52 protein-coding genes (1 of these 52 running past the window's edge) are annotated in these 56,890 nt (G+C 63.8%); 31 read left to right on the forward strand and 21 right to left on the reverse strand.

Annotated features, from left to right (window positions below; genetic code table 11):
- The 3 genes from V1290_RS23575 to V1290_RS23585 all read right to left on the reverse strand — a co-directional run.
- Positions 1-386: the 5' portion of a 2Fe-2S iron-sulfur cluster-binding protein gene (locus V1290_RS23575; RefSeq protein ID WP_334366589.1), read on the reverse strand. It extends 658 nt beyond the left edge of the window; 386 of the gene's 1,044 nt are visible here — the first part of the coding sequence; its start codon is at positions 384-386; its stop codon lies beyond the left edge, outside the window.
- Positions 387-428: 42 nt separating this feature from the next.
- Positions 429-2,306: an ethylbenzene dehydrogenase-related protein gene (locus V1290_RS23580; protein WP_334366590.1), complete on the reverse strand. Its 1,878-nt coding sequence runs from the start codon at positions 2,304-2,306 to the stop codon at positions 429-431.
- A gap of 263 nt (positions 2,307-2,569) precedes the next feature.
- Entirely contained in the window at positions 2,570-4,072 is a 1,503-nt protein-coding gene (locus tag V1290_RS23585) for a hypothetical protein (RefSeq protein WP_334366591.1), read from the reverse strand.
- Between the two features lie 563 nt (positions 4,073-4,635).
- On the opposite strand from V1290_RS23585, the gene V1290_RS23590 reads away from it, so the two are divergent.
- The 4 genes from V1290_RS23590 to V1290_RS23605 all read left to right on the forward strand — a co-directional run bounded on the left by V1290_RS23590 (position 4,636) and on the right by V1290_RS23605 (position 11,536).
- Positions 4,636-6,345, forward strand: a complete 1,710-nt coding sequence (locus V1290_RS23590) for a type I secretion system permease/ATPase (RefSeq protein WP_334369152.1) — start codon at positions 4,636-4,638, stop codon at positions 6,343-6,345.
- Entirely contained in the window at positions 6,342-8,312 is a 1,971-nt protein-coding gene (locus V1290_RS23595; protein ID WP_334366592.1) for an HlyD family type I secretion periplasmic adaptor subunit, read from the forward strand. The genes V1290_RS23590 and V1290_RS23595 overlap by 4 nt, the downstream gene beginning before the upstream one ends.
- 104 nt (positions 8,313-8,416) lie before the next feature.
- Positions 8,417-10,297 (forward strand): molecular chaperone HtpG, encoded by a 1,881-nt coding sequence (htpG, locus tag V1290_RS23600; protein ID WP_334366593.1) that lies wholly within the window; start codon positions 8,417-8,419, stop codon positions 10,295-10,297.
- Positions 10,298-10,381: 84 nt separating this feature from the next.
- The gene (locus V1290_RS23605; protein WP_334366594.1) at positions 10,382-11,536 is read left to right on the forward strand and encodes a DUF3095 domain-containing protein; all 1,155 of its coding nucleotides are present in this window, start codon (positions 10,382-10,384) and stop codon (positions 11,534-11,536) included.
- A gap of 112 nt (positions 11,537-11,648) precedes the next feature.
- Here the strand turns inward: V1290_RS23605 and V1290_RS23610 are convergent, their stop codons facing one another.
- The 3 genes from V1290_RS23610 to V1290_RS23620 all read right to left on the reverse strand — a co-directional run bounded on the left by V1290_RS23610 (position 11,649) and on the right by V1290_RS23620 (position 14,179).
- The gene (locus V1290_RS23610) at positions 11,649-12,089 is read right to left on the reverse strand and encodes a DUF2147 domain-containing protein (RefSeq protein WP_334366595.1); all 441 of its coding nucleotides are present in this window, start codon (positions 12,087-12,089) and stop codon (positions 11,649-11,651) included.
- Positions 12,090-12,171: 82 nt separating this feature from the next.
- Positions 12,172-13,554 carry an MATE family efflux transporter gene (locus tag V1290_RS23615; protein ID WP_334366596.1) on the reverse strand — a complete coding sequence of 461 codons (1,383 nt, stop codon included), beginning with the start codon at positions 13,552-13,554 and terminating at the stop codon, positions 12,172-12,174.
- 85 nt (positions 13,555-13,639) lie between these two features.
- Positions 13,640-14,179, reverse strand: a complete 540-nt coding sequence (locus V1290_RS23620; protein WP_334366597.1) for a GNAT family N-acetyltransferase — start codon at positions 14,177-14,179, stop codon at positions 13,640-13,642.
- Positions 14,180-14,341: 162 nt separating this feature from the next.
- Here V1290_RS23620 and V1290_RS23625 point away from each other — a divergent pair, with 162 nt between their 5' ends.
- The 10 genes from V1290_RS23625 to V1290_RS23670 all read left to right on the forward strand — a co-directional run bounded on the left by V1290_RS23625 (position 14,342) and on the right by V1290_RS23670 (position 22,233).
- Complete coding sequence (locus V1290_RS23625) at positions 14,342-14,944, forward strand: superoxide dismutase (protein WP_334366598.1); 603 nt, start codon at positions 14,342-14,344, stop codon at positions 14,942-14,944.
- A gap of 217 nt (positions 14,945-15,161) precedes the next feature.
- The gene (crcB, locus tag V1290_RS23630) at positions 15,162-15,548 is read left to right on the forward strand and encodes a fluoride efflux transporter CrcB (protein ID WP_334366599.1); all 387 of its coding nucleotides are present in this window, start codon (positions 15,162-15,164) and stop codon (positions 15,546-15,548) included.
- Between the two features lie 139 nt (positions 15,549-15,687).
- Positions 15,688-16,281: a permease gene (locus V1290_RS23635; RefSeq protein ID WP_334366600.1), complete on the forward strand. Its 594-nt coding sequence runs from the start codon at positions 15,688-15,690 to the stop codon at positions 16,279-16,281.
- 59 nt (positions 16,282-16,340) lie between these two features.
- Positions 16,341-16,781 carry a hypothetical protein gene (locus V1290_RS23640; RefSeq protein ID WP_334369153.1) on the forward strand — a complete coding sequence of 147 codons (441 nt, stop codon included), beginning with the start codon at positions 16,341-16,343 and terminating at the stop codon, positions 16,779-16,781.
- Between the two features lie 651 nt (positions 16,782-17,432).
- Positions 17,433-17,612, forward strand: a complete 180-nt coding sequence (locus V1290_RS23645) for a hypothetical protein (protein WP_249734433.1) — start codon at positions 17,433-17,435, stop codon at positions 17,610-17,612.
- 2 nt (positions 17,613-17,614) lie between these two features.
- The gene (locus tag V1290_RS23650; protein ID WP_028350500.1) at positions 17,615-18,370 is read left to right on the forward strand and encodes a metal ABC transporter ATP-binding protein; all 756 of its coding nucleotides are present in this window, start codon (positions 17,615-17,617) and stop codon (positions 18,368-18,370) included.
- Positions 18,370-19,239, forward strand: a complete 870-nt coding sequence (locus V1290_RS23655; RefSeq protein WP_334369154.1) for a metal ABC transporter permease — start codon at positions 18,370-18,372, stop codon at positions 19,237-19,239. Before V1290_RS23650 ends, V1290_RS23655 begins: the two co-directional genes overlap by 1 nt.
- Before the next feature lie 2 nt (positions 19,240-19,241).
- Positions 19,242-20,111: a metal ABC transporter substrate-binding protein gene (locus V1290_RS23660; protein ID WP_334366601.1), complete on the forward strand. Its 870-nt coding sequence runs from the start codon at positions 19,242-19,244 to the stop codon at positions 20,109-20,111.
- A gap of 54 nt (positions 20,112-20,165) precedes the next feature.
- Positions 20,166-21,218, forward strand: a complete 1,053-nt coding sequence (locus V1290_RS23665; protein ID WP_334366602.1) for a CobW family GTP-binding protein — start codon at positions 20,166-20,168, stop codon at positions 21,216-21,218.
- Positions 21,219-21,228: 10 nt separating this feature from the next.
- Positions 21,229-22,233 (forward strand): WD40 repeat domain-containing protein, encoded by a 1,005-nt coding sequence (locus tag V1290_RS23670; RefSeq protein ID WP_334366603.1) that lies wholly within the window; start codon positions 21,229-21,231, stop codon positions 22,231-22,233.
- A 538-nt stretch (positions 22,234-22,771) separates the two neighbouring features.
- Here V1290_RS23670 and V1290_RS23675 read toward each other — a convergent pair.
- Positions 22,772-23,227 (reverse strand): SDR family NAD(P)-dependent oxidoreductase, encoded by a 456-nt coding sequence (locus tag V1290_RS23675; RefSeq protein ID WP_334366604.1) that lies wholly within the window; start codon positions 23,225-23,227, stop codon positions 22,772-22,774.
- Complete coding sequence (locus tag V1290_RS36560) at positions 23,196-23,399, reverse strand: SDR family NAD(P)-dependent oxidoreductase (protein WP_442895010.1); 204 nt, start codon at positions 23,397-23,399, stop codon at positions 23,196-23,198. Before V1290_RS36560 ends, V1290_RS23675 begins: the two co-directional genes overlap by 32 nt.
- Positions 23,400-23,727: 328 nt before the next feature.
- Here V1290_RS36560 and V1290_RS23680 point away from each other — a divergent pair, with 328 nt between their 5' ends.
- From V1290_RS23680 to V1290_RS23710, 7 genes are all read left to right on the forward strand, one after another.
- Positions 23,728-24,039: a hypothetical protein gene (locus V1290_RS23680; protein WP_334366605.1), complete on the forward strand. Its 312-nt coding sequence runs from the start codon at positions 23,728-23,730 to the stop codon at positions 24,037-24,039.
- 231 nt (positions 24,040-24,270) lie between these two features.
- Positions 24,271-25,212, forward strand: a complete 942-nt coding sequence (locus tag V1290_RS23685; protein ID WP_334366606.1) for a dioxygenase family protein — start codon at positions 24,271-24,273, stop codon at positions 25,210-25,212.
- A gap of 91 nt (positions 25,213-25,303) precedes the next feature.
- Entirely contained in the window at positions 25,304-26,548 is a 1,245-nt protein-coding gene (locus V1290_RS23690; protein WP_334366607.1) for an amino acid ABC transporter substrate-binding protein, read from the forward strand.
- 51 nt (positions 26,549-26,599) lie between these two features.
- Entirely contained in the window at positions 26,600-27,466 is an 867-nt protein-coding gene (locus V1290_RS23695) for a branched-chain amino acid ABC transporter permease (RefSeq protein WP_334369155.1), read from the forward strand.
- Positions 27,463-28,428 carry a branched-chain amino acid ABC transporter permease gene (locus V1290_RS23700; RefSeq protein WP_334366608.1) on the forward strand — a complete coding sequence of 322 codons (966 nt, stop codon included), beginning with the start codon at positions 27,463-27,465 and terminating at the stop codon, positions 28,426-28,428. Before V1290_RS23695 ends, V1290_RS23700 begins: the two co-directional genes overlap by 4 nt.
- Positions 28,425-29,159 carry an ABC transporter ATP-binding protein gene (locus tag V1290_RS23705; protein ID WP_334366609.1) on the forward strand — a complete coding sequence of 245 codons (735 nt, stop codon included), beginning with the start codon at positions 28,425-28,427 and terminating at the stop codon, positions 29,157-29,159. The genes V1290_RS23700 and V1290_RS23705 overlap by 4 nt, the downstream gene beginning before the upstream one ends.
- Positions 29,149-29,886 (forward strand): ABC transporter ATP-binding protein, encoded by a 738-nt coding sequence (locus tag V1290_RS23710; RefSeq protein ID WP_334366610.1) that lies wholly within the window; start codon positions 29,149-29,151, stop codon positions 29,884-29,886. Before V1290_RS23705 ends, V1290_RS23710 begins: the two co-directional genes overlap by 11 nt.
- Before the next feature lie 24 nt (positions 29,887-29,910).
- Here the strand turns inward: V1290_RS23710 and V1290_RS23715 are convergent, their stop codons facing one another.
- The 7 genes from V1290_RS23715 to V1290_RS23745 form a co-directional block, all read right to left on the reverse strand.
- Complete coding sequence (locus tag V1290_RS23715; protein ID WP_334366611.1) at positions 29,911-30,138, reverse strand: hypothetical protein; 228 nt, start codon at positions 30,136-30,138, stop codon at positions 29,911-29,913.
- A gap of 214 nt (positions 30,139-30,352) precedes the next feature.
- The gene (locus V1290_RS23720) at positions 30,353-31,783 is read right to left on the reverse strand and encodes a homospermidine synthase (RefSeq protein ID WP_334366612.1); all 1,431 of its coding nucleotides are present in this window, start codon (positions 31,781-31,783) and stop codon (positions 30,353-30,355) included.
- A 41-nt stretch (positions 31,784-31,824) separates the two neighbouring features.
- Positions 31,825-32,214 (reverse strand): RidA family protein, encoded by a 390-nt coding sequence (locus V1290_RS23725; RefSeq protein ID WP_334366613.1) that lies wholly within the window; start codon positions 32,212-32,214, stop codon positions 31,825-31,827.
- Positions 32,215-32,311: 97 nt separating this feature from the next.
- Entirely contained in the window at positions 32,312-32,473 is a 162-nt protein-coding gene (locus tag V1290_RS23730; protein WP_334366614.1) for a hypothetical protein, read from the reverse strand.
- A gap of 5 nt (positions 32,474-32,478) precedes the next feature.
- Positions 32,479-33,084 carry a GNAT family N-acetyltransferase gene (locus V1290_RS23735; RefSeq protein ID WP_334366615.1) on the reverse strand — a complete coding sequence of 202 codons (606 nt, stop codon included), beginning with the start codon at positions 33,082-33,084 and terminating at the stop codon, positions 32,479-32,481.
- A gap of 122 nt (positions 33,085-33,206) precedes the next feature.
- Positions 33,207-34,349: a type III PLP-dependent enzyme gene (locus V1290_RS23740; RefSeq protein ID WP_334366616.1), complete on the reverse strand. Its 1,143-nt coding sequence runs from the start codon at positions 34,347-34,349 to the stop codon at positions 33,207-33,209.
- A 655-nt stretch (positions 34,350-35,004) separates the two neighbouring features.
- Positions 35,005-35,265: a hypothetical protein gene (locus V1290_RS23745; RefSeq protein ID WP_334366617.1), complete on the reverse strand. Its 261-nt coding sequence runs from the start codon at positions 35,263-35,265 to the stop codon at positions 35,005-35,007.
- Between the two features lie 174 nt (positions 35,266-35,439).
- Here V1290_RS23745 and V1290_RS23750 point away from each other — a divergent pair, with 174 nt between their 5' ends.
- From V1290_RS23750 to V1290_RS23765, 4 genes are all read left to right on the forward strand, one after another.
- Positions 35,440-37,530 (forward strand): M3 family metallopeptidase, encoded by a 2,091-nt coding sequence (locus V1290_RS23750; RefSeq protein ID WP_334366618.1) that lies wholly within the window; start codon positions 35,440-35,442, stop codon positions 37,528-37,530.
- 153 nt (positions 37,531-37,683) lie between these two features.
- The gene (locus V1290_RS23755) at positions 37,684-38,310 is read left to right on the forward strand and encodes a DUF1007 family protein (RefSeq protein WP_334369156.1); all 627 of its coding nucleotides are present in this window, start codon (positions 37,684-37,686) and stop codon (positions 38,308-38,310) included.
- Between the two features lie 38 nt (positions 38,311-38,348).
- Complete coding sequence (locus V1290_RS23760; RefSeq protein ID WP_442895011.1) at positions 38,349-39,389, forward strand: nickel/cobalt transporter; 1,041 nt, start codon at positions 38,349-38,351, stop codon at positions 39,387-39,389.
- A gap of 267 nt (positions 39,390-39,656) precedes the next feature.
- Positions 39,657-40,091 (forward strand): acyl-CoA thioesterase, encoded by a 435-nt coding sequence (locus V1290_RS23765; protein WP_334366620.1) that lies wholly within the window; start codon positions 39,657-39,659, stop codon positions 40,089-40,091.
- Positions 40,092-40,306: 215 nt separating this feature from the next.
- On the opposite strand, the gene V1290_RS23770 is transcribed toward V1290_RS23765, so the two are convergent.
- Positions 40,307-40,705 carry an MAPEG family protein gene (locus tag V1290_RS23770; protein WP_334366621.1) on the reverse strand — a complete coding sequence of 133 codons (399 nt, stop codon included), beginning with the start codon at positions 40,703-40,705 and terminating at the stop codon, positions 40,307-40,309.
- A 101-nt stretch (positions 40,706-40,806) separates the two neighbouring features.
- Here V1290_RS23770 and hemH point away from each other — a divergent pair, with 101 nt between their 5' ends.
- The 4 genes from hemH (at position 40,807) to V1290_RS23790 (ending at position 44,129) form a co-directional block, all read left to right on the forward strand.
- Positions 40,807-41,841, forward strand: a complete 1,035-nt coding sequence (gene hemH, locus V1290_RS23775; protein WP_334366622.1) for a ferrochelatase — start codon at positions 40,807-40,809, stop codon at positions 41,839-41,841.
- A gap of 173 nt (positions 41,842-42,014) precedes the next feature.
- Positions 42,015-43,016 (forward strand): SPFH domain-containing protein, encoded by a 1,002-nt coding sequence (locus tag V1290_RS23780; protein ID WP_065743724.1) that lies wholly within the window; start codon positions 42,015-42,017, stop codon positions 43,014-43,016.
- Positions 43,017-43,052: 36 nt separating this feature from the next.
- The gene (locus tag V1290_RS23785) at positions 43,053-43,499 is read left to right on the forward strand and encodes an NfeD family protein (RefSeq protein ID WP_334366623.1); all 447 of its coding nucleotides are present in this window, start codon (positions 43,053-43,055) and stop codon (positions 43,497-43,499) included.
- A 75-nt stretch (positions 43,500-43,574) separates the two neighbouring features.
- Positions 43,575-44,129, forward strand: coding sequence for a carboxymuconolactone decarboxylase family protein (locus V1290_RS23790; protein WP_334366624.1), 555 nt, complete (start codon positions 43,575-43,577; stop codon positions 44,127-44,129).
- Positions 44,130-44,268: 139 nt separating this feature from the next.
- Here V1290_RS23790 and V1290_RS23795 read toward each other — a convergent pair whose 3' ends face one another.
- Positions 44,269-45,282, reverse strand: a complete 1,014-nt coding sequence (locus V1290_RS23795; RefSeq protein WP_334366625.1) for a KpsF/GutQ family sugar-phosphate isomerase — start codon at positions 45,280-45,282, stop codon at positions 44,269-44,271.
- A 194-nt stretch (positions 45,283-45,476) separates the two neighbouring features.
- Here V1290_RS23795 and V1290_RS23800 point away from each other — a divergent pair, with 194 nt between their 5' ends.
- Positions 45,477-47,174, forward strand: coding sequence for an outer membrane beta-barrel protein (locus V1290_RS23800; protein ID WP_334369157.1), 1,698 nt, complete (start codon positions 45,477-45,479; stop codon positions 47,172-47,174).
- A gap of 169 nt (positions 47,175-47,343) precedes the next feature.
- Here V1290_RS23800 and V1290_RS23805 read toward each other — a convergent pair whose 3' ends face one another.
- Complete coding sequence (locus V1290_RS23805; protein WP_334366626.1) at positions 47,344-48,801, reverse strand: glutamate synthase subunit beta; 1,458 nt, start codon at positions 48,799-48,801, stop codon at positions 47,344-47,346.
- Between the two features lie 150 nt (positions 48,802-48,951).
- Complete coding sequence (gltB, locus tag V1290_RS23810; protein WP_334366627.1) at positions 48,952-53,685, reverse strand: glutamate synthase large subunit; 4,734 nt, start codon at positions 53,683-53,685, stop codon at positions 48,952-48,954.
- A gap of 479 nt (positions 53,686-54,164) precedes the next feature.
- Here gltB and V1290_RS23815 point away from each other — a divergent pair, with 479 nt between their 5' ends.
- Entirely contained in the window at positions 54,165-54,905 is a 741-nt protein-coding gene (locus V1290_RS23815) for a hypothetical protein (RefSeq protein WP_334366628.1), read from the forward strand.
- A gap of 415 nt (positions 54,906-55,320) precedes the next feature.
- On the opposite strand, the gene V1290_RS23820 is transcribed toward V1290_RS23815, so the two are convergent.
- Complete coding sequence (locus V1290_RS23820) at positions 55,321-56,097, reverse strand: alpha/beta fold hydrolase (protein WP_334366629.1); 777 nt, start codon at positions 56,095-56,097, stop codon at positions 55,321-55,323.
- Positions 56,098-56,356: 259 nt separating this feature from the next.
- A complete protein-coding gene (locus V1290_RS23825; RefSeq protein ID WP_028350462.1) occupies positions 56,357-56,824 on the reverse strand; it encodes an Hsp20 family protein in 468 nt (155 codons plus the stop codon).
- Positions 56,825-56,890 lie beyond the last annotated feature (66 nt).

Here is a 56,890-nt window from a genome sequence, read left to right on the forward strand (position 1 = left end):
CGGCCTTCCAGCGGATAGGTCGGGCTGTAGGACCTTGACGGGAATCCCTGAAACTGCAGCTTGCAGTACTGGCCGGGAAGATAGTCGAGCGGCTTCGGCAGCTCGATGTCGACCCCCACCACGTCGGGCGCGAGCTGAACGGTCTGCGCCACTTCCGCCGACAGCGCCACCGGCTCGGGAGCCGCCTCGATCGCAATTTCGAGATCGGAAACGATTCTGGCCTGGCAGGCATGGATCATGTCGTCGCCCCGGCTATGGCCGCCGAATACCTGGCCGTCGACGAGCCGCACGCGGCAGGCGCCGCAAATTCCGGAACGGCAATCATGCGGAAGGTCGACCCCGTTCATCAACGCCCAGTCGAGCAGAAGCTCGCCGCGATTGGCCAAATACGGCTCGTTGTTAACAGTGACTTTGCAAATCCTTGACATTTATTCCACCTCGATACGAATAGGACGAACGTGCCGTGTATGTCTGATCTGGCTGTGGTCGAAAGCGGCGACCCGCATGAAGATGCCGCTCTTGATCGGCACGTCGAACTGGCTTGTGGTGTCGAGCCGACGCTTCACCTCGAGCGCCCAGTGGCCGGAAGCCCAGCGGGCTGCGCTTCTGATGTCGGCGCGGTCGCCTGAAAATTCGCCGCCCAGGATGACGCCCGGGATCACGGTCCCCGTCGGGATGCGGGCGTCGACGTTGGTCGAATACGGCACGGAATCCTGCTCGGTCATGAACCATCGCGCGCCGTCGCTTTCGCCGTGATTGGGATCGAGGTCGATATCCCCCATCGCGTTCGTCGTGTCGGCGACGACTTTGGGCAGGCGCAGCGGAGCGATCAGCCGGCTGCGGCGTGGACCGCCTGACGTGTCGGCCTCGACGGTGAAATTGTCCCGGTAGTTTGCCGTGCCCGGGTCGGGCGCGAAGCCGCCCTTGTACGGAACGACGTTTGCCGCCTGCATCGGGGTCGGGTCGAGCGGCGGCCCGAAATGCGTATCGTCCATCCATCCGGTCGCGCCGCTCGTGGCCTTCCACTGCCAGACATCGGCATAGCCGGATGCCGTGTAATGCAGTCCGCGGCCACTCATGGTGGCAGGCGCGCCGGCGACCGGCTGCGGCCCGGGATGAAAGGTTCGCCCTCCCGCCAGCGTGACATCCGACGTGGTCAGCAGCACCGAAAACTTGTCTTCGTTGTACTGATGCTCGTCGCCAAGCTGAAAGCCGGAGTGAAGCAGGTGCCATCCATCGGCCTGCTTGACGAGCGGCAGGTGTTTTAGCGAGCGCGTCGAATCTTCCCAGGTGAAGAGGAAATAGGCATAGGTGCCGTCATGCACCGCGCGAATTTCGATTCTGGTCTCGCCCTTGCCGTCGAAATTTCCGCCTTCTCCGGTCAATAGCGAGAACGGCCTGACGCCGCGCCAGGCCCGATCGGACGTGTCGCCGTCGAGGGCCGGCGCGTCGGCGGGATTGATGCGGCGAATCTGAACACCGTCCACCGCCAGCCGATCGGTAGCCACGAGGAGCGAAGCGCCAGTGATCGCAGCGGCGGCCGCCACGAGGAACGGATTGGCCTGCAGCGTCGGGTTTCGCGATCTCGAAGGCCCGGCATGGGATCGTGGCGCCGGATCCGGCTCACGCGTCCGATCGCGGCGCGCCTCTGCGCCGGGCTGCAGTGGATGCGATGCAACCTCAGGCGGTGGGTCTTCGGGTTCCGGCGCCCGCGCCGATCGCTCGGCCAGCAGTCCCAAGAGCTCGACGGCATCGAGCCGCGGCGGCGGCGCCGGCAGCGGAGCGGGACGAAAAATACGCAGCAGTTGCGAGATGCCGCCGCTTTTGTATTGGGTCAGGACATGAAGGGCGACAAAGGCGAGGATCACCCAGGTCCCCACCCAATGCAGCATCGCCACGTCGTAGCCGGAGTAGAAGCCGAAATAGAGCGCGCCGCCGCTGACCAGCAAACCGAACATCGTGACGAAGAAAATCCAGTACATCAGGGCAATCACGGCGCTCAATCTGGCCTGTCCGCGGCCGAACAAGCCGCGCAGGCGAACCTTGTCGAGCTGGACGCGGCGTCCGAGGCCGGAGCGGAGCATGTAGACGACGTAGCCGATCGCCACGGCGACCAGGACGACGGCCGCCTGCATATGGGCGATCCATACGCTGTCGCGCGGCAGCACGGCGTCGAACCAGTTGATCCAGGTCCGGTCGGGCGTTTCCGTCGCAATGCGTAAGCCGGTGACGAGCGCAACGACGAATGCGGCCACGAACGTCCAGTGTAGAATGATGGTCCCATAGTCCGTCTTACGCTGCCTCACACATACGCCCCGCTACTTCACTTACCGAACAGCAACTGTTGGCGCCGATCCCGCCAACCGCCGATGTCGCTGCCGTACTAGTGATGGTCCTCAAAGCCGTCGGTGAGGCCATCGTCCAAGATCGTTCTTTGCGGGCACTGGCCGGTGAAGAGCTCTTTTGCGCCCGCCGCGTGAGCCGGATCGGCGAACGCGCTTCTTGTTTGATGTATCGGCCTCCAGCGTCCCCGACGTGTCGGGGGCGCCGGAGGTCGCGCCGCGCGCCGCTATCCCCACATATGATGTAAATGATGTGCCAATTCGGGCATGTCCGAATTGGCTTGGTCCGCCCCCCCGATCTCCACGTCGGCAGCCGCAAACATCACCGGCTCGCCGCTGATGGCGGGAGCTGCGACTTGTTGCACGTCCGATGTGGCTACCGCGGCCAGCACCGGCGGCGTTTCGGCGACCGGCGTCTCCACGACCGGCGTCCCCAGTACCTCGGCGACCGTCAAGCCGTCTGGATTGTAGGTGCCGCCGGTAACAGGGGTATTGTTGCCGCCGACATCGGCTGCATTGCCGTGCATCTGGTCCGCGGCAGCGACGACCAGCGTCGCGTTGCCGGTCTGCAATCCCTTGATCATCGCGGCAATCTCGGCGCCGAGGATGCCGCCCAGGTCCGCGTCGAAATCGGTGACGCTCTTCTCGAATGCCCTGAGATCGCCGATCAGCGCGGCGATCGCCTCGCTGTCTTGGCTTCCCACGATGTCGACGGCTTGCTTTCCAAGCGAATTGGACCGCGCAATGAAATTGGCCACGAACGCCGTCTGCACATCATTGTCGAGATATTTCGGAGCCGGCGAGGTGTCATCCGGAAGCGGCGAAAGGCCGCCGACGCCGTCTTGCGTTGCCATATCAGCCAGATTGGCATCGCTCTGGATGATGTCGATGATGTCGAGGATGTTGTCGGCGCTGGCCTGTGCCGCATTGGGGCTTATCCCGGGGTCGTTGATGTAGACGAGCTCGAGTTGGAGTTGCTGCACGATCTCATCGGCATGGACGCCAGTCAGGCCGTCGAACAGCTCCGGGTTGGCGGTCATCAGCGCCTGCATGTCCGATATCACGGCATTGATGTCATCGGTGATCTGCGCCCGGTTACCGTCATTGACCCCGCCAAGGATCTGACTGGCCACGTCCTCGAAGATCGCGCCGATCTCCGCGAGATTGTGAGGCGCCGTGGCGGCGGGGGCAGTGGGCAGCGGCGCGGTCGGCGCCGGATTAGCCAGCACGGGATCGGTACTGACGGCATTGATGACGCTGAGTTGGCTGACGCGAAGCGCTTGTTCTGCGCCGGCGGCGTTGCCGAACGAGCCTGCCGCGCTCACCGAGGCGTTGGCCGCCGAAATGGCGCTGGTGATGTCGGACAGGATCGCCTGAACATGGCCGAGCGCGGCGCCGGAAAACTGGCCTGTATTGAGCTCGGCCAGCAGATTGTTCTGCACCGCGGTGAGATCGTTGGTGTGGCTTGCGATGCTGCCGGCTGCTTTGGTGCCGTTGCCGAGCGCGCTTTGCTGCGGGACATCCACTGGCGCCCGAGCCATGCCGTTGAAGGTTGCGCCGAGGTCGGAAAAATTCGAACCGACAGGCCGTGACGTCGTTTGGCTGGCCGGCGGCGTTTCATCGGGCGGTGTCGTGGACGGGGAAGCCGGAGCGGCTGGCGGGCTGGCGACGTCATCGATCGGAAGATCGAGATCAGCGTCGGGCTGATCCCCGTGAGCCAAGCGAGTCATTGTTCGTCCCCTGCTGTCCAGTCGAATCCATTGACGCATAGGCGCGGCCATCCGCCAGGGGGCGGGATGTCGCGCATGGTGAAGGATCATTTAGCTTGATGGCGTCATTCGGCCGACACAGCGACCAATGAGCGCCGAAGCAAGGTGATAGACGGACAAATCCATGACGCACGCCGTGCGGGAAAACCGGCGAATGAAGCGCGCGCGACAAGGGCATCGCAGCCCCTGTCTGACGCGCCGTGTCTTCGGTGCCGGCATCTTAGCCGGAGGTGTGCACGCCGTTTCGGCAACCACCGAGCGTTTGCCACCGTTCTACCCACGAGCGAACTTGAACAATCGGCATTCGTCGCATTGTTGCCGAAAAATGGTCCGCATCGCGCGTCAAGGAGACCTGCAGGGAGACCCGATCGAGCGGGTCGTAGGGCAGTTCAATGAGTATCGCTCAGGGGCAGACGCAGGACCGAGCGCGGGCAGCGTCGGCGCTTCGCGCTGTTTCGGGCCTGCGTTCGACGCTGGCCGGCGACGATCCCGTCACCAACGCGCTGCGCGCCAGTGCGCGCCGCATGATCGGCGTTGCTGTATTCAGCGGCGTCATCAACATCCTGATGCTGTCGGGCCCACTCTATATGTTGCAGGTGTACGATCGGGTGATTCCGAGCCGTAACCTCGCGACCCTGTTCGGCCTGTCCCTGATGGTGCTGTTCGCCTATCTGGTGCAGGGATATTTCGACGCGATGCGGTCGCGGATGCTGTGCCGGGTCGCAACACTGTTCGATGCCGGCCTGCAAGGCTCGATCCATTCGGCGCTCGCCACCTTGCCGCTGCGCGGCGTCAAGCCGGTCCTGATGCAGCAGCCGCTGCGCGACCTCGACCAGGTGCGCACCTTCATGTCGGGCATGGGCCCGACGGCATTCCTGGACATGCCGTGGATCCCTGTCTTTCTGATCGGGCTGTTTCTGTTTCACCCCGCCATCGGCTTCACGGCGCTGCTGGGTACTGCGGCGATCATTGCGATGACCTTGCTGACCGAGCGGATCTCGCGCAATTCAGCCAAGGCGGCGATGGACATGAACGCGCAGCGCCAGGTGCTGGCGGATGCGACGCAGCGCAACGCGGAAATCGTCCGCGCGCTCGGCATGACGGACCGGTTGACGGCGCGCTGGTCGCAGGCCAACGAGCGCTACCTGCAGGAAAACATCCGCGCCACCGACGTCTATGCCAATCTCGGTTCGGCCGCGAAGGTGCTGCGCTACATTCTGCAATCGGGAATGCTCGGTATCGGCGCCTATCTCGTCGTGGTCGACAAGGCGTCGGGTGGCGTCATGATCGCGTCGTCGATCCTGATGGGGCGCGCGCTCGCACCGGTTGAAATCGCGCTCGGCACCTGGAAGCAACTGGCCGCCGCCCGCCAGGGCCTCGCCCGTCTGCGCGACATCTGCAAGGCGACCGCGCCGCCTCCGGCGCCGCCGGTCATGCTGCCGCGTCCGTGCCGCGAATTGTCCGTGCAAAACCTCGCGGTGGCAGCGCCCGGTTTCGACATGCCGATCGTGTCTGGCGTGACGTTTTCGCTCAAGGCCGGCGCGGGGCTGGCGCTGCTGGGCGCCAGCGCGTCGGGCAAGACCTCGCTTTCCAAAGCGCTGGTTGGAATCTGGCCAGCGCATCGCGGCGCAGTGCGGCTTGACGGCGCCTCCCTCGATCAATGGCGCAACGAGGATCTCGGCCGGCACGTCGGCTACCTGCCGCAGGATGTCGGCTTGTTTGACGGCACGGTGGCGGAGAACATCTGCCGTTTCGACGAACACGCAAGTTCCGACGCCATCCTCAAGGCCGCCCAGATCGCCGGCGTTCATGACATCATCCTGCGCCTGCCGGAAGGTTATGCGACGCGAATAGGGGCGGGCGGCATCTCGCTGTCCGCGGGACAGAAGCAGCGCGTTGGCCTGGCGCGGGCGGTATTCGGCGATCCGTTTCTGATCGTTCTCGACGAGCCCAACGCCAATCTGGATGCCGACGGTGAGAACGCCTTGACCCGCGCCATCGCAATCATGCGCCAGAACAAATCCATCGTCGTCGTCATCTCGCACCGCCCAAGCGCGCTCTCCGCGCTTGATATGACGATGGTGCTCTATGAGGGCAAGGCGATCGCGTTCGGCCCGAGCGAAGAGGTGTTCGCGCGCGTTCGCAACGCCAACGGCAAGGGCGCGCCGTCGCAGCCCGCGCCGCAGGCCAAGGCAGAGCAGCGCGCATCACTTGCCGAGAGTGTTTCGTCATGAAGAATTTTGATCACGTCCATGCCGACGAAAGAGTGGTGCGGAGCCGGTTCGAAGGAACGGATGCCGAGGCCGCTGCGCCGCAAGGCCAGGCGCTGATTCTCGAACTGCAGCGATTGCGGCAGGCATTCGAACAGGACAATCAGCAGCGGCCGCCGCTGCGGCGTCCACCGCGCGACGAACCACGTCCGGGCGCGCGGCGTCCGGCCCGGCCGAAGCGGCGGAAAAAGGGCAAGATGAGTCGCGTGCTCGATGCGTGGCTCGGCCCTTTTGGATCGCAGTCCGACAGCATCGATGCCGAGCCGCCGCCGGCGCGCAGTGGACGCGCGGCGCGTGAGCCGCAGTTTATGCCGCCGCCACGGACGGCCAGCCCCCGCGGCCCGGCGGTCAATTCGGGGCCGAATGAACGGCAGGCGCGCGGCCCGATCATCGCGCCGGACGATCCGTCGCTCATGAACATGCCGAGGTCGAGACCGGAGCTTTTGCAGATCGACGACCGGCGGGAGCCGCCTCGCATCGAGGCTCCCCAATTGGCGCCGCCGAGCCCGGCGGGCGCTGTGGCGCGCGGGCGTTCGGTGACGCGGGTGGTTCGCAACGGCGTGACCGCAGGCGTTGCATTCCTTGCCAATCGCGATACATCGCCGGATGTGGCGGCCGCGCCCGGCGAGAGCATCGTGCTGCGGGCGGCGCGCGCCTACGAGAATGAGTTGCGCACCGGGCTGCGGGTGCTGCTCGTCGTCGGCGGGCTGGCAGGCGGGTGGATGGCGTTCGCGCCCTTGTCGGGCGCCGTCGTGGTGCCGGGTAATCTGGTGGTGCAGTCCAACGTCAAGACCATCCAGCATCCGACCGGCGGTGTGGTCGCACAGATCTCGGTCAATAATGGCATGCGGGTCAACGCCGGCGATCTCTTGCTGCGGCTGGACTCGACGCAGGCGCAGGCCAGCCTTCAGGTCGTGAGCAAGCAGCTCGATGAGGTGCGGGCGAAAATCTCGCGGCTGGTCGCCGAGCGCGACGGTCTGCCCAAACCGGCGATACCGCCCGAACTATCGACCCGGCTGGACGACGGCAACGTCAAGACAGTGCTGGCCTCCGAAGCCTCGCTGTTCAGGGCTCGGGTGACCGCACGCGAGAGCCAAAGGGAGCTGTTGCAGAGCAAGGTGTCGCAGCTTGGCGAAGAGATCATCGGCCTCGAAGCGCAGGTCGCGTCCAAGGCCAAGCAACTGGAGCTGATCACCGGTGAGCTCACGGGAGTGCAGGAGCTCTTCGACAAGCGTCTCGTGCCGATCGCGCGGCTCACGGCCTTGCAGCGCGAGAGTGCCAGAATCGAAGGCGAACGCGGCCAGTTGCTCTCCACGATCGCCGAGACCAAAACCAAGGTCGACGAGGCGAAGCTTCAGATGGTCAGGCTCGACCAGGACGTACGGACGGAAGTCGTCAAGGAGCTCGGCGAGGCGCAAGGCAAGGAAGCCGAACTCAGCGAGCGCTCCGTCGCCGCGCGCGACGTGCTCGAGCGCATCGAGATGCGCGCGCCGACGTCGGGCGTGATCCATCAGCTCAACGCGCACACCATCGGCGGCGTCATTCGCCCCGGCGACACCATCATGGAAGTGGTGCCGGATTCCGACGATCTTCAGATCGAGGCGCGGTTGCAGCCGAACGATATCGATCAGGTGCGCAAGGGCCAGCAGGCTTTCGTTCGCTTCTCGGCCTTCAACCAGCGGGTGACGCCGCAATTGATCGGTCAGGTGTCGTACGTCTCGCCCGACACCACCCGCGACCAGCAGACCGGCACGTCGTATTTCACGGTCCGGATCATGCTGCCGGAAGAGGAGCGCCGGCTGCTCGCCGGGCTGCAGCTCGTCTCGGGCATGCCCGCGGAAGTGTTCATGCAGACCGGCAGCCGGACCATGCTCAGCTATCTGTTCAAGCCGATCCTGGATCAGTTCCAGCGCGCTTTCGTCGAGCGGTAAGGGGGCAAACAGGCTTTTGGCGCGTCGTCGCAAATCTTGCCACCCCAGATGGCATCGTTATATCAGGGCTTCCCGTCCTGCCCTGTTTGCATTGCGAGCCCCGTATGACCACCACCACTGCCCCCGAATCCCAGCCGTTCCAGGCCGAGGTCGCCGAGCTTCTGAACCTGATGGTGCACTCGGTCTATTCGGAGACCGAAATCTTCCTGCGCGAGCTGATCTCGAATGCATCTGACGCCTGCGACAAGCTGCGCTATGAGGCGATATCGGCGCCCGAGCTGATTGCCGACGGCGCGCCGCCCAAGATCCGTATCGCGCCGGACAAGAAGGCCAATACGCTTAGCGTCGTCGACAGCGGCATCGGCATGGACCGGCAGGAGCTGATCGACAATCTCGGCACCATCGCGCGCTCCGGCACAAAGTCGTTTCTTTCGCGCCTCACCGAGGCCAAGGACGGCGCCAATCTGATCGGCCAGTTCGGCGTCGGCTTCTATGCGGCGTTCATGGTCGCCGAGCGCATCGTCGTTACCAGCCGCCGCGCCGGTTCCGATCAGGTCTTCGTCTGGTCGTCCTCCGGCGGCAGCGGATTTGAAATCGCTCAAGCCAGCGACGAAGACGCCACGCGCGTCACCCGCGGCACCGAGATCGTCCTGCACCTGAAGAAAGAGGCATCAAAATATCTCGAGACCTACGAGATCGAACGTGTCGTCCGCGCCTGGTCCGACAACATCCAGTTTCCGATCGAACTGGTGCCGGAGGAGGGCGAGCCGCGCCAGATCAATTCGGCCAGCGCGCTATGGCAGCGGCCAAAATCGGAGCTCAAGCCGGAGGACTACAAGCAGGCCTATCAGCAGGTCGCCGGCGCGTTCGACGAACCGGCGATGACGCTGCATTATCGCGCCGAAGGCCGGCAATCCTATGCGGTGCTGCTGTTTGCGCCGTCGACAAAGCCGTTCGACCTGTTCGACCAGGCGCGCAAGGGCAAGGTCAAGCTCTACGTCCGCCGCGTCTTCATCGCTGACGACGCCGATCTCTTGCCGGCCTATCTGCGCTTCATCCGCGGCGTGATCGACAGCGAAGACCTGCCGCTCAACATCTCGCGCGAGATGCTGCAGAACAATCCGCAACTCGCGCAGATCCGAAAGGCCGTTACCGGCCGCGTGATATCGGAGCTGGAAAGCCTCGGCGAAAAGGAGCCCGAAGCGTTCGCAAAAATCTGGGACGCGTTCGGCCCTGTGATCAAGGAAGGCATCTGGGAGGACTTTGAGCGCCGCGAGAAACTGCTCGCATTGTCGCGCTTCACCACGACAAAGGGCGAGGAGCGTTCGCTCAAGCAATATGTCGAGGATCTTAAGCCGAACCAGACCGACATCTATTATCTCACCGGCGAGAGCGTCGAACGGCTGAAGTCGAATCCGAAACTCGAATCCGCAACCGCTCGCGGCATCGAGGTGCTGCTGCTGACCGATCCGGTCGATGCGTTCTGGACCTCCGCGTCGCTCGATTTCGGCGGCAAGCCGCTAAAATCGTTAAGCCAGGGCGATATCGATTTCGGACTGATCCCGCTGTTGGATGAAAAGGCCGATGACAAGAAAGACGAAGGCGGCGCGGATGAAGCCACGACGATCGCGCTGATCAAGGACGCGCTCGGCGAGCGCGTCTCCGACGTGCGCGCCTCGCAGCGGCTGACCTCGAGCGCGTCGTGCCTCGTCGCCGGCGGCGGCGCACAGGACCGCATGCTCGAGCGGCTGCTCGCAATGCAGAACAAGGGGCCGACCACCAAGCCGATCCTCGAGATCAACATGCGCCATCCCTTGGTCGCGGCGATTGCCGGCGACAAGGACGCGGCCAAGGATCTATCAAAGGATCTGTCGTTCCTGCTGTTGGAGCAGGCGCAGATCCTCGACGGCGAACTGCCGGAAGATCCGGCGGCGTTTGCCAACCGGCTGAACCAGTTGGTGCTACTGGGGATCGCAAAGGGTTAGGACATTCGGTCGCCTGTTTGAACCGAATTCCAAGACCGGCCGTATCTGCTAGGAAAGTGCGAACGCGGGGTAGCGCAGATCGCCATGACGACGTCTGACGGCACCGACATTTTCTATGGCGCGATTCCGGTCTTTCGCGGCTTCGGCAGCCTGATGGACCCGGCGCTGTATACGCCGTTGCCGGACGACTGGACCGTCGGTGTCGCCGACATCGTCGAGTCGACGAGGGCGATCGCCAATCAGCGCTACAAGGCGGTCAACATGGCCGGCGCTGCCGTGATCGCGGCCGTGACCAATGCGCTTGATGGCCGCGAGTTTCCGTTCGTGTTCGGCGGCGATGGTGCGAGCTTTGCGATCTCCCCGGCGGATCTTTCGAACGCGCGCGAGGCACTGGCGGCGACCGCGGCCTGGGTCAGCGCCGATCTCGATCTGATGATGCGGGTAGCGCTGGTGCCGGTGAGGGACATTCGCGCGCAGGGCCTCGATATCAAAGTCGCCCGCTTCGGGCCGTCGTCCAATCTGTCCTATGCGATGTTTTCCGGCGGCGGGCTGGGATGGGCGGATGCCGCGATGAAGCGGGGCGAATTCGCGGTCCCGCCGGCGAAGCCGGGAACGCAGCCCGATCTGTCCGGGCTGTCGTGCCGGTTCGAGGAAATTCCTTCTTCCCGCGGGCTCATTCTGTCGGTGCTGGTGGTGCCGGCCAAGGGCGCCGATCCGCAACGTTTCCGCAAGGTGATCGAGGACCTCATCAAGTTGGTCGAGCAGAGCCCGGATGCGGGCCGGCCGGTGCCGCCGGATGGGCCACCGCTGCGCTGGCCGCCGGCCGGCGTCGAATATGAGGCGCGCGCCGCGCGCGGCGGGCCGTTGTTTAAGCGACGCACCATCGTGCTCGCCGTCACGCTCTGGGCCTATGTGGTGATGCGGTTCGGCATCAAGGTCGGCAAATTCGTGCCGAAGAACTACGTGCAGCAGGTGGTGGAGAATTCTGACTTCCGCAAATATGACGATGGCTTGCGGATGATCCTCGATTGCACGGTCGAGCTGGAACGGGCGCTGACGGAGCTTCTGGCAAAGGCGGCTTCCAGCAAGATCGTGCGCTACGGCCTGCACCGGCAGGACGCCGCGATGATGACCTGCTTCGCCCCCTCGGTGATGCGCAGCGATCATGTCCACTTCATCGACGGCGCCCGCGGCGGCTACGCGTCGGCGGCGTCAGCGCTGAAGGCGATGGCGGCGTAGGCAGTGTGGGGGTGACGATTTGCACGCCGTCTGCGGTTCGAATATGCGGCGGCACCCCCACCCCAGCTAGGGTGGGGGCTCGCGCCGCAGCGGCAGTATCAATTTTGTTCGTTCACCGCCCCACGCGCGTCCAGTTCTCGCCGCCGCAGAGCGCGCCGACGCACCCTTCGACCTTTAGCGTATCTGCGCCTGTTACCGAGACGCTGCTGGCGTAGGTGCCGCCGTCATCGGCATTGTAGATCTGGCCCGACCATTTGTTGGGACCGCTGGGGCTCATGCCGCTGAACAGGGGAAGGCCGATCATCGGCCGCCGCTTCAGGGCCGGGTTCGGATTTTTGTCGTCGACCTGAGGCTGGCCGGTGGCCTGATCGATCGGCTCCTTCAGCCCGACGATCACGCCGCAAATTCCACCGCCGCATTTGCTGATTTTCACCCTGGCATCGCCCGCCTGGGTCAGCCAGACGCCGGTCGGCTCGGCGCCTTGCGCGAAGGCGGATGGCGCGGCCAGCAATGCCGCTGAGATCGCGATGATGAAAGCCGTTCTGCAAGCCATGAATCATTCCTTACGAAAAAGCAGGCCTGCATAGCAACAAATCAGATTTGTGCAACGTCGGATTGAGTGCAACTTGCCGTTATCATTTGCCCCAGGGGGTCAGTCGGATCGACAACGCCGTGCCGAGGCCGTAAACGACCATCGCGGCGCCGACCAGTGCGAACAAGGTCGATGCCGGCGCGCCCATGGAGGCCAGCCACCAGCCGCCGCCCCCGACGATCAGCAACCTTGCGGTGCCGGCCATCACGGGACCGCCGACCTTCGCAGCACCTTGCGAGGAGAAATAGAGACTGACGCCGATCCCGAAAAACGCGAAGGCCGGGCCTGCCCAGGTGAAATAGGCATTGGCGGCGGCGGTGACGCCGGGGTCGCCGGTGAACATCGAAACCCAGAGCGACGGTTTTGCCGCGACAATCAGTCCGATGGCGCCGACGGTAATGCCGGCCGCAACGCCCGCGGTCCACGCCACCTGCCGGGCGCGCGTCACGAGGCCCGCGCCAATGGCCATGCCGACCATCGGCACCGAGGCGACGCCGAATGCGAAGGCGATCGGCGTCAGCAGAAACTCCAGCCGCGAGCCCATGCCATAGCCGGCCAGTGTCTCGGTGCCATAGCCGGCCAGGATTTTGGTGAAGATCAACACCGTCAGCACGGTTTGCAGCGGCGACAGGCAGGACACCGCGCCGACCCTGAGAATATCGAAGAACATGTCGCGCTGGAATTTGAAGCCGTTGAAGCTCAGCGTCAGCCGGCTGCGGCCGCTGACGAGGTACCAGACGAGGAAGATGGCCCCCAGCGTAAAGGCGGCGAGCTGGCCTGCGGCAACGCCACGCATGCCGAGCCCGGGCAGTCCGAACAGCCCAAGGCCCAGCGCGCCGCCGACGGCGATCTGCACCAGCGCGATCCCGATCAGCGTGATCGATGGAATCCGCATGTCGCCGGTGCCGCGCACCACGGAAGCCAGCGTGTTGACCAGCCAGATCGCGATCGCGCCGGAGAACAGCACGTTCGAATATTGCATGGCCTGTTCGAGCACGCCGCCGCGCCCGCCGAGCAGCGCGTAAAACGCGTGGCCGAAGGCCAGCATCATCGCCGTGAAAAAGAGCCCGGCGCAGGCGCCGATCATCGCCGCATGCAGGGCCAATGTCGCCGCACGGTCGCGGTCGCCGGCGCCGAGCGCGCGGCTGATGGCGGAGGAAACGCCGCCGCCCATCGCGCCCGCCGACATCATCTGCGTCAGCATGACGAAGGGAAATACCAGCGCGATTCCCGCGAGCGGCTCGGTGCCGAGCCGGCCGATATAGGAGGTCTCGGCGACCGCAACCAGCGTCATGCCGACCATGGCGATCGCGTTGGGAAGCGCAAGTGTCAGCAGCGTCGACAGGATCGGCGAGGTGAGCAGGGCACTGGTCGGAGCTGACGGGACCGCGGCGGGGCGCATGTCGAGGGGGGCGTCCATGGTCATGCGTCACGTCATCCAAATGAAATAGATTATGGGTGACATATTATCGGACCGGGCCGGCGCAAGTCACCCCGCGCCGCTGCAGGGGTCACCACGGCAGGCCGCATAGGTCGATGACGCCGTCGCGCGGTTTGCGGGTAAAATCGAACACGAACGGCGCCATGGCCTCGAAGCGAACCCGTCCCTCCGGCTGTTCGGCATAGACCTCGCCGTTGAACGCATGCCAGCCGCGCGCCTGATAGAATGCTTCATTGTGCGGCTCGCAGAACAGCATCGCAAAGCGCACCGCTTCGTGGTCGCGCAGGGTCCTGACAGCGGCGTTCAGCGCCAGCGTCGCATAGCCGCGTCCCCGGCAATCCGCCCGGGTCGAGACGCCGCCAATGCCGCCGACATGAACCTTGCGCCCGTCCCAAGTAGCGTCACGGAAGTAGATGCCGACATGGCAGGCAAGTCCTGGGCTGGGCGAATCCTCCGGTGCGTCAATCAGCACGCGCAGATCGGCGTGGGCCCATTTGACGTGACCCCAGGGCAATTTTTCCACGACATCGCGCGGCCACACCGCGTTCATCAGCGGTTCGGCCCTCGGCCATGATGCCTCGCCGTTCAGGACGTCGATCTCGATACTCATGTCATTCCCTCGTCGCGGCGCCCTTATCCGTCATACGCTGGACGCGGAGGGGCGTTACGCAAGACCCCTGCCGTTTTGCCAAAATGCGGTGTTTAAGACCAATGGAACCTTCTATAAGGGTTCCCGTTAGACTTCGTCTCCCATCAGTTCGGACATCACCCCATGACCTTCACGCTGCCCAATCTCCCCTATTCCCACGACGCCCTTGCGCCTCACATGTCCAAGGAAACGCTGGAGTACCACCACGACAAGCATCACCAAGCTTACGTGACCAACGGAAACAACGCGATCAAGGGGACTGAATTCGAAGGCAAGTCCCTGGAGGAGATCGTCAAGGGTTCGTTCGGCAAGAATCCGGCCGTGTTCAACAATGCCGGCCAGCATTATAACCATCTGCATTTCTGGAACTGGATGAAGCCGAATGGCGGCGGCAGCAAGCTGCCCGGGCGTCTGGATAAGAAGATTACCGAGGACCTCGGCGGGCTCGAGAAGTTCAAGGCCGATTTCGCCGCCGCCGGCGTTGGCCAGTTCGGCTCCGGCTGGTGCTGGCTGTCGGTCAAGAACGGCAAGCTCGAAATCTCCAAGACCGCGAATGGCGAGAGCCCGCTGGTCTACGGCGCGACGCCGATTCTCGGCTGCGACGTCTGGGAGCACTCCTACTACATCGACTATCGCAACCGCCGTCCCGACTATCTCAAGGCGTTCTGCGATAACCTGATCAACTGGGACTATGTCGACGAGCTGTTCGGCAAGGCCGGAGCCTGACGACCAGGCGCGATAGCGCCGTTTCACCCTCCCCTGGAGGGGGAGGGTCGGCTCACATGGAGCGCAGCGGAATGTGAGACGGGGTGGGGTGATCTCTCAACACAGGCACTGTTGGATGTGGAGAGACCGTCACCCCACCCCGCCGCTTCGCGTCGACCTAGAGAGCGAGCTACGCTCGTCTCGACCCCTCCAGGGGAGGGTGAACACCGGGGCAATAGTGGGTAACGCGACAAGCTATTTGTTGGTCTTTTTCGGCGGCGGCCTTGGCGCGACGCTGCGTCATCTCATCAATCTCGCCTGCGCCCGCTGCCTCGGCACCAGCTTTCCCTGGGGCACATTCATCATCAACATATCAGGCTCGACCGCGATGGGGCTGATCGCGGGTTATCTCGCCTTCAAGGGCGAGGCCTCGCAGCCCTGGCGGCTGTTTTTGATGACCGGCGTCCTCGGCGGCTACACCACGTTCTCGGCCTATTCGCTCGATGCCGCGCTGCTCTACGAGCGCGGCGAGCTTGGGCTCGCGGCGCTTTACGTGATTGGCTCCGTCATGCTTTCGATTGCCGGGCTGTTCGGCGGTCTCGCACTGGTGCGTCAGTTCACCTGAACCAACCGCCATATGACCGCGTGACGTCCTCGCATGGGCGTCCTTGAGATGCGCATGGGTATCGCGCGAGCTTCCGTTTGCTTCGCCACACGCGCGGGACTAAGCAGGATGGATCCGCTTCACCCGCCAACGCACGGCCTTGTCAGAAACTCCGCCAACAGACCCGGCGCCAGCCGACGACGCCGAGCCAAAACCCCGGCGTGCCCGCAAGCCGGTCGGCTGGTCGATGATCGTGATCGGCGCGCTCGTCGCGATCTGCGCTGCGCTAGTGTGGCGGCGCGACGGCATCGACGGCGTGCTCAATATTCTCACCCACGATCTCCTGCTGTTCGGCGAAATCATCCCGCGTGTGTTGGCCGGCTGCCTGCTCGGCGGATTCATCGCAGAAATTCTGCCGCACGACAAAGTCTCGCGATCGCTCGGGCCGGAATCGGGGCTAAAAGGACTTTTGATCGCAACGGCATTCGGCGCGATCCTGCCGGGCGGTCCCTTCACCGCCTATCCGGTGGCGGCGGCATTGCTCACGGTCGGCGCCGATTTCGGCGCCACCATCGCCATGGTCGTGAGCTGGACGCTGATCGGCTACGGCCGCGCGGTCGCCTGGGAGCTGCCGATTCTCGGCACCGACTTCACGCTGTGGCGCATTGTGATCTCGCTGCCGATCCCCGTGCTGGCAGGCTGGCTCGGCCGCGTCGTCTTCGTGCGGATGTATCCGAAGGGCGAGCCGTCGTGACGGCGTCTGCGCTGATCATCGACATCACGCTGTGGGCCTCGGTCGCCATTCTCGGCTTCATGGCTTGGCGGCGAGGCCGCGTCGTGCTGGTGTCGTCGGTGCGCGAAGGCTCGATGGACTTCATCAACATCGTGCCGCGCATTGCACTCGGCGTGATCGGCTCGGGCTACATCGCCGCCGTCATCCCGCCGGAAGTCATCACCGGCTGGCTCGGCCCCGACAGCGGCTGGCTCGGCGTGCTGACTGCGGTGATTGCGGGTGCGGCGACGCCCGGAGGCCCCGTGGTCGGCTTTTCGATCGGCGCGGTGGCGCTGAAAGTCGGCGGCGGCCCGCCGCAGGTGATCGCCTATGTCGTCGCCTGGGCGCTGTTCGCCTTTCAGCGCATGATCCTCTGGGAAATTCCCTTCATGCCGGCCCGCTTCGTCTGGTTTCGCGCCGTGGTCTCGGTGCCGTTTCCGTTTCTGGCGGCCGCGATCGCGATGGTGATCGGCAAGCCGTGAGGTGCACGCTCAAGATGTTTTTATATGATCGTAAATCATAGATCGGCAGAAACCCCGCAATTCACCGGATGATGAACTGGTTCTGTCCGTGAATATCGGCTAAGACTCGCCCCGCCGGGGGGGCGGACCAGCCGATGTAGGGGTGTACATGAAGAAGGGCGACGTAACCTGCCCAAACTGCGGGGCGGGATTCAGACGGCTTGAGCTTTCGTCTCAGGTTGGGACCAAGGGCGAATATCACTGCCCAGTCTGCGATATGGCGCTGGAGGCAACAGACGGCAGCACGCTCGTTGCCTATCGTCTCACGATCCAGCCTTCCACTCGAAGCTTGAGGGCTTAGCGGGACCGCCTGCCTTGCTCTGAAATTCAGACGGTCCCTGCCGGCCACATTAATTCGTCCTGCCCCATAGGCAGCGGCCATAGCCAGCCAACGAAACACAAGCAAACCTATTTGAAAGCCTTATGACAGGGGTCGCCTCGGTTGGCGGCCTCTTTGCGGGTCCGCTCGAATGCTGGGCGCGCCCGCCAATCAGGCCGCAGCGTAATGGATGCCCGCTTTCGCGGGGCATGACAGACGGTACCCTTTGAGAATACCGATCTACGGCCACGCCCCTCGTGGACTCCCGTAATGTTATATTATAACGTCGATCCATGCCTCATTCCCACGACCACGCGCATCACGCCCACGCCCACAGCCACGGCCCGGCGACGCCGCATCCGGCGCAGGCCGCGCCCTGGTCGATCCTGCGGATGACTGTGTCAGCCCGCCTTGCCGCAGCGCTCGCCGTCAGCGTCGCTCTGTGGGCCGTTGTCCTGGTGGCGATGAGGTGAGCATGACCGCGCAGATAAAATTTCGAAACGTCACGCTCGGCTACGACCGGCATCCGGCGGTGCATCACCTCAACGGCGAGGTCGCGCCGGGCGCGCTGATGGCGGTGATCGGGCCGAACGGCGCCGGCAAGTCGACGCTGTTCCGGGGAGTGGCCGGCATCCTCAAGCCGCTGTCCGGCGCGATTGGTCTCGGCGGTCTCGATAGCAGGGACATCGCCTATCTGCCGCAGAGCGTCGACATCGACCGCAGCTTTCCGATCTCGGTGTTTGATTTCGTCGGCAGCGGGCTGTGGCGTTCGACGGGTCCGTTCGGCGGCATCGGCAAGGCCGCGCGCGAGAAGATCCTGGCGGCGCTCGCCGCGGTCGGGCTCAACGGTTTTGAAAACCGCGCGATCGGCACGCTGTCCGGCGGGCAGATGCAGCGCATGCTGTTTGCGCGGGTGCTGCTGCAGGATTCGCGCCTCATCGTTTTGGATGAGCCGTTCAACGCCATCGATGCAAAAACCTCGGCGGACCTGATCGCGCTGGTCCGGCGCTGGCATGGCGAGGGGCGCACCGTGCTGGCGGCGCTGCACGATCTGGAGATGGTGCGAAGCCACTTCCCCGAAACCCTGCTGCTGGCGCGCGGGCCGGTTGCGTGGGGGCCGACCGCCGAAGTGCTGACACCGGAAAACCTGCTCGTGGCGATGAAGATGTGCGAAGCCTTCGACGACAGCGCCGCAGCTTGCGCCGCCGATATGCCATCACGGGCGGCCTGATGCTGTACGACGCGCTGTTCGCGCCCTTCATCGAATTCGAGTTCATGCGCCGCGCGCTCGCCGCCGTGATCGCGCTTGCGCTCGGCGCCGCGCCGATCGGCGTGTTCCTGATGCTGCGGCGGATGAGCCTGGTCGGTGACGCCATGGCGCATGCGATCCTGCCGGGCGCTGCGATCGGTTTCCTGGTCTCGGGGTTGAATCTGTTCGCGATGACGACGGGCGGATTGATCGCGGGCTTTACCGTCGCGCTGCTCGCCGGCCTCGTCGCGCGCAACACCGAGTTGAAGGAAGACGCTTCGCTCGCGACCTTCTATCTGGTGTCGCTGGCGCTCGGCGTTACCATCGTCTCCATCAAGGGCACCAATATCGACTTGCTACACGTGCTGTTCGGCAACATCCTCGCGATGGACGACCAGACGCTGCTGGTGATCGCCTTCAACGCCACGATTACACTCTTGGTGATGGCGGTAATCTACCGTCCCCTCGTGATCGAATGCGTCGATCCGGTGTTCCTGCGCACCGTCTCTCGCGCCGGCGCGCCCGCGCATCTGGCGTTCCTGGCGCTGGTCGTCATCAACCTGGTCAACGGCTTTCATGCGCTCGGCACCTTGCTCGGCGTCGGCCTGATGATCCTGCCCGCCGGCATCGCCCGGTTCTGGTCGCGGGACATCACCGGCATGATCTGCATCGCGGTGGCGAGCGCGATTGTCTCGGGCTATGCCGGACTGGTGCTGTCGTTTCAGACCAAAATTCCCTCAGGCCCCGCGGTCATCCTGATCGCGGCGGTGCTGTATATCGCATCGCTGTTGTTCGGCCCTGTCAGCGGTCTGGTCCGGCAGATGTTTCCCGGCCGTCATCTCGAGGCGTAGTCATGATCCGGTACTGGCTTATCGCTCTCGCCATGCTCGCGGTCGCAGGCCCGGCCCGCGCCGAGGATCGCCTCAACGTCGTTGCAAGCTTCTCAATCATCGGCGATTTCGTTCGCCAGGTCGGCGGCGATCGCGTCGAGGTCACGACGCTGGTCGGGCCCGACGGCGATGCGCATGTTTATGTGCCGGCGCCCTCGGACGCCAAACGGGTTGCGGGTGCAAAGCTTGTGTTCGTCAATGGTCTTGGGTTCGAGGGCTGGTTGTCGCGGCTCGTCAAATCCGCCGGCGGAAAGGCGACTATCGTAACCACGACTACCGGCATTACGCCGCTCAAGCTCGGCTCGGTAGCTGATCCTCATGCCTGGCAATCGGTCGCCAACGCCAAGATCTACGTGGCCAATATCCGCGACGCGCTGGTGGCCGCCGATTCCGCCAGTGCCGAAACCTTCAAGTCCAACGCCGGCGCCTATCTGGCGCAACTCGACGCATTGGACCGCGAGGTGCGCGAGGCAGTCGCCAAAATTTCGGAAGGCCGTCGCAAGGTGATATCGACCCACGGCGCGTTCGGTTATTTCGCCGCCGCCTATGGCATCGAATTCATTGCGCCGGTCGGCGTATCGACCGAATCCGAGGCGAGCGCCCGCGATGTCGCAAAGATCATCACCCAGATCAGGGCGGCCAAAATACCGGCAGTTTTTCTCGAAAATATCTCCGATCCCCGCCTGATGAGCCGGATATCGGTCGAGACCGGCGCCAGGGTCGGCGGAACGCTCTATTCCGACAGCTTGACCGGCGAAAAGGGCGATTCTCCCACTTACATTGCGATGGTCAGGCACAATATAAAGGCCCTGACCAGCGCGCTGAGCCCATAGGGCAGGGGCCTCCCTGCTGCCGGTGCGCAAAACCATTTCCGCTCCGGAGCCATTATGTCTGAACTTTCGTCCCAAAAAATTCCAGTGACCGTGCTGACGGGCTATCTCGGCGCCGGCAAGACCACGCTGCTCAACCGCATCCTGTCGGAAAACCACGGCAAGAAATACGCCGTCATTGTCAACGAATTCGGCGAGATCGGCATCGACAACGACCTCATCATCGGCGCCGATGAGGAAGTGTTCGAGATGAACAATGGCTGCATCTGCTGCACCGTGCGCGGCGACCTCGTGCGCATCATGGACGGCCTGATGAAGCGCAAGGGCAAGTTCGACGCCATCATCGTCGAGACCACGGGGCTGGCCGATCCGGCGCCGGTGGCGCAGACCTTCTTCGTCGACGAAGACGTGCAGAAGAACGCGCGGCTCGACGCAGTCGTCACCGTGGCGGACGCCAAATGGCTGAGCGATCGTCTCAAGGACGCGCCGGAAGCCAAGAACCAGATCGCGTTTGCCGACGTCATCGTGCTGAACAAGACCGACCTCGTCTCCAAGCCGGAATTGGCCGAAGTCGAGGCCCGAATTCGCGGCATCAATCCATATGCAAAGCTGCACCGCGCCGAGCGCTGCAAGGTCGCGCTATCCGACGTGCTGGAACGCGGCGCGTTCGATCTCGATCGCATTCTGGAGATCGAGCCGGAATTCCTCGACGCCGGAGACGATCATCACCATCACGATCATGATCACCATCATGACCATCATCACAACGATCACAGCCACAGCCATGGCGGATTGAAGCACTACCACGACGAGGACATGCAATCGCTGTCGCTGCGGTCGGACAAGCCGCTCGACCCGACCAAGTTCATGCCGTGGCTGCAAACCCTCGTCGCCACCGAGGGCCAGAAGATCCTGCGCTCGAAGGGCGTCCTCTCCTTCACCGACGACGACGACCGTTATGTGTTCCAGGGTGTGCACATGATGCTGGAAGGCGATCATCAGCGGAAGTGGAAGGAAGGCGAGCCGCGCGAAAGCCGCGTCGTCTTCATCGGCCGCGAATTGCCGGAAAAGACAATCCGCGAAGGTTTCGAAAGCTGCATTGCTGCGTGAGACGGAAATCATGTCTTCCGAACAGCTCACCATTGCATCCCTGACCGACCGCGTGAAATCCGTTGCGGTTGGTGCACCCGTCTCCGCCGTGCATTTCCTCGGCGAGCGCGCTGCCTTCGTGTGCGCCGAGGAAAAAGTCGCAATCGCCGATGCCACCGGCGAAATCTCCCATGTGGTCGTGCACAGCGGCGCCATCCTCTGCACAGCGTCCGATGGCAAGCGCGTCGTCACCGGTGGCGACGACGGCAGGCTCGTTGCATTGAATGCAAAGGGTGAGACGTCGGTGCTTGCGACCGACGCCAAACGGCGCTGGATCGACAATGTCGCGCTGCATCTCGATGGCGCATTTGCCTGGTCGGCTGGCAAGACGGCGTTCGTCCGCGGCGGCAAGGGCGAGGAGAAGACTTTTGATGCGCCGTCGACCGTCGGCGGCCTCGCCTTCGCGCCAAAAGGCCTGCGCGTGGCGGTCGCCCATTACAACGGCGTGACGCTGTGGTTTCCCAACATGGCGGCGAAGCCGGAATTTTTGGAATGGGCCGGCTCGCATCTCGCCGTCACCTTCAGCCCCGACAACAAATTCCTGGTCACCGCGATGCACGAGCCGGCGCTGCATGGCTGGCGGCTTGCCGACAACAGGCACATGCGGATGAGCGGCTATCCCGGCCGCGTCCGCTCGATGTCGTGGAGCGCGGGCGGCAAGGGGCTCGCCACGTCGGGTGCGGACAGCGTGATCATCTGGCCGTTCGCCAGCAAGGACGGTCCGATGGGCAAGGAGCCTGCGATGCTGGCGCCGCTGCAGGCGCGCGTTTCCATGGTGGCCTGTCATCCGAAGCAGGACATCATGGCCGCAGGCTATAGTGACGGCACCGTGCTGATCGTGCGGCTCGAGGATGGCGCGGAAATACTGGTGCGCCGCAACGGCAGCGAGCCGGTCTCGGCACTGGCCTGGAACGCGAAGGGCACGTTGCTGGCCTTCGGCACCGAGGACGGCGACGCCGGGATGCTGGAATTCTAGAAAACGACCGCCCTGACACTGGTCTGTGCCCGTTGCGTCACTCGTGACCACCAAACCCGCCTTCAACCACGGCGGCGGAGACTTAACAGGCGTACCCGATCAGCAATACGTACTTCGCGACTACCAGCTTTTCGGCGGTTATTCGTCCTATCCCCTCGCCCGAGCCGAGTTGCATGAGCGGCTGACCCGACGACATTGGTGAGTAGGAGAGTCGCGAGCACTCGTCGTTTGCCGCTGTAACCACCAATTGACGTCTCATCGTTTCGCCGTTGCAGGTGTCTGTGTCTACGCACCACCAGGCTCGAACGGGCCTGGTTCGGAGTAGCCCTCGATCGATTCGACCTTTGCGTAGTTCTCGGCGATGCTCTCGGGTGTCAGATGTGGATCGTAGAAGCCAGGTCCCATGACGATAGCGATACGTTGGATTGCTCGGGCTCCTACGTTGTAGATCCTGTTCGTCTCCGAACAACTATCGCTTGCCAGCCAAACGATCGCTGGCGCAACAGCCTCAACCGGCATGGCGGCTCTTCCATCTGCTTCAGCCAAGCGGGATCCAGCGGCGGGGGTGCATCCTCGTGTACGCGACTGGCGAAATGGTGTTCACGAGAATCCCATGCTCAGCACCTTCAAGAATGCGCATCAATCCGACTACTGCGCACTTGGCCGCCGCATCTTGGCCACGTAGTCCGAACAGGCCGCTGACTGAGGTAGTGAGGATGATCTTCCCATGGCGTTGTGCGGCCATATAGGGCCAGGCAGCCTTCACCGTGTTAACCGGCCCGCCGACGTGCACGCGCCAATAGCGATCGAAATCGTCAAGGGTAGCGTCCGTGAATAGCTGGCTTCCGCAGATACCAGCGTTGTTCACGAGAAGGTCTATTCTCCCGAAATGCTCGATGGTCATCGCGATCAGGTCACTACCACCTTCAGGGGTGGAAACATCGCTGTCATTCGCGATTGCCTCACCTCCACGTGACCGAATGAGGTCGGCCACCCTGTTCCGCTATCGTGGAGTCCTTCCCGAACCCCAATACGTCGGTCCCTAGGTCGTTTACCACGACCCGGGCACCGCGTTCGGCGAGAAGTTCGACGTGTGCCCGCCCCAGCCCGCGGCCTGCCCCAGTCACAACCGCGACCTTCCCTTCCAACGAAATTCGTTCAGTCATTTCGCTAATCCTCTTCCGACAAGATTGCCGCGGAGACCACGGGGCGACATATCGGGATTTCGTCGTGTGTTTTGTTTTTCTTGGGGCTCCGCGGCGCCGCCAGTAGTGGCCCAGAGCCTTTTGCGTGGCTCTGGCGAAGAAATGGGGCGGCAACTCAATCGGAAACACGGCTTAGGATGTGTATCTTCCGAATTCTAGGCGTCCCGGGCCAGTTACCATACAGGTTCCCCGCGGAACTATGGGCCTTGCCGGCCGTTGAGCCCACGAACCATTTTGTGGGTCGAACGATATGCCTGCCGATGCCCGTCAACGCAAATATCGAAGGGAAATGCTGGGCGCGTCCACGCTGATCGCGGTCGGGCTAATTATTTCGGCCCTGTCGCTGAGCGAGATCGTGGCGCGCGATTCCCAGCACGTCGCGCAGGCGACGCCGCCAACGCAATCGACGCCAGACGCAGAAACCAAACCGCCCGCGCCGCCTGCGCCGTCCGAACCGGGCACGACCGGGCAAAGGCCATCAGACGTTCCGCCGCAGCCTGCCCGTCCAGACCCGGATGCGCAGAAGTCGGGCGCTCAGCCCGCGCTGCCGCCGGCGCCGGCGGAGAAGACCGCGCCGCCGATCCGCGAAAAGGAAAAATGATCCCACTGCCGTTGCGCCGATTGTGCAATCGCAAAATCGTGGGCGGAGGCCCTGCCGCGCTCGTTTGATGCGCGAGTGTGTGGGCCATGTAACCTATTCGCCCGTATCAATTCGTAGGAGAGGGCGCAGGCCTCGCCTTCGAACGCCTTGTGTTGATCCCCAACAAGCGGTTAGGCTTGCTGCAAAACAGCCGGCAGGTCGAGTAACGGCCGGCAGATCAGGGAGTGACGCATGCGTGAGTTAACGCCGGAAACGATCACGGACGCCGTGCTCGACCAGATGGCGACGACGCCAGACCCTCGCCTGAAGGAGATCATGGCGTCGGCGGTAAAACATCTCCATGCCTTCGCCCGCGAGGTCAACCTGACGCCCGCGGAATGGATCAAGGGCATCGAATTCATGACTGCCGCCGGCAAGATGTGTTCGCCGGAACGGCAGGAATTCATCCTGCTATCCGACACGCTCGGCCTCTCGGCGCTCGTCAACGGACTGCACGACGCAACCGCGCTTGAGGAAGCCACCCACACCAGTCTGCTCGGCCCGTTCTACCGCGAGGCCACGCCGACGCTTGCAGCCGGCAGTTCGATCGCCAAGAACCCGAAGCCCGGCAGCGAGTGCGTGTTGTATGGCCGCGTCACCGATGCCGCGGGCAAACCGGTCGCGGGCGCCACCGTCTCGATCTGGCAGACCGGCGCTGATGGCCTCTATGACATCCAGGCCAGTGCGACCTCGGTCGATTACCGCGGTGTGTTCGCCACCGATGCCGATGGCCTCTATGTGCTGCGCACCGTCAAACCGCTCGGCTATTCGATCCCGATGGATGGCCCGGTCGGCGCGATGGTGAAGGCGCAGGCGCGGCATGGCATGCGGCCGGCGCATATTCACTTCCTGGTCGGCGCAGCCGGCTATCGCGAACTGGTCACGGCGCTCTATCTGCGTGACGATCCCCATCTGGCCGATGATGTCGTGTTCGGCTCGTCGGGCGATCTTGCCGTCGACGTGGTAGCCAATGATCCGGACTGCCCGATCAAGGGCATGCCGAGCATCCGCTTCGACATGCGGTTGTCGCGCGAAAACGCCGCCGACAAGACCAGCGGGCGCGTCGGCGCCGATCCGTCGGCGATCATGAAACAAGCCAAAAGCGAACCGGCCTCGGCGGGTGCCGGCGGCTAGCCCGAGACTGACGCGATCCACTTCACCGCAGCCGGGCGAAGATCCGGCGGACGCAGAAATACAACGACATAAACGACACAAGGGGGAATCGATGAAACGCAGAACATTCCTGGGCGGCGCAATGGCCGTCGCGGTGGTAGGGCACGGATCGAGCGCTCTTGCCCAGCAGCCGCCGATCAAGATCGGCATGTCGATGCCGCAAACCGGCGGCCTCGCCGGCGGCGGCAAGGCGTCGTTGCTCGGCATCGAGATCTGGCGCGACGACGTCAATGCCAAGGGCGGACTGCTCGGCCGCAAGGTCGAACTGGTCGTCTATGACGACAAGTCGAGCGCATCGGAGACGCCCGCGATCTACGCCAAGCTGGTCGATGTCGATAAGGTCGACCTGCTGTTCGCGCCCTATGCAACGGTACCGACCGCGCCGATCATGCCGTTCGTCAAGCAGCGCGGCCTCTTGCTGATGGGGAATTTCTCGTTCCAGGTGAACAGCAAGGTCGGCCACGACATGTGGTTCAACAATGCACCCTGGGGGCCGGCCGATAGCTGGGCGGCTTCGTTCCTTGACCTGGCGCAAAAGGCCGGCGGCAAGAACATGGCGCTATTGACGGCGGATCAGGAATTCGCGCAAAACCTCGCGCTCACGGCGCGGGACGTCGCCAAGAAGCGCAATATCCCGATCGTTTTCGACCAGGTCTACCCGCCGAACACGGTTGAATTTTCGTCCATCATTCGCGCGTTGAAGGCGGCCAAGCCCGACATCGTCTATGTCGCGTCCTATCCGCCGGATTCGGCCGGCATCCTGCGTGCCGTGAACGAGATCGGGATCGGCGACAGCGTCAAGATTTTCGGCGGCGGCATGGTCGGTCTGCAATTTGCCGCTGTGATGTCGAATCTCGGCTCGCTGCTCAACGGCGTCGTGAACTACAATACCTGGCTGCCGGAAAAGAGCATGTATTTCGACGGCACCAAGGAATTTTTCGACAAGTACACCAAGCGCGCCGTCGAGGCCAAGGTCGATCCGCTCGGCTACTATCTGGCGCCGTTCGGCTATGCGATGGGCCAGATGATCGAGGCGGCGGTCGGCGCGACCAAGTCGCTCGACCAGAAGGGCATCGCGAAATACCTGCGCGACAACGAGCACAAGACCATCGTCGGGTCGATCGCGTTTTCGGCCGATGGCGAGCGCAAGGAAACGGCGACCCTGCAGGCCCAGTTCCGCGGTGTAAAGGACAAGGATATCGAGCAGTTCCGTTCCTCCGGCAAGCAGGTGATTCTATTCCCTGACAAATTGAAAACCGGAGAGCTCATCACTCCCTTCGAGACTGCCCGAAACTAGCCCTCGTGGCTTTTCCGGCTCAGGGCCAAGGGGGGACTTGAATTGTTTTCGATGGACCTGCTGCTTGGGGCAGTCGTGCTTGGCGTGCTGCTCGGCTGTTTCTATGCAGCCGTCAGCGTCGGCTTGTCCGTCTCGTTCGGCTTGCTCGACGTTCCCCATGTTGCGCATCCGGCGTTCCTGGTGCTGGCGTCCTATGGCGTATTCCAGCTCAACGAGAGCTATGACATCGACCCGTTGCTGGCGGGCCTCGCCATCACGCCACTGTTCTTCGTGTTCGGCCTGCTGGCCTACCGCGTCTATTACGAAACCTTCGAGCGGCGCGGCAGTGATGCCGCCGTCCGCGGCATCGCCTTCTTCTTCGGCATCGCCTTCATCATCGAGGTGCTGATCATCCTGCAATTCGGCGTCGACCAGCGCTCGGTTTCCGCGACCTATATCGGCAAGTCGTGGCGGCTCGGCGAGTTTCGGATACCGATCCGGCAACTGGTGGCTTTCGCGGTGGCGCTTGCGCTGACGGTGCTGCTTGCCGTGTATCTGTCGAAAACCTTCATGGGCCGCGCGATCCGCGCGGTCGCGCAGGACGAGGAGGCGCTGCGGCTGATGGGCGCCAATCCGGTCCGCATCAAGCAATTTGCCTTCGGCATCGCCACTGCCGTGCTCGGCATCGCCGGCGCGCTCCTGATCATCGTGGCGCCGGTCGAGCCGACGCTCGATCGCGCCTATATCGGGCGGACCTTCTGCGTCGTCGTCATGGCCGGGCTCGGCAGCATCAGCGGCACGCTGATCGCCGCCATCATCCTCGGCGTCGCCGAATCCATCGTGCTGACGTTGTTCGGGGCTTCCTGGGCGCCGGCGATCTCGTTCGCAATGCTGCTCGGCGTGCTCGCCGTCCGGCCGCAAGGTCTGCTCGGCCGATGAACAAGCGCAACCACAGCATTGCATTTTGGGCCGCCGTCGCCGTCTTCCTGGTCGCCGTGTTGTCGATGACACAGATCGTCCGCAACGAATATCCGTTTTTTGCCGGCTACGTCATCCTGCAGTTCATCGCGCTTGCAGTTGCCTGGAGCATCCTCGGCGGCTACGCCGGTTACGTCAATTTCGGCACCAACGCCTTTTTCGGCGTCGGCGTCTATACGGCGGTAGCGCTGTTCAAGGCGACGGGCGCGCCGCTCTTGGTGCAGATCGCAGCCGCCGCCGTCGTCGGCATGACGCTCGGCTTTGGCGTTGGCCTCCTCACTTTGCGGATGCGCGGCATCTTCTTCTCGATCGCGACGATTGCGCTGGCGATCATCATCGAGACCATTGTGATGAACTGGCGGTTCGTCGGCGGCGCGGCCGGCATCCAGATCCAGCGGCCGCCGGTGATGGCGCCGTTCGACAGCTATGTGAAGATGCTGTTTTTCGTGCAGGCCGTCCTGGCCGTGATCGCCATTGCGATCGCGCGCTACGTCCAGACTTCCCGGATCGGCCGCGGCCTGCAGGCGCTCAGGGACGACGAGCTCGCCGCCGAATGCACGGGCGTGCCGACGCTGAAGTTGAAGCTGATCGCCTGCATGATATCAGGCGCGCTGATCTCCGCGGCCGGCGCGCCCGCTGCCATGTACCTGCAATATGCCGATCCGTCCTCGGCGTTCAACCTGAGCTACTCGGTCTCGGCGTTGGCGATGGCGCTGATCGGCGGCACCGCGCACTGGATCGGCCCGGTGTTAGGGGCCATCCTGCTCGGCTCGACGCAACAGCTCCTCGCCGTGACCATCTCTTCGGAGGTCAACGTGCTGGTGCTCGGCATCATGCTGGTGCTGTTCGTGGTCGGCGCGCCGAAGGGCATCATTGGGCTGTTGCGGCCGCGCTACCGTCTGCGCGCGGGGGGCAAGCAATGAATACGGCAGCCGCCGACGCACCCCTGCTGCAGGTGGGGACTTTGACAAAGACCTTCGGCGGCTTCACCGCGCTCGACAATATCAGCGTCGATATCCGAAAGGGCGAACGGTTCGGCCTGATCGGCCCGAACGGCTCGGGCAAGACCACGCTGATCAACTGCATCTCCGGCGCATTGAAGCCGCAGGTCGGCAGCGTGGTATTCTGCGGCGAGGACATCACGCAATTGCCGCCGCACTTGCGCGCGCGCCGCGGCATCGCCCGCAGCTTCCAGATTCCGCGGCCGTTCAGGAGCATGACGGTGCTGGAAAACCTCATGGTCGGGCTCGACTTCGCCGCCGCCGGTTCAGCCGCGGCGGAGGAAGAGATCGCGATGTCGATCCTGACGCGGATGGGGCTGGCCTCGAAAGCCGGCGCCGCGAGCGACACGCTGAGCCAGGTGGAGCTGCGCAAGATGGAGCTCGCGCGCGCGATGGCGGTTCGTCCGAAGCTTTTGATTTCGGACGAAGCGATGGCCGGGCTGTCGTCTTCCGAGGTCGACGAGGTGCTCGACCTCCTGATCAGCCTTGGCGAGGAAGACATCACCATCATCATGATCGAGCACATCATGCAGGCGGTGATGCGCTTTTCGGAGCGGGTGATGTGTCTCGACGCCGGAAAAATCATCGCGCTCGGCTCGCCTGGCGAGGTGATGGCCAACAAGCGGGTGCAGGAGGCCTATCTTGGCACTTAGCCTTGCTATCGAAGGCCTCGATGCCGGCTACGGGGCCGTCAAGGCGCTGCGCGGCGTCACGCTGCATGTCGAGGCCGGCGAGACCGTGGCCTTGCTCGGCACCAATGGCAACGGCAAGAGCACGCTGATGAAGTGCGTCATGGGCCTGGTGCGTCCGGATAGCGGCCGGCTTGCGCTGTCGATCGACGGCGTGGCGCATGACCTCACGAAGCTCTCGCCCGAGGCGATCGTCGATCTCGGCGTGGCGCTGGTGCCGGAGGGGCGGCGGCTGTTTCCCAAGCTGACGGTGACGGAAAACCTGATGCTCGGCGCGTTCAGGAGAATGGCCCGCAGCGCCATCCAGCAGAATCTCGCGCTCGTCTTCAACACCTTTCCGGTGCTGAAGGAGCGGCGCAGCCAGCTCGCCGGCACCATGTCCGGCGGACAGCAGCAGATGCTGGCGATTGCGCGCGCGCTGATGTCGTCGCCGCGGCTGCTCTTGATCGACGAGCCGTCGGTCGGGCTGTCGCCGTTACTCGTGTCGCAGACCATTGCCAAGATCGGCGAGCTCAAGCAGCGCGTCGGTCTGACGGTGCTGATGGCGGAGCAGAATTTCAACCAGGCGATCCGGATCGCCGACCGCGGCTACATCATCGTTCACGGCGAGATCGCGGTGGCTGCGCAGTCGGTCGATGAATTGAAGGCCAACGATATCGTCAAGCGGCTCTATCTCGGCGGCGTCGCGTAACGGAGATCCGCCGCAGGGGTGCGACTATTGTGCGCCCCTGAGCGTGCAGGCGGTCGAGCAGGTCGTCACCACGCCGCGCTCGCAGGCGATGCACACCGCGACGCACTGCTTCTTGTCCTTGGGATTGTACTGGCTGAAAAGCTTGCGGGCGCAATTGTCGATCGAGCCCGTGACGTCAGCATTGCTGCCGCTCTCGGGCGTGCACGACGCCAGTGCCGCCGCCGACAGCACGATGGCAATGATGCTGCGCATGTTGCTCGCTCCATCGAGGGAGCCGCCGCTCAAAAGCTTGGCGACGGCCCAAGGGCCCTCGCAGAAATTCACCCTTCAGGATGGCGCGATTGGATTAATCGACTGTTTACACGGCGCCGGGTTCCCGTGCGTAGTTCTACGCCGGTCGAGGGCCATGGAAGATCAATGTGCGCTGCAGCGGGAGCTGCAGCGCCTGTGTTGCTGTGTTGCGGTGTTACCGCACCAGCACGTTCCTGAACTGCCAGGGATCCGACGTGTCGATATCCTCCGGGAACAGGCCGGGCCGGTCCGACAGCGGCGTCCAGTCGGTGTAGAACCCTTTCACCGGGCCGAGATACGGCATCTGAATTTCGAGGCAGCGGCGGAAATCCATTTCGTCGGCCTCAACGATCCCAGCGGTGGGATTCTCCAGCGCCCATACCATGCCGGCGAGCACGGCGGACGACACCTGCATGCCGGTCGCGTTCTGGTAAGGCGCGACGAGGCGGGTCTCCTCGATCGAGAGTTGCGAGCCGTACCAATAGGCGTTCTTGCCGTGGCCGTAGAGCAGTACGCCAAGCTCGTCGATGCCGTCGACGACCTCGTGCTCGTCCAGAATGTGCCAGCTCGGCTGCATCTTGCCGGTCGCGCCGAAAATCTCGTGCAGCGACAGCACGGCGTCGTTGGCTGGGTGGTAGGCGTAGTGGCAGGTCGGGCGATAGATCACCTCGTTGCCATCGCGTAGCGTGAAATAGTCCGCAATCGAGATCGACTCGTTGTGGGTGACGAGGAAGCCGTATTGCGGCCCCGGCGTCGGGCACCATGAACGCACGCGGGTGTTGGCGCCCGGCTGCAGCAGATAGATCGCCGCACCGCAGCCCTCGGTGTGCTGGCGGCCGTTATCCGGCATCCATTTCTCATGGGTGCCCCAGCCGAGCTCGGCCGGCTGCATGCCCTCGGACACGAACCCTTCCACCGACCAGGTGTTGACGAACACATTCATCGGCTTCGGATTCCTGGAGCGCTGGGTGTCGCGCTCGGCGATGTGGATGCCTTTGACGCCGAGCTTCTGCGCGAGCTGGCCCCAACCCTCGCGGCTCTTCGGCTCGTTGAAGGGCGTGTTGGTGTCGCGGGCGATGTCGAGCAGCGCCTGCTTGACGAACCAGGATACCATGCCGGGATTGGCACCGCAGGTGGAGACGGCGGTCGTGCCGCCCGGACTCTTGTGCTTGGCGGCGAGCAAGGTCTCGCGCAGGGCGTAGTTGGAGCGCTTTTCGGGACCGATGTTCTTGTCGAAATAGAAACCCGCCCAGGGCTCCACCACGGTATCGATGTAGAGCGCGCCGATCTCCCGGCACATCGTCATGATGTCGACCGAGGAGGTGTCGACGGAGAGGTTGACGCAGAAGCCCTGGCCGCCGCCTTCGGTAAGCAGCGGGATCAGGAATTCGCGATAATTGTCGCGGGTCACGGCTTGCTTGATGAAGCGCACGCCGTGTTTCTTGGCGAGCTCGCCATCCTCATGCGGATCGATGATGACGAAGCGCGACTTGTCATAGTCGAAATGGCGCTCGATCAAGGGCAGCGTGCCCTTGCCGATCGAACCGAAGCCGATCATCACGATGGGGCCAGTGACTTTCGCGTGAATTTTTGCGAGGGCGTTCATCAGTTGGTCTCCGGAAACAGAAATTCGTGGGAATGGAGGGATCAGGCGGTGCGGCGCTTCGCGGTCACTTCGATCTCGATCTTCATCTCGGGCTTGTAGAGCCCCGCGACGACGAGGAGCGTTGTGGCCGGGCGGATCTCGCTAAAAACTTCGCCGCAGACCGCAAAGAAGGCGTCCGCATCGGCGAGGTCGGTGATGTAGTAGGTGGCGCGGACGATGTCGGCCATCGCGAAGCCGCCTTCCTTGAGCGCCGCCTCGATGTTCCTAAAGCAGTTGCGCGCCTGGCTTGTGACATCGGCGGGAATGACCATGGTCCTGTAGTCGTAGCCGGTGGTGCCGGCGACGAAGGCGAAATCGCCGTCGATGACGGCGCGGCTGTAGCCGGCGGTCTTCTCGAACGGCGAGCCGGTGGAAATCAGGCGGCGGGGCATGGGAACCTCGGTCTTGGGAACGATCCTGGGAATGGTCCGGCGGCGGGATGGGCGCGGTTTAAGGGCTTTTCCCCGGCGTGCGCAACCCCTGGCGATGTCACCGTGAATGCCAGGTGAAGTCGGAGGCCGGCGGCGCGCCGGCGCTCCAGCGACGCACGAGAATGTCCCTGACGATCATGACCGAGATGATGACCAGGAGGACCGTCGTGACAACGCTGCGCCAGCGCGGGCGCACGGCGGCGGGAGGGCACTCCGACATCGCTTTCAGGCCACGCGCGGCAGGAGCAAGGTCTTCGCCTTCCTGGTCCGCACTGCCTTTGTTTTCGGCGAGCGTGCACCGGTCGGAACGATCATCCCCGAGGCGCCATCGAGCGCGCCTTCGCAAAACTCCAGGCCGAGCAGCCGGTCGCGCTCGAAAGCGCCCGGCAGCGACAGCTCGCCGGTCTTCGCGGCCCAGAAGCCGAAGCGGGAGTAGTACGGCGCATCGCCCAGCAGGACTACCGCGCGATGGCCACGCGCCTTCGCCGCCGCGAGCGCGTGGTCCATCAGCGCAGCCCCGACCCCGAGCTGGCGGGAGGAAGCCTCCACCGCCAGCGGGCCGAGCATGAGCGCCGGGATGCCCCCGGCGCTGACGTGCCACAACCGCAACGTACCGACCAGCCGGCCCCTGCTCACAGCCGAAAGGCTAAGGCCTTCGGCGGGCGCGCGTCCGTCGCGCAGGCGCTGGCAGGCGCGCATATGGCGGTTGTCGCCAAAGCAGGCATCCAGCAGCGCCTCGCGCGCGGCGACGTCCGAGGCCCGCTCGCTGCGGATCGCAAACGGAGCGGCATCGGGGATGAGGGCAACGGTGGTCTTCCGCAAAGCAGTCATGGCACGTCAGTCCCCGCTCGCAACGGCAAACTTGCCGCGCAAAGCGTTGTCAAAAATTCGCAAATGACGGGGAGGGAGCCGGCGCACCGGCTCCCGCTATTCGAGCCTCAAAAAGAGGCAGCTCAGATGTGGTAGGTCCTGAGCGGCGGGATGCCGTTGAACGCCACCGACGAGTAGGTCGACGTGTAGGCCCCGGTGCCTTCGATCAACAGCTTGTCGCCGATCTCGAGCGTCACCGGAAGCGGGTACGGCATCTTCTCGTACAGCACGTCGGCGCTATCGCAGGTGGGACCTGCGAGCACGCACGGCGTCATCTCCGCACCGTCATGCGGCGTGCGGATGGCGTAGCGGATCGACTCGTCCATCGTCTCGGCGAGACCGCCGAACTTGCCGATGTCGAGATACACCCAGCGCACCTCGTCCTCGTCGCTCTTCCTGGAGATCAGGACGACTTCGGTCTCGATGATGCCGGCGTTGCCGACCATGCCGCGGCCCGGCTCGATGATGGTCTCCGGGATCTGGTTGCCGAAGTGCTTGCGCAGCGCACGGAAGATCGACCGGCCGTACTGCACGACCGGAGGAACGTCCTTGAGGTACTTGGTCGGGAAGCCGCCGCCCATGTTGACCATGGACAGGTTGATCCCTCGCTCCGCGCAGTCCCGAAACACCGTCGAGGCCATTGCCAGCGCGCGGTCCCACGCCTTCACCTTGCGCTGCTGCGAGCCGACATGAAACGAGATGCCGACCGGCTCCAGCCCCAGACGCTTGGCGAGGTCGAGCACCTCGACCGCCATCTCCGGGTCGCAGCCGAACTTCCGCGACAGCGGCCATTCGGCGCCGGCGCAGTCATAAAGGATGCGGCAGAACACCTTTGCGCCGGGAGCGGCACGCGCGATCTTCTCGACTTCGGCGGCGCAGTCGACTGCGAACAGGCGAATGCCGAGCGCGAAGGCGCGCGCGATGTCGCGCTCCTTCTTGATCGTGTTGCCAAAGGAGATACGGTCCGGCGTCGCACCGGCAGCCATCGCCATTTCGATTTCGGCAACGGTTGCGGTGTCGAAGCAGGAGCCCATGGAGGCGAGCAGCGACAGCACTTCGGGCGCAGGATTGGCCTTCACCGCGTAGAACACGCGGCTGTCGGGCAGCGCCTTGGCGAAGGTCTGGTAGTTGTCGCGCACGACTTCGAGGTCGACGACGAGGCACGGCTCGGTGTCCTGGCCCTCGCTGCGGCGGTTACGCAGGAATTCCTGAATACGTTCGGTCATAGCACCCCTCCAAACGGCCCAGCGACGGGTCCCGTTCAAATTTGATCTCGGACGTGAGTGCTTTGGCGTTGTCGCACGATGGAGACGCGACGAAGCCTCGAACTCAAGAACCGAATTGTGCTGCCGTGGATTGGTTGGGAATCTTCCCGCCCGCTCACCTGGCAATGAAGGACAAGCCTTTTCAGTAGCCCGCGCCGGCGGTGGAATGCCGGTAGAGACCAAAAAAGCCCGATCCGTCGTTGCTTTAAGTCGCGTCCCCCGTTGAGAGCGGGGTGCGCCGGTTCGCCTCCGGCTGCCAGTCACGGTTGCAAAGGATGGAGGGACCTTCAACGGCATCTCTTGAGAGAGATGCTGGCCGCTTCGAAAAACGACCCTCGGTTCTTCATCCCTTGGCGGCTGTCCGGCCTCTTGTCCGGATACCTACCGACTGACACACGACCACAGGCACGTGCGAAATTGGGCAAGGCTGGAAATAAGTCTTTTGAATCGGCTTCGCAAGAATTTTTTTAGGCTGGGGACAAATTTCCCCGACGTGTGCTTACGAAAGCGTTCGCAGCGCGCACGGCTCACGACAAACATGAATGGAAGTTAAGATTTTCTCAGGCAGGCGATGAACGCTTCAGTGCCTGTGCCGCAGCGCTTTCTTGAATGCGCGTCAGGCGCGCTTGGAGAACGGCTCGATGCGCTGCGCGCCGCGGATGAACGCCACCATGACCAGCACGCCGATGCCGAACAGCACCGCCTGGAGAATGTGCGCGCTGGTGTCGTTGAGATCGAACAGGATCGCGAGCGCCCAGCCGCCGGCAAACGCCGCGCCGAACACTTCCGCGCCGATCAGGATCGCAGCCGAAATGACGGTGATGACGCTCGGCCAGACGATCCGGCGGGAGGATGTGGAGGCGGGCTGTGGGCTCATGAAAAAGGTCCTGTTCAAGGGGCGCAATCTCTCCGAAAAGGCCCCATCTATCAAGCGCAAAAGGCCCAAAAATGCCGTATCGCGTGCTATAGATTGCCGCATCTTCTGGAGCGTTTTCGAGCGAAATCGGTACCGGTTTCAGCTCGAGAAAACGAGGCAAAAACGGGAATTGTGATGTCAGAAACCCTGCAGACGGCGGCCCCTTCGGAAGCTGGCGAAAACCCGCTGCTCCGGCCGTGGCAGACGCCATTCGAGACACCGCCCTTCAGCGAGATCCAGCCGGAACACTTCCTGCCCGCCTTCGAGCAGGCCTTTGCCGATCACGCCGCCGAGATCGCGGCGATCACCCATGATCCCTCGGTGCCGGACTTCGCCAACACTATCACGGCGCTGGAGCGCTCGGGCAAGCTGCTCGCGAAGGTCTCTGCCGTGTTCTACGACCTGGTCTCGGCGCACTCCAATCCGGCGATCCTGGAGATCGACAAGGAAGTCTCCTTGCGGATGGCGCGGCACTGGAACCCGATCATGATGAACGCGGTGCTGTTCGGCCGCATTGCGCTGCTGCACGAGAACCGCGCCACGCTCGGCCTGACCGGCGAACAGATGCGGCTCCTGGAGCGCACCTACACCAACTTCCACCGCGCCGGCGCCGGCCTCGACGAGGTCGCCAAGAAGCGCCGGGCCGAGATCAACGAGCGGCTGGCCCAGCTCGGCACCTCGTTCAGCCACCATCTCCTCGGCGACGAGCAGGACTGGTTCATGGAGCTCGGCGAGGACGATCGTGACGGCCTTCCCGAGGCCTTCGTCACCGCGGCCAAGGCCGCCGCTGAAGAGCGCGGCATGGCGGGCAAGGCGATTGTAACGCTGTCACGCTCTTCGGTCGAGCCGTTCCTGAAGAGCTCCTCCCGCCGCGACCTGCGCGAGAAGGTCTTCAAGGCCTTCACCGCGCGCGGCGACAATGGCAACGCCAACGACAACAACGCCACCATCGTCGAGATCCTCGCGCTCCGCGAGGAGGCCGCCAAGATCATGGGCTTTCCAACCTACGCCGCCTACCGGCTGGAGGATTCCATGGCCAAGACGCCGGAGGCGGTGCGCAGCCTCCTGGAGCGGGTCTGGAAGCCCGCCCGGGCCCAGGCGCTCGCCGACCGCGACGCGCTGCAGGCTCTGATCGCGGAGGAGGGCGGCAACTTCGCGCTGGCGCCGTGGGATTGGCGCTACTACGCCGAAAAGCTGCGGCAGCGGCGAGCCGATTTCGACGACGCGGCGATAAAGCCCTATCTGGTGCTCGACCACATGATCGAGGCCGCCTTCGACTGCGCCACCCGCCTGTTCGGGATCACCTTCTCCGAGCGCAAGGACATTCCGGTCTGGCATCCGGACGTCCGGGTCTGGGAGGTCAAGGACGCCGCCGGCAAGCACAAGGCGCTGTTCTATGGCGATTATTTCGCGAGACCCTCAAAGCGCTCCGGCGCCTGGATGACCTCGCTGCGCGACCAGCAGAAGCTCGACGTCGACGTCGCCCCGCTGATCATCAATGTCTGCAATTTCGCCAAGGGCGCGGACGGCCAGCCGTCGCTGCTGTCGCCGGACGACGCGCGCACCCTGTTCCACGAGTTCGGCCACGGCCTGCACGGCATGCTGTCCAACGTCACTTATCCCTCGCTGTCGGGGACGTCCGTGTTTACCGATTTCGTCGAGCTGCCCTCGCAGCTCTACGAGCATTGGCAGGAGCAGCCGCAAGTGCTGCGGCAGTTCGCCAAGCACTACCAAACCGGCGAGCCGCTGCCGGACGACCTGCTGCAGCGCTTCCTCGCCGCGCGAAAATTCAACCAGGGCTTTGCCACCGTGGAGTTCGTTTCCTCGGCGCTGGTCGATCTCGAATTCCATACCCAGCCGGCCGCCGCCAGCAGCGACGTGGCTGCGTTCGAAAAGGCGGAGCTGGAGAAGATCGGCATGCCCGCCGAAATCGCGCTGCGGCACCGGCCGACCCAATTCGGCCACATCTTCTCCGGCGATCATTACGCATCGGGCTACTACAGCTACATGTGGTCGGAAGTGATGGACGCCGACGCCTTCGGCGCGTTCGAGGAGGCCGGCGACATCTTCGATCCCGCGGTGGCAAAACGCCTGCACGATGACATCTATTCGTCGGGCGGCTCGCGCGACCCCGAGGACGCCTATGTCGCCTTCCGCGGCCGCGAGCCGGAGGCCGACGCGCTGTTGCGCCGTCGCGGCCTGCTCGAAGCAACGCCGGCGGCCTGATCAGCCGGCGCCGCTTCCACGAGTCGTCCCTGCGAACGCAGGGACCTATAACCTCTGATGTTCGTTGTGAAGGAATAGCCTTTGCCGCATTGCCAAAATGAGACGACACAGCGTATCGGTCCCCGCCTTCGGAGGAATGACGTGTTACGTGGAATGTTCGGACTGTTGGGCTTGATCGTCGCGTTGTCGCTCGGCACAGCCGCGGCCGAGGCCCATCCCCATGTCTGGATCACCGCCAGGAGCGAGGTGGTCTACGCGCCCAACGGTGCGATGACGGGCGTGCGTCACGCCTGGACGTTCGATGACATGTTCTCGACCTATGCGCTGCAGGGTGTCGCGACCAAGACCAAGGGCGTCTACACCCGCGAGGAACTGGCGCCGCTGGCACAGACCAATGTCGAGTCGCTGAAGGACTTCGCCTATTTCACCTTCGCCAAAGCCGACGGCAAGAAGGCGAAGTTCGAGGAGCCGGTCGACTATTATCTCGAATACAAGGACAGCGCGCTGACGCTCCATTTCGTGCTGCCGCTGAAGGCGCCGGCGACCTCGAAGCAGTTGGCGCTGGAAGTGTTCGACCCCTCCTACTTCATCGACTTCAAGTTCGACGACAAGGACCCGATCAAGCTGATCGGTGCGCCCGCCGCCTGCCAGATGCAATTCCAGCGGCCGAACGACGAGACCGCCAACACCCAGCGCCTGAACGAGCAGAATTTCTTGAACGGCGACAATTCCAATTATGGCGCGATGTTCGCCAACAAGATCATGGTGAACTGCCCATGAGGCGGATGCTCCCCACGAGCCTCGCGCGAGGTATCGCAATGACGGCCGCGGCGATCGCGGCCGTTGTGATTTTCGATGCTGCCTTGCATGCGCTGATGGCGCAGAATCCGTTCGGTGGTCCACGTCCCGCGGCCGAACCGCAGGTCGGCGGCGTGATCGGATGGATTTTGGCCAAGCAATCCGAATTCTACCGCGAAATGTCCGCTACCATCCGCGCGGCGAAATCGGACGGCAGCGCGGTCTGGACGCTGCTTGGAATCTCCTTTGCTTACGGCATTTTTCATGCCGCCGGCCCCGGCCACGGCAAGGCGGTGATCTCGTCCTATCTTGTCGCCAATGAGGAAACCGCGCGGCGCGGCATCGTGCTGTCGTTCGCCTCGGCGTTGTTGCAGGCGTTGGTGGCGGTCGCGATCGTGGCCGTCTTCGCCTGGCTGCTCTCTTCCACCGCCAAGACGATGTGCTCTGCGGAGAAGGCGATCGAGATCGTCAGCTACGCGCTGATCGCGGCGCTCGGCGCGCGGCTGGTCTGGACCAAGGGCGGCGGCTTTATGCGCGCGCTGCAGGCGAAGCCGGAGCTGGCGATGGCATCGGCCACGGCTCATCGTCACGATCATGACCACGCCCATCACCATCACCATCACCATGATCACGGCGATCATCACGGCCACGGCCATGCCCATGTTCATGACGAGCATTGCGGCCATTCGCACGGGCCGACACCGGACCAACTCGCTGGTCCCGGCGGCTGGCGGCGCGGCTTGGGAACGATCTTTGCGGTAGGCATGCGGCCGTGCTCGGGTGCCATCCTGGTGCTGGTGTTCTCGCTGGCGCAGGGCCTGTTCCTGGCCGGCATCGCCGCGACCTTCGTGATGGGCCTCGGGACTGCGATCACGGTCGCCACCATCGCCGTGATCGCCGTATCGGCGAAGGGTCTGGCAAAGCGGCTGAGCGCCGGGCGCGAGGGCGGCGGCGCGCTGATCATGCGCGGCATCGAATTCGGCGCCGCCGGCCTGGTGCTCTTGTTCGGCATCGGCCTGTTGTTCGGCTATCTCGCCGCCGAACGCGCGACGTGTTTGTGATCCACGCTACGAACTGTCGTCCTTGCGAACGCAGGGACCCATAACCACAGGATTAAGTTGGTGCACGAAAGCCGTCGAACAGGGTCCTCAAAACTTGCGGCACGGCGTATGGGTCCCTGCGCCGAGTGCGCGATTGCGCACGGAGGCAGGGATGACAATCTACCGCTATAGATTCCGCAACTCTATTTCGGTAACGCAAGTTGCCGGCTTTATGAAATTGGTTCGCTGCGCTATTCAAGCGCCTGAACACGCAAAGCCGGGAATCCCATGTCACGCGAGCAATTCTGGTTCTTCCACCCGTTCCGGGTGCGCTACTCCGAGATCGACGGCCAGGGCGTCGTCTTCAACGCGCATTACCTGACCTATTTCGACACCACCATCACCGAATATTTTCGCGCGCTCGGCTATGACCAATATGCCGACGCCAAGAAATCCGGCGTCGATTTCCACGTCGTCAAATCCGTCATCGAATACAAGGCGCCGGTCCGGTTCGACTGGGAGCTCGACGTCGGCGCGCGGGTGGCGCGGATCGGCAATTCGAGCCTCACCTTCGAACTCGCGATCTTCCTGAAAGGTGCCGGTGATGCGCTCGTGACCGGCGAGAGCGTCTGGGTCAACACCGATCAGAAGACGCATCGCCCGGTCCCGATATCAAAGGAGATTCGGGATTTGATCGCGACGCGGGAGCGGCATCTGGGCTGAGCCAAGTCGTCCTCGACATCGTAGGGTGGGCAAAGGCGCGATAGCGCCGTGCCCACCATCTATCGGCGATCACTCTTCTCTGATGCCCCTGCGAACGCAGGGACCCATACGCCGCGGCGGATGTTGTCTTGCGGGGATGGTCGACGACTTTCCCGCAACGATCAGCAGCGGTGGTTATGGGTCCCTGCGTTCGCAGGGACGACGGGACGCCAACCTCATACCGGCAAATACTCCTTGATCGCCGGCAGAAAGAAGATCGCGATATTGATCGCGAAGCCGATGCTCCAGAGGATCGAGCGCAGCGTTGGGCGGTTGCCGAGATAGGTGAAGACATAGGCGATCCGCACGATCACGAACAGAATCGCGAGTTCGTCGATCAGGCGCTGCGGCCCGAGCCGAAATTCCGCCAGCAGCACGGCGACTGCGAAGAACGGAAACGCCTCGATGCCGTTTTGATGCGCGCCAAGTGCACGGGCGCGGATCGGGTCCTGGTAGAAGGCGGGATCGCGCGGCTTGGCATTGTCGAAACGGCCGTAGGCGGCCCATTTGACCGATGCGATCGTCAGCAGATACAGCAGCACCGTTCCGAAAACGCACCATTCGGCGATCGTCATGGTTCCTCCCCGCGCACGCGCGCCCCGCGGCCATTTGGCAAGCGTAGCGAACCGGCGGTTATCTTGACAAGGATAGTGCAACGCGCGAAGCCATCGAAATCATGACCGCGGTCGTCCCCCTTGGCAATGCAACGGCACCGGCAGCCCTAGAGCAACGCATCGGCGTGCTGCTGGTCAATCTCGGCACGCCTGATACCGCCGATGCCCAGGGGGTGCGGGTCTATCTGAAGGAATTCCTCTCCGACCCCCGCGTGATCGAGGATCAGGGCCTCGTCTGGAAAGCGATCCTCAACGGCATCATTCTGCGGGTGCGTCCGGCCAGAAAGGCGCGCGACTACCAGAAGATCTGGAACGCCGAGAGAGGCGAATCCCCGCTCAAGACCATCACCCGGTCGCAGGCCGAAAAGCTCGCGGCGGCGATCGCCGATCGCGAGCACGTCGTGGTCGATTGGGCGATGCGCTATGGCAATCCATCGATCCGCTCGCGGATCGATGCCCTGGCTGCGCAAGGCTGCGATCGCCTGCTGGTGGTGCCGCTCTATCCGCAATATTCTGCGGCGACCTCGGCGACGGTCTGCGACGAGGTGTTTCGCGCGCTCGCCGACATGCGCGCGCAGCCGACGCTGCGGGTGAGCCCGCCTTATTACGACAATCCCGAGTACATCGAAGCGCTCGCCGTCTCGATGTCAGAACATCTGGCGGCCCTGCCGTTCCAGCCCGAACTTATCGTGGCGTCGTTTCACGGTATGCCGCAGAAATATGTCGACAAGGGCGATCCTTACTACACGCAGTGCGTCGCAACGACGGAAAGCTTGCGCAAGCGGTTGGGCCTTGATGCCGCCAAGCTGATCCTGACATTTCAATCGCGCTTCGGCAGCGACGAGTGGCTGCAGCCCTACACCGACAAGACCATCGAAAAATTGGCGAAAGATGGCGTGAAACGCATTGTGGTGGTGACGCCCGGCTTCTCCGCCGATTGCCTGGAGACGCTGGAGGAGATCGCGCAGGAAAACGCCGAGATCTTCAGGCACAACGGCGGCGAGCAGTTTTCCGCAATTCCCTGTCTGAACGACAGCGAGCCCGGCATGGACGTCATCCGCCAACTCGTTTTGCGCGAGCTTCAAGGCTGGATTTAACCACATCAACAACCACTCGCCGTTCGGAGCCCAAGAACATCTGGTGGCCCGCAAACTATTCCCTAGCTATATAGCCATAAACTGAGAACCGCCGGCTGAACCGGCGCCGCGCCGTTGCAGACAAATGAGAGATCGCGCCGGGCAACGCACCTTGCCGGCTTTGGAGGGACTTTATGAGTGGCTTCGACATTTTCGCGATTGCCTTTGTTCTACTTGTCATTGCCACATTGTTCGCGGGCGTCAAAACGGTGCCGCAGGGCTATGATTGGACCATCGAGCGGTTCGGCAAATACACCCGCACGCTGTCGCCGGGGTTGAACCTCATCATTCCCTATTTCGACCGCGTCGGCCGCAAGATGAACATGATGGAGCAGGTGATCAACATTCCCGAGCAGGAGGTGATCACCAAGGACAACGCCACCGTGACGGTGGATGGCGTCGCGTTCTTCCAGGTGTTCGACGCCGCGAAAGCGAGCTACGAGGTCGCCAATCTCGAGCAGGCCATCATCGTGCTGACCATGACCAACATCCGCTCGGTGATGGGCTCGATGGACCTCGACCAGGTGCTGTCGCATCGCGACGAGATCAACGAGCGGCTGCTGCGCGTGGTCGACGCAGCCGTCTCGCCATGGGGGCTCAAGGTCAACCGCATCGAGATCAAGGACATCGTGCCGCCGGCCGACCTGGTGGAAGCGATGGGCCGGCAGATGAAGGCCGAGCGCGTCAAGCGCGCCGACATTCTGCAGGCCGAGGGCCAGCGCCAGTCGGAAATTTTGCGGGCGGAAGGCGCCAAACAGGGTCAGATTTTGCAGGCCGAAGGCCGCCGCGAAGCCGCCTTCCGCGACGCCGAGGCGCGCGAGCGCCTGGCGGAGGCGGAAGCCAAGGCGACGCAGATGGTCTCCGAGTCCATCGCCAAGGGCGACGTCGCAGCGTTGAACTATTTTATCGCCGACAAGTACATCAAGGCGTTCGGACAGTTCGCGGATTCGCCGAACCAGAAGATCCTGATGATCCCGCTGGAAGCCACTAGCGTGCTGTCCTCGCTCGCCGGCATCGGGGAGATCGCCAAGGCGACGTTTGGCGAAAGTGCCGCTTCCGCTGCGGCCGCTGCACGGCGGACATCGTCGGTGCCGAACACCGGTCCCACCCCACCGCCGGTCACGCCGCAGCGGTGAGAGCTTGATCTGGAAGATCGATTAGAGGTTCGTGTCATGACCGACATATTTTCGACGTTAGGCACCTGGAATTGGCTGATCTTCGGCTTCGTCCTGATGGCGCTGGAATTGCTCGCGCCGGGTGTCTTCATGTTCTGGCTCGGGCTCGCGGCGCTATTGGTCGGGCTCGTGTCGTTTGCGATCAGCCCGTCCTGGCAGACGCAGCTCCTGATGTTTGCGGTGTTCGCGGTTGCCGCGGTACCGGCATGGCGGCACTTTGCGCGCAGCGAGGGCAGCCGCAGCCTGAGCAACCCGTTTCTCAACAACCGGACCAAGGCGCTGATCGGCCGGGAATTCACGCTGGAAAAGCCGATCGTCGGCGGCACCGGCACCGTGCGGATCGACGACACGGTCTGGCGCGTCGCCGGCCCTGACGCGCCGGCTGGCAGCCGGGTCAGGGTGGTGCAGGCCGATGGCGCCAGCCTGACGGTGGCGGCGGCTTAGCGCTCTATCATCTCCTTGCATTATGCTACAAAAAGTGTAGCATTGCTACTGTATTAGTAGCAATGGAGGTTGGCCGTGTCACAATCCGTGCCGCGCATCGCGCCACTTGAGCCGCCTTATGCACCTGACATTGCCGAGCAGTTCGACCGCATCATGCGCGGCGCGCCGCCGCTGGTGCTGTTTCGCGTCATTGCGGGCAATGCGCGGGCCTGGGAGAAATTCCGCGCCGGCAGCCTGCTGGATCGCGGCCCGCTCAGTTTGCGGGAGCGCGAGATCGTCATCGACCGTACCTGCGCGCGAACAGGCTGCGAGTACGAATGGGGCGTGCATGTCACGACGTTCGCGGAGGCCGCGCATCTGACGGAAGCGCAGGTCCGCGCCACCGTGCTCGGCGCCGCCACCGACGCATGCTGGTCGCCAGCGGAGCAGGCCCTGATCGCCGCCATCGACGCGCTGCACGAGCGCGCCACGCTTGATGACGCCGAATTCGCGGCGCTATCGGCGCATTACGACGAGGCGAAAATATTCGAGACCATCCTGCTGTGCGGATTCTATCGCACCGTGTCGTATCTCGCGAACGGACTGGCACTGCCGCTGGAGGAGAACGCGGTGCGGTTTCCGAAGGCCTAACCCCGTCATTGCGAGCCACCGGGTCGCGCGAATGCGCGCCCGATGACAGGCTCCGCGAAGCAATCCATCTCGCGGCATAACGGATAGGTGGATTGCTTCGTCGCTTGCGCTTCTCGCAATGACGTGGAGAGGTCGGGAGTTACGCCACTCCCGCGCGCAGGAAATCGTGCAGGTGCACGATGCCGATCGGCTTGCTGGCGTCGGTCACGATCAGCGTCGTGATCTTCGAGGAGTTGAGGATCTCCAGCGCCTCGCCGGCCAGCACGTCGCGGTCGATCGTCTTCGGATTCCTCGTCATTACCTCGTCGACGGTGGCCGACATGAGCTGCGGCCCCATATGGCGGCGCAGGTCACCGTCGGTGACAATGCCGACGATGTGTCCGCGTGCGTCGACAATACCGACACAGCCAAAGCCCTTGGACGTCATCTCGACCAGCGCCTCGGACATGCTGGTGCCGAGCGGCTTCAGCGGCACCGCGTCGCCGGTATGCATGAGGTCGCGGGTGTATTTCAGGAGCGCGCCGAGCTTGCCGCCGGGATGCAGCACGCTGAAATCGACCGAGGTAAAGCCGCGGCCTTCCAGCAATGCGATCGCCAGCGCGTCGCCGAGCGCCAGCATCATCAGGGAGGAGGTGGTCGGCGCGAGATTGTGCGGGCAGGCCTCACGGGCCTTCGGCAGCGTCAGCGCGATGCCGGCCGCCTTGGCGAGGGAAGATTCGCGCTCCGCCGTCATGGCGATCACGGAAATGCGGAAGCGCTTGGCATAGGTGATCAGATTCTTCATCTCCGGCTGCTCGCCGGACCACGATAGCGCCAGGATGACGTCGTCCGGCGTGATCATGCCGAGGTCGCCATGGCTCGCTTCGGCCGCATGGACAAAGAAGGCGGGCGTGCCGGTGGAGGCGAAGGTCGCGGCGATCTTGCGGCCGATATGGCCCGACTTGCCGAGCCCGGTGACGATCAGCCGTCCCTTGGCGTTCCGGATCAGATCGACGGCGGCGACAAAGGGTGCGCGAAGGTCGGACTGCAGCGCCGCCGCGATCGCGGCGATGCCGCTGCCCTCGGCATCGAGCGTGCGCAGCGCCGATTGGACGGCGGCATCAGCGGGTTCAGAGCCGGATGATTGTACCATCAGCGGATTCGGGTTGGCCATGTCTGTCCCAGGGAAGGAGGGGCTTCGCGCCCCGAACCCCTGCATAGCATGGGCCGTCCGGCGAAGCGACGCGGGGCTGCCGCCCTCAACGGCTCATTAACCATAATTGTTTTAACTCCATTAACGACGTGTTCCGCGAGCGTTCGGCGTTCGTCCACCAAGTATCTGTTTTTGTTGGGGTATATTTTATCGTGATGGCGGGGCCAGCATCGGGCCGGAACGGCCGCGCGCGCCTCTTCCGCGCAGCCTTGCCGTGCCTTGCGCTGATCGTCCTGACCGGAACCGCAGCGCGAGCGCAAACCCTCACGCCGGACCTGTTCAGCTCAAGGCGGACCAGTCAGATGCTGCCGCCGGATTCGCCGCTGCGCCGGACGGCGGCGGAGGTGAACGATCCCCCCAACAGCCCGAAGCTGCAAGACAAGCCCGCGCCGTCGCGGATCGGACAGATCCCGAAATACGGTCTGCCGGCCGCGAGCGGCGCCGCCGACATCGGCTACGATTCGCTCAACCGCAAGCGCAAGAAACCGAAATACTATCCGGGGCAGGCGAAGCCGAAGCCGCCGATCGGACCCGGTAGTCCGCCGTCGCCGATTGCGTCGAACACGCGGCTGCGGCTGTCGATTGCCCCATCGGAATCAGCGCACAAAACCCCGATCCCACCGGCGATGGCGGGCACGGTCGTGGGACAGCCGCCGCGCAAGCGTCTCAGGATCGATGACGATCCGTTCGGCGCGGTCGGCGACTACGCCGGCAGTTTTCTGATCAAATCCGCGGTCGAATTCTCGGGCGGCTACGATACCAATCCCGGCCGGCTCGCCCCGGCGCAAGGCAAGCCGTTCTACGTGATCGCGCCCGAATTCCTCGCGGTCTCCGATTGGGAACGCCATGCGCTGGTGGCCGATCTCCGCGGCTCCTTCACCGGCTACGGCAGCCATCTCACGCCGAACGCGGACGGCACGCCGCTGTCGGCGCCGCTCGATGTCGACCGGCCCAACTTCCTCGGCCATGTCGACGGCCGGCTCGACGTCAGCCGCAACACGAGGCTGACCGCGCAGGGACGCTTGTTCGTCTCGACCGACAATCCCGGCAGCCCGAACGTGCAGGCCGGTCTCGCCAGATATCCGATCCTCACCACGGTTGGCACGACTATCGGCGTCGACCAGAGCTTCAACCGGCTGCAGGTTTCCGCCGGCGCCACTGTCGACCGCACCGACTATACCAATTCAAAGCTCACCGACGGCACTTCAACGACCAACGACGACCGCAATTTCAGCCAGTACGGCGGCGTCGGCCGCGCCAGCTATGACTTGAAGCCGGGCATAAAGCCGTTCGTGGAAGTGCAGGGCGACAGCCGCGTGCATGACGTCAGGCTCGACCGCAGCGGATTTGCGCGCGATTCCAGTGGCGGCTATGTCAAGGGCGGCACCAGCGTCGAATTCTCGCGGCTATTGACCGGCGAAATCGCCGTCGGCTATGCCGCGCGCGACTATGTCGATCCGAGGCTCGATCGCCTGGAAGGCCTGCTCGTCTCGTCCTCGCTGGTCTGGACCGCGACGCCGCTGACGACGGCAAAATTCTATTCCGACACCACGATCACGGAGACCACGCTGCCAGGCACGTCGGGCGTCCTGACGCATGTCTACACCGTCGAAGTCGACCACGACTTCCGCCGCTGGCTGACCGCGATCGGCAAGTTCACCTGGGGCTCGCTCGACTATCAGGGCAATCCCAGGCGCGACAAGATCTACGCGGTGTCGGGCGAGGCCATCTACAAGATGAACCGCAACGTCTGGCTCAGGGGCACGCTGCGGCGCGACTGGCTGGATTCGAACCTGGTGGGGAATAGCACGGCGTCGACTGTGGTGATGCTGGGGGTGCGGCTGCAGAACTAGGCGCTCGGCTCTCCGCGTGCGTTCCCCGGATGCTGCGCAGCACGAAGTGATGCGCTGCTGATCCGGGGTCCATGCGAGCGGCGCCATGGGTCCCGGCTCTGCGGAGCAGCGTTACACGCTGCACCGCGTCCGGGACACGAGGTAACACAAAAAAGCTTTGGGTGTTGTGCTACCGCGGCAGCGTCGTCGACCCCATCAGATACTGATCGATCGCTCGCGCGCACAGACGCCCCTCACGGATTGCCCAAACCACCAGCGATTGCCCGCGGCGCATGTCGCCTGCGGAGAAGACGTTCGGCAGCGAGGTCTTGTAGTCGGCCATGTTGGCGCGGACGTTGCCGCGCTGGTCGAGGTCGACGCCGAGCGTCTTCAGCATGCCGTCGTGCACCGGGTGCACGAAGCCCATGGCGAGCAGCACGAGCTGCGCTTCGAGCTCGAATTCGGTGCCCGCAATCGGCTTGAACTTGTCGTCGACCTTCACGCAGTGCAGCTTTTGCACCTTGCCGTCGACGCCCGAGAATTTTTGCGTCAGCACCGCGTATTCGCGGCTCGCGCCCTCGGCCTGGCTCGACGAGGTCCGCATCTTCAAGGGCCAGTTCGGCCAGGTCACGCCCTTGTTCTCGTGCTCGGGTGGCGCCGGCATGATCTCGAGCTGGGTCACGGACTTCGCACCCTGCCGGAACGAAGTTCCGATGCAGTCGGAGCCGGTGTCGCCACCGCCGATCACGACGACATGCTTGCCGCCGGCCAGGATATCCTTGACGTCGCCGAGCGGCTCGGAGGAGACGCGGCGGTTCTGCTGCGGCAGGAAGTCCATCGCAAAATGGATGCCGTCGAGATCGCGGCCGGGGATCGGCAGATCGCGGCCGGCTTCGGCGCCGCCGGTCAAGGCTACCGCGTCATACTGGTTGAGCAGCTCGCGCGGATCGATCGCGCCTTGTGAAGTGCCGCCGATATGGACGCCGTAATGGAACGTCACGCCCTCGGCCTCCATCTGCGCCACGCGGCGGTCGATGATATGCTTTTCCATCTTGAAGTCGGGAATGCCGTAACGAAGCAATCCGCCAGCCTTGGCGAACTTCTCGTAGACATGGACGTCATGGCCGGCGCGCGCGAGCTGCTGCGCGGCCGCAAGGCCCGCAGGTCCGGAGCCGACGATCGCGACCTTCTTGCCGGTCTTGGCCTGCGCGACTTCCGGCTTCAGCCAGCCATTGTCCCAGGCGCGGTCGACGATCGCGCATTCGATCGTCTTGATGGTGACCGGGTTGTCGTCGATGTTGAGCGTGCAGGACGCCTCGCACGGCGCCGGGCAGATGCGGCCGGTGAACTCCGGGAAATTGTTGGTCGAGTGCAGGTTGCGCGAGGCTTCTTCCCAGTTGCCCTGATAGACAAGGTCGTTGAAATCGGGGATCTGGTTATTGACCGGGCAGCCCGGCGTGCCCGGCGCCACCGAGCCGGTGCCGTGGCAATAGGGGATGCCGCAGTTCATGCAGCGCGCGGCCTGGTCGCGGGTGTCCTTCTCGCTCAGGGGAATGACGAATTCGCGATAATGCTTCAACCGCTCGGCGACCGGCACATACTTGCGTTCGTTCCGGTCGATCTCGAGGAAACCTGTGATCTTGCCCATTAAACCTGATGCCCCTGCATCTCTCGTTCGCATCTATCTGTTTCCGTCACCCTCCGTCACTGCGAGGAGCGTGAGCCGCGAAGCAATCCATGGTTCGGCTCGTCGCGCTATGGATTGCTTCGCTGCGCTCGCAATGACGGGCTGGTGTAACTAAGCCCCGATCGCGATTTTCGGCTCGGCGTCGGCGTCGACCTTCAATTCCTTCAGCGCGCGGCGGTATTCCACCGGCATCACCTTGCGGAATTTAGGCAGCCAGGCCTTCCAGTTCGCGAGGATCTCGGCGGCCTTCTTCGACCCAGCCAGTTTGGCGTGGCGCGTGATCAGCACGTGCAGCCGCTCGATGTCGGACTCGAGCAGGTTCTGGAACACGTCGACCCGGCCATGCTGCTCGAGATCGCCGGAATGGTGGTAGGTGTTCTGGTTGATCATCTCTTCCGAGAGCACCGGTTCCAGTTCGACCATCGCCATGTTGCAGAGCTTTGCGAAGTCGCCGGCCTCGTCGAGCACATAGGCGATGCCGCCGGACATGCCGGCTGCGAAGTTGCGGCCGGTCTTGCCCAGCACCACGACGATGCCGCCGGTCATATATTCGCAGCAATGATCGCCGGCGCCCTCGACGACCGCGATAGCGCCGGAGTTGCGCACCGCAAAGCGTTCGCCGGCGATGCCGCGGAAGTAGCATTCGCCCTCGATCGCGCCGTACATCACCGTATTGCCGACGATGATGGATTCTTCCGGCACGATGCCGGAATTCTTCGGCGGCTTGACGACGATGCGGCCGCCCGACAGGCCCTTGCCGACGTAATCGTTGCCTTCGCCTTCGAGCTCGAAGGTGACGCCCTTGGCCAGCCACGCGCCGAACGCCTGGCCTGCCGTGCCCTTCAGGCTGACATGAATGGTGTCATGCGGCAGCCCGGCATGGCCGTAGATCTTCGCCACGGCTCCGGACAGCATCGCACCGGCGGAGCGGTCGGTGTTGTTGATCTCTTCCTCGATTTTCACCGGCGCGCCGCGGTCGAGCGCGGCCTGCGCCTTCTCGATCAGGCGGCGGTCGAGCACCTTCTCCAGATGATGGTTCTGGGCTTCGGCGTGATAGATCTTCTGGCCCTTCTCTTCCTTCTGGCGGACGAAGAGTTTTGAGAAATCGAGCCCTTTGGCCTTCCAGTGCGCCACCAGCGTGGACTGGTCGAGCATCTGGGTCTGGCCGACCATTTCGTCGAACTTCCTGTAGCCGAGCTGCGCCATGATCTCGCGTACTTCCTCGGCGACGAAGAAGAAATAGTTGATGACCTGCTCGGGCTGGCCGGTGAAGCGCTTGCGCAGCACCGGATCCTGGGTCGCGACGCCGACCGGGCAGGTGTTGAGATGGCACTTGCGCATCATGATGCAGCCGGCCGCGATCAGCGGCGCGGTGGCGAAGCCGAACTCGTCGGCGCCGAGAAGCGCGCCGATCACGACGTCGCGCCCGGTGCGGAAGCCGCCGTCGACCTGGACCACGATGCGGCTGCGCAGCCGCTCGCGCACCAGCGTCTGGTGGGTCTCGGCAAGGCCGATCTCCCACGGGCTGCCGGCGTGCTTGATCGAGGTGAGGGGGGAGGCACCGGTGCCGCCCTCGAAGCCCGCAATGGTGACGTGGTCGGCGCGCGCTTTCGCAACGCCCGCGGCCACCGTGCCGACGCCGATTTCGGAAACCAGCTTGACCGAGACCTGACCGTCCGGATTGACGTTCTTGAGGTCGTAGATGAGCTGCGCCAGATCCTCGATCGAATAGATGTCGTGATGCGGCGGCGGCGAGATCAGGCCAACGCCGGGGGTCGAATGCCGCACGCGCGCGATCGTCGCGTCGACCTTGTGGCCAGGCAATTGGCCGCCTTCGCCGGGCTTGGCGCCCTGGGCCATCTTGATCTGCATCATGTCGGAGTTGACGAGATATTCCGTCGTCACGCCGAAGCGGCCCGAGGCGACCTGCTTGATCGCCGAGCGCATTGAATCGCCGTTCGGCATCGGCTTGAACCGATCGGCCTCTTCGCCGCCTTCGCCGGTGTTCGACTTGCCGCCGATCCGGTTCATCGCGATCGCCAGCGTGGTGTGCGCCTCGCGCGAGATCGAGCCGAAGCTCATCGCACCCGTGGCGAAACGCTTGACGATTTCGGAGGCCGGCTCGACCTGGTCGAGCTTCACCGGCTTGCGCTTCTCGTCCTCGGCGGTCTTGATCCGGAACAGGCCGCGCAGCGTCAACAGCCGTTCCGACTGCTCGTTGAGGATCTTCGCGAACGCGCGATAGCGCTCCTGCGAGTTGCCGCGCACGGCATGCTGCAGCGCTGAGACGGACTCGGCCGTCCAGGCGTGATCCTCGCCGCGGGTGCGGTAGGCGTATTCGCCGCCGACATCGAGCGCGGTCTTGTAGACCTGCGCGTCTCCGAATGCATCCGTATGGCGCCGCACCGTTTCCTCGGCGATTTCGACCAGGCCCACGCCCTCGATGCGGGTGTGGGTGCCGGCAAAATACTTCGCGACGAAATCGGCCTTCAGCCCGACGGCGTCAAAAATCTGCGCGCCGCAATAGGACTGGTAGGTCGAGATGCCCATCTTGGACATCACCTTGAGCAGGCCCTTGCCGATCGACTTGATGTAGCGCTTGACGATTTCATAGTCGTCGAGCGCGCCCGGCAGGCGGTCCTTCATCGCGATGATGGTTTCGAACGCCAGATACGGATTGATCGCCTCGGCGCCGTAGCCGGCCAGGCATGCGAAATGATGCACCTCGCGCGGCTCGCCGGATTCGACGACGATGCCGACCGAGGTGCGCAAGCCGGTGCGGATCAGATGATGATGCACGGCGGCGCAGGCGAGCAGCGAGGGGATCGGAATCCGGTCCGTGCCCGCCATGCGGTCGGACAGGATGATGATGTTGACGCCTTCGCGCACCGCGCCTTCGGCGCGCGCGCAGAGTTCGTCGAGCACCTGCTCCATCCCCGCCGCGCCGAAGCCGGCATGGAATGTGGTGTCGAGCGTGCGTGACTTGAAATGGGTGTCAGCGACATCGGAGATCGAGCGGATCTTCTCCAGGTCCGCATCGGTCAGGATCGGCTGGCGCACCTCGAGCCGCTTGGTCGAGGCCATGCCCTGCAGGTCGAACAGGTTCGGCCGTGGACCGATGATCGAGACGAGGCTCATGACGAGTTCCTCGCGGATCGGGTCGATCGGCGGGTTGGTGACCTGCGCGAAGTTCTGCTTGAAATAGGTGAACAACGGCTTGGGCCGGTCCGACAGCGCCGAGATCGGCGTATCGTTGCCCATCGAGCCGGCGGCTTCCTCGCCGGTCGCCGCCATCGGCGTCATCAGGATGTTGATGTCTTCCTGCGAATAGCCGAACGCCTGCTGCCGGTCGAGCAACGGCAGGTTCGAACGCATGCCCTTGACGGGCGCATCGGGCAATTCCTCCAGCACGAGCTGGGTGCGATGCAGCCAGTCGCTGTACGGATGGCTCTTGGCCAGCGTCGCCTTGATCTCGGCGTCGGGAATGAGGCGTCCCTGTTCGAGGTCGACCAAAAGCATCTTGCCGGGTTGCAGCCGCCACTTGGTGACGATCTCATCCTCCGGGATCTTCAGCACGCCCATTTCGGACGCCATCACGATGCGGTCGTCCTTGGTGACGAGATAGCGCGCGGGACGGAGCCCGTTGCGGTCGAGCGTGGCGCCGATCTGGCGGCCGTCGGTGAACGCGATCGCGGCAGGGCCGTCCCACGGCTCCATCAGCGCGGCGTGATATTCGTAGAAGGCGCGGCGCTGCTCATCCATCAGGGGATTGCCAGCCCACGCTTCCGGAATCATCATCATGACGGCGTGCGGCAGCGAGTAACCGCCCTGCACCAGGAATTCGAGTGCATTGTCGAAGCAGGCAGTGTCGCTCTGGCCTTCGTAGGAGATCGGCCAGAGGCGGCTGATGTCCTTGCCGTAGAGCTCCGAGTGAACGGAAGCCTGCCGCGCCGCCATCCAGTTGACGTTGCCGCGCAGCGTGTTGATTTCGCCGTTATGGGCGATCATCCGGTACGGATGCGCCAGCGACCAGGTAGGGAAGGTGTTGGTCGAGAAGCGCTGATGCACCAGCGCCAACGCGCTCTCGAAATCCCCTTCGTGCAGATCGGGATAGTACTTGCCGAGCTGGTCGGCGAGGAACATGCCCTTATAGATCACGGTGCGGCACGACAGCGAGACCGGGTAATAGCCGGCGAGCCCGCGGTCGCGGCGCTGGTAGATCGCCTGCGAGATCGACTTGCGCAGGATGTAGAGCCTGCGCTCGAACTCGTCCTCGGTCTTCGCCGTGCCGTTGCGGCCGATGAAGACCTGCATGTGGTAGGGTTCGGTCGGCTTGACGGTTTCGCCGAGCGAAGCGTTGTCGGACGGCACATCGCGCCAGCCGAGCAGCACGAGGCCCTCTTCCTTGATCTGTTCGGCGATGATGCTCTGGATCACTTTTCGCCACGCCGTCTCCTTCGGCATGAACAGCGCGCCGATCGCGTAGTGGCCGGGCTCCGGCAGCTTGAAGCCGAGTTCGGCGGTCTTGCGCGAAAAGAACGCGTGCGGGATCTGCACCAGAATGCCGGCACCGTCGCCGGCGCGCGGATCGGCGCCGACCGCGCCGCGATGTTCGAGGTTGCAGAGAATGCTGATCGCGTCGGAGACGATCTGATGCGACTTGCGGCCCTTGATGTTGGCGATGAAGCCGACGCCGCAGGAATCCTTCTCCATGCCGAGGTCGTACAGGCCCTCGGCCGGCGGGCGCCAGTCATGCTCGCGCGCAATGTCGGCCGGTTTCGAAGCCGCGGTCGCCGACAGGGTTTCTGTCACGATGTTTTCGCGCTCGAATTCCGACCCGCTCATCTCATTCCTCTCAAAAAGGCTAAGGGCCTCACCGCATCGTCGGCGCACCTTGGACGCTTGCGGCACCCACCGGGCCACCGCTCGTCCGCCGCGAGCCGCAATTTCTTAAATTCAGGCTTGGGCGTTCAACGTCCCTGAGGAACGGCCTTGCCTGCACTGCCCTGGAGCTCGTGTCGCCACGGTTTCGTTGCAATCCCTGTGCCGGGACGGCTCCGCAATTGAGACAGTGATACTGTCCTAACTTCGACCATGCCAAATTTTTCTTTATCACACAAGCGCGTGAAAGTCCTCGCCCGCATGCGGATCGGCGTCTGGTGGCCAGGGGGAAAAGCCAGCCGCTGGAGTTTGCGGCAGCGGCGCCCCGATCCGGCCCAAGGACCGCCGGATTTCGCAATGAAATTCGCCCTGGGCCGTCGGTGAGTGAGCAAAATGCTCCGGTTACGGTCCGGAGGCTGCGGGGTTTACAGGAGCTTTCGGTGATGAAGTTGTTCACGGGATCTTTGGCGGCGGGACTGGTCCTTCTTGTGGGCGGCGCGCAGGCGCAGGTGCCCGGGCCTTATGAGATCGGGCGCTCGCCATACAGGGCGGCATCGGATTTCGACGCTCCCTATGCCGTGGCACCGCAACCGGTTCCCGGGCCGTACGACGAGCCCGGGCCGCGCTACGGAGCCGCGCCTCAGTATGGATACGGTCCGGGACTGTTGCCGTCGACGGAAGTCTATTCCGTGCTGCGCGATAACGGATTCTCGCCGCTTGGTATCCCGAGGCTGCGCGGCATCGTTTACACGATTGCGGCGCTCGACCGCGGCGGCGAGGACGGCCGGCTGGTGATCGACGCACGCAACGGCCGGATCATCCGTTTCGTGCCGTCCTCCCGGATGGGCGACAATTTCTACGAAGAGCACAGCGCGCTTCCGGCAACTCAGGGGGCTCCGCCGCCGCAGGCCCATGCGCCGGCCACCCCGGCCAATGTCCAGGCCGCGCCGCGGCCGCAGCGGCCGGCTTCCCAGGCGTCAAGCCGCGCGGTGCCGATGCCGAAGGTCAGTCCGATTGCCGCCAAACCTGCATCGGCGCCGGTCAAGCAGGCCGCCGCGCCTGCGCCGAAGCCGACCGAAGCGCAGGCCGCAGCGTCGCCGGCGGTGACGGGTTCGGTCCCGGCCAAGCCCGCGCCGCAGATTGCGCCGACGCAGGCGATGCCTGACGTGCAGGGGCTGGAGTAAAGCTATCGTCGTCCCTGCGAACGCAGGGATCCATAACCACCAGCGGTCGTTTTGCGAACGGCATCTGCCATATCGCGCAGTTGATAGATCACGCGGTATGGGTCCCTGCGTTCGCACTAGGGCATGCACACTTGTTGCGCCGCAAATACTCATGAAAAGCCAAGGGTTTTTGCACTTCTCAAGTGTTGCGACGTAGTTTTGCTGCGCGCGCTCTCCACCCCACCGAAGCGCTGGATTCCGATCTTGCGCGAAAACGCCAGCCTCGATTCCAAAATTTCGATGAGCTCGCATCTTCGATTCTAAAATTGCATATGAAGCCTGAATCGCACTGCAACATGTGTGCATCCACTAGTGCGTTCGCAGGGACGACAACAATACAAACGCCCCGGTTTTCCGGGGCGTTTCCTTTTCCGCGCTATTCGTGCTGGCCGGCGGCGGCCAGGATCAGGTCGGCGACCTTGTCGGCCTGAGAGACTAGCGACAGGTGGCCGGCCTCGAGTTCGACCGTCGTGGCATTCATCCGCTTGGCGAGATACCGCTCGAGATCGGGATTGATGGTGTAGTCCTGCTTCGACACGGCGTACCAGCTCGGCTTGCTGCGCCAGGCGGCCGCGGTGGTGCGGCTGGCGAACAGGGATGCAGCGGTCGGCTCCTGCACGGCGTAGAGGACTTCCGCCGTCTTCCGGTCGACGCCGTTGGCGAAATATTTCAGGAACGCGTCTCCGGACAATTTGGTGAAGCCGTCATGCTCCTGAACGCCGGCGCGCGCCGGCCCCGTTGGAAATTTCTGCGAGAGCGCCACGAAGTCCTCGCCCGCATCGGGCGCGCGGGCCGCGACATAGACCAGCCCCGTGACCTTCGGGTCGGTGCCGACTTCGCTGATCACGGTGCCGCCCCAGGAATGCGCCACCAGCACAGTCGGCCCGTCCTGCTGCGCCAGCGCGCGGCGTGTGGCGGCCACGGAATCTTCCAGCGACGTCAGCGGATTCTGGACCGCCGTGACGTGAAGTCCCGCTGCCTGCAGCCGCGGAATGACTTTCGACCAACTCGATCCGTCGGCCCAGGCGCCGTGCACCAGCACGACATTTTTCACCTTGACCGGTGCCGCGGCCTGCGCCGGCGCGGTGAGTACGCCAAACGATCCTGCAAACACACTGGCGGCGAGCGCCGCAACAATCTGTAACTTCGCCATCGATCTCTCCTGATTGGATATGTCTGTTGAAGTGCTGGGTGCAAAGTGAGTACGTCGCCGAACTTCAAATGTTACGCGTCTAGGTGCCGCTGATACCGGGGGCGCGCGGTCAAGTAGTCATCGTCGAAGCGGACATCATTTAAATTCGCTGTTAATGAGCGCAGCCGGATTGCGCCGTCTTCGTCATGCGCGCACAAAAAAACGCCCCGGTTGCCCGGGGCGTTTTCGCGCTCAGCCAATACCGGCTGAACCTACCGTGTTACGCGGCGACGGAAGCGTCGACCACCTGCGGGGCCTGCGCGCCCGAATTGATCGGAATGCTGCGCGGCTTCTTGGCCTCGGGGATCTCGCGGACGAGATCGACGTGGAGCAGGCCGTTCTCCAGCGAGGCGTTCTTTACCTGCACGAAATCGGCAAGCTGGAAGACACGCTCGAAGGCGCGCGCGGCGATGCCGCGGTAGAGCACTTCGGATTTGTCCTTGCCGTTCTCGTTGGCGGTTTTCTCGCCCTTGATCGTCAGTGTGTTTTCCTTCGCGACGATCGAAAGCTCGCCCTGCGAGAAGCCGGAAACCGCAACGCTGATGCGGTAGGCGTTCTCACCGGTGCGCTCGATGTTGTAGGGCGGATAACCGGGGCTGCCGTCGGAGGTCACCTGATCGAGCAGGTTGAAGAAGCGGTCGAAGCCGACGGTGGAACGATAAAACGGGGTAAGATCGTAGGTACGCATAGGATAGTCCTCCATTGAGCGACTGTTGCAATAACCCGCCCGCCATTGGGCCGGGCTTTAGTCCCG

Origin of the sequence: Bradyrhizobium sp. AZCC 1578 (genome assembly GCF_036924675.1) — a bacterium.
In the GTDB taxonomy this organism is placed as follows: Bacteria; Pseudomonadota; Alphaproteobacteria; order Rhizobiales; family Xanthobacteraceae; genus Bradyrhizobium.

Excerpts from the sequence above, each read along its gene's own strand:
- V1290_RS23695 (WP_334369155.1), top strand. The coding sequence starts at position 26,600 with ATGGACCTGCTGCTTGGGGCAGTCGTGCTTGGCGTGCTGCTCGGCTGT.
- V1290_RS23620 (WP_334366597.1), bottom strand. The coding sequence starts at position 14,179 with ATGAGTATCGAGATCGACGTCCTGAACGGCGAGGCATCATGGCCGAGG.
- V1290_RS23655 (WP_334369154.1), top strand. The coding sequence starts at position 18,370 with ATGCTGTACGACGCGCTGTTCGCGCCCTTCATCGAATTCGAGTTCATG.
- V1290_RS23815 (WP_334366628.1), top strand. The coding sequence starts at position 54,165 with ATGAAGTTGTTCACGGGATCTTTGGCGGCGGGACTGGTCCTTCTTGTG.
- V1290_RS23750 (WP_334366618.1), top strand. The coding sequence starts at position 35,440 with ATGTCAGAAACCCTGCAGACGGCGGCCCCTTCGGAAGCTGGCGAAAAC.
- V1290_RS23625 (WP_334366598.1), top strand. The coding sequence starts at position 14,342 with ATGACCTTCACGCTGCCCAATCTCCCCTATTCCCACGACGCCCTTGCG.
- htpG (WP_334366593.1), top strand. The coding sequence starts at position 8,417 with ATGACCACCACCACTGCCCCCGAATCCCAGCCGTTCCAGGCCGAGGTC.
- V1290_RS23730 (WP_334366614.1), bottom strand. The coding sequence starts at position 32,473 with ATGTCGGAGTGCCCTCCCGCCGCCGTGCGCCCGCGCTGGCGCAGCGTT.
- V1290_RS23725 (WP_334366613.1), bottom strand. The coding sequence starts at position 32,214 with ATGCCCCGCCGCCTGATTTCCACCGGCTCGCCGTTCGAGAAGACCGCC.
- V1290_RS23825 (WP_028350462.1), bottom strand. The coding sequence starts at position 56,824 with ATGCGTACCTACGATCTTACCCCGTTTTATCGTTCCACCGTCGGCTTC.
- V1290_RS23605 (WP_334366594.1), top strand. The coding sequence starts at position 10,382 with ATGACGACGTCTGACGGCACCGACATTTTCTATGGCGCGATTCCGGTC.
- V1290_RS23665 (WP_334366602.1), top strand. The coding sequence starts at position 20,166 with ATGTCTGAACTTTCGTCCCAAAAAATTCCAGTGACCGTGCTGACGGGC.
- V1290_RS23740 (WP_334366616.1), bottom strand. The coding sequence starts at position 34,349 with ATGACCGAACGTATTCAGGAATTCCTGCGTAACCGCCGCAGCGAGGGC.
- V1290_RS23685 (WP_334366606.1), top strand. The coding sequence starts at position 24,271 with ATGCGTGAGTTAACGCCGGAAACGATCACGGACGCCGTGCTCGACCAG.
- V1290_RS23595 (WP_334366592.1), top strand. The coding sequence starts at position 6,342 with ATGAAGAATTTTGATCACGTCCATGCCGACGAAAGAGTGGTGCGGAGC.
- V1290_RS23585 (WP_334366591.1), bottom strand. The coding sequence starts at position 4,072 with ATGACTCGCTTGGCTCACGGGGATCAGCCCGACGCTGATCTCGATCTT.
- V1290_RS23650 (WP_028350500.1), top strand. The coding sequence starts at position 17,615 with ATGACCGCGCAGATAAAATTTCGAAACGTCACGCTCGGCTACGACCGG.
- V1290_RS23690 (WP_334366607.1), top strand. The coding sequence starts at position 25,304 with ATGAAACGCAGAACATTCCTGGGCGGCGCAATGGCCGTCGCGGTGGTA.
- hemH (WP_334366622.1), top strand. The coding sequence starts at position 40,807 with ATGACCGCGGTCGTCCCCCTTGGCAATGCAACGGCACCGGCAGCCCTA.
- V1290_RS23805 (WP_334366626.1), bottom strand. The coding sequence starts at position 48,801 with ATGGGCAAGATCACAGGTTTCCTCGAGATCGACCGGAACGAACGCAAG.
- V1290_RS23720 (WP_334366612.1), bottom strand. The coding sequence starts at position 31,783 with ATGAACGCCCTCGCAAAAATTCACGCGAAAGTCACTGGCCCCATCGTG.
- V1290_RS23700 (WP_334366608.1), top strand. The coding sequence starts at position 27,463 with ATGAACAAGCGCAACCACAGCATTGCATTTTGGGCCGCCGTCGCCGTC.
- V1290_RS23705 (WP_334366609.1), top strand. The coding sequence starts at position 28,425 with ATGAATACGGCAGCCGCCGACGCACCCCTGCTGCAGGTGGGGACTTTG.
- V1290_RS23765 (WP_334366620.1), top strand. The coding sequence starts at position 39,657 with ATGTCACGCGAGCAATTCTGGTTCTTCCACCCGTTCCGGGTGCGCTAC.
- V1290_RS23760 (WP_442895011.1), top strand. The coding sequence starts at position 38,349 with ATGACGGCCGCGGCGATCGCGGCCGTTGTGATTTTCGATGCTGCCTTG.
- V1290_RS23795 (WP_334366625.1), bottom strand. The coding sequence starts at position 45,282 with ATGGCCAACCCGAATCCGCTGATGGTACAATCATCCGGCTCTGAACCC.
- V1290_RS23590 (WP_334369152.1), top strand. The coding sequence starts at position 4,636 with ATGATCGGCGTTGCTGTATTCAGCGGCGTCATCAACATCCTGATGCTG.
- V1290_RS23680 (WP_334366605.1), top strand. The coding sequence starts at position 23,728 with ATGCTGGGCGCGTCCACGCTGATCGCGGTCGGGCTAATTATTTCGGCC.
- V1290_RS23785 (WP_334366623.1), top strand. The coding sequence starts at position 43,053 with ATGACCGACATATTTTCGACGTTAGGCACCTGGAATTGGCTGATCTTC.
- V1290_RS23755 (WP_334369156.1), top strand. The coding sequence starts at position 37,684 with ATGTTCGGACTGTTGGGCTTGATCGTCGCGTTGTCGCTCGGCACAGCC.
- V1290_RS23640 (WP_334369153.1), top strand. The coding sequence starts at position 16,341 with ATGGCTTGGCGGCGAGGCCGCGTCGTGCTGGTGTCGTCGGTGCGCGAA.
- V1290_RS23645 (WP_249734433.1), top strand. The coding sequence starts at position 17,433 with ATGCCTCATTCCCACGACCACGCGCATCACGCCCACGCCCACAGCCAC.
- V1290_RS23800 (WP_334369157.1), top strand. The coding sequence starts at position 45,477 with ATGGCGGGGCCAGCATCGGGCCGGAACGGCCGCGCGCGCCTCTTCCGC.
- V1290_RS23670 (WP_334366603.1), top strand. The coding sequence starts at position 21,229 with ATGTCTTCCGAACAGCTCACCATTGCATCCCTGACCGACCGCGTGAAA.
- gltB (WP_334366627.1), bottom strand. The coding sequence starts at position 53,685 with ATGAGCGGGTCGGAATTCGAGCGCGAAAACATCGTGACAGAAACCCTG.
- V1290_RS23660 (WP_334366601.1), top strand. The coding sequence starts at position 19,242 with ATGATCCGGTACTGGCTTATCGCTCTCGCCATGCTCGCGGTCGCAGGC.
- V1290_RS36560 (WP_442895010.1), bottom strand. The coding sequence starts at position 23,399 with ATGACTGAACGAATTTCGTTGGAAGGGAAGGTCGCGGTTGTGACTGGG.
- V1290_RS23820 (WP_334366629.1), bottom strand. The coding sequence starts at position 56,097 with ATGGCGAAGTTACAGATTGTTGCGGCGCTCGCCGCCAGTGTGTTTGCA.
- V1290_RS23715 (WP_334366611.1), bottom strand. The coding sequence starts at position 30,138 with ATGCGCAGCATCATTGCCATCGTGCTGTCGGCGGCGGCACTGGCGTCG.
- V1290_RS23615 (WP_334366596.1), bottom strand. The coding sequence starts at position 13,554 with ATGACCATGGACGCCCCCCTCGACATGCGCCCCGCCGCGGTCCCGTCA.
- V1290_RS23735 (WP_334366615.1), bottom strand. The coding sequence starts at position 33,084 with ATGACTGCTTTGCGGAAGACCACCGTTGCCCTCATCCCCGATGCCGCT.
- V1290_RS23780 (WP_065743724.1), top strand. The coding sequence starts at position 42,015 with ATGAGTGGCTTCGACATTTTCGCGATTGCCTTTGTTCTACTTGTCATT.
- V1290_RS23745 (WP_334366617.1), bottom strand. The coding sequence starts at position 35,265 with ATGAGCCCACAGCCCGCCTCCACATCCTCCCGCCGGATCGTCTGGCCG.
- V1290_RS23610 (WP_334366595.1), bottom strand. The coding sequence starts at position 12,089 with ATGGCTTGCAGAACGGCTTTCATCATCGCGATCTCAGCGGCATTGCTG.
- V1290_RS23770 (WP_334366621.1), bottom strand. The coding sequence starts at position 40,705 with ATGACGATCGCCGAATGGTGCGTTTTCGGAACGGTGCTGCTGTATCTG.